This is a genomic window from Chromatiales bacterium, from assembly GCA_024234935.1.
In the GTDB taxonomy this organism is placed as follows: Bacteria; Pseudomonadota; Gammaproteobacteria; order Steroidobacterales.
The window spans coordinates 228003-284610 of sequence record JACKNI010000001.1; the positions used below are offsets into that span (position 1 = coordinate 228003).

Here is a 56608-nt window from a genome sequence, read left to right on the forward strand (position 1 = left end):
TTGGGGAATGCTGGCCGGTGATTATGACCGGGCAGAGGCAGAGCGTCGTGCGCTTGCGGCGACCCGGCAGCTGGCCAAACGGCAGCTCACCTGGCTGCGTCACGAGGTCTGTGAACTGCGCATTTCCATGGAGGCTGATCTGGTCGCTGAAGCCGCGGCCGCGCTGCGCACACACGGTGTCCGGGATGCATTATCGGCATCGAGCGGCTAGAATGCCGGCCGAGGGGGGAGTGCACATGCGGCGTGTTCCACGTCGTTCAGAAGCGCCACCGGACGCAACGAACAAGAACAAACAGGAGTCCAAGATGACCAAAGGTCAGGTGCTGCAGGATCCGTTCCTGAATGTACTCCGCAAGGAGAAGGTTCCTGTTTCGATTTATCTGGTTAACGGGATCAAGCTGCAGGGGACTGTCGAGTCTTTCGACCAGTTTGTCGTGCTGCTGAAAAACAGCGTCAGCCAGATGGTTTACAAGCATGCGATCTCTACAGTGGTGCCGTCCCGTGCAGTCAGGCTGCCGGACCAGGATGAAGAGGAAGAAGGCTGATTACGCCGGACTCGTCTATTGATCGCCACCAGCCGGGATTGCTTCGGCCGACGTGCTGCAGCAGGTGTTTCGCCATAGCTGCGCTGCAGGTGCCACATCTTGTTTGACCGGCCCAGTCATGGAGAACGCGCGGTCCTGGTGCACGCCAAGATCGGTTCGGCGCCACCTCCGGAAGAAAAGCAGGAGTTCGAGGCACTCGCTCTTGCGGCCGGCGCCGAAGTGGCGGGCGCACTCAGCGCCTCACTCCGAAAGGTCAATCCACGTTATCTGATCGGTAGCGGCAAGCTGGACGAGTTGCGCCAGTTGCTTCACGAGACCTGTGCCGAGATCGTGCTGGTCGACCATTGGCTGAGTCCCGCCCAGCAGCGCAATCTCGAGCGGGAGCTCGATCGGCGCGTCGTCGACCGGACCGGCCTGATTCTGGATATCTTTGCGCAGCGCGCGCGTACTCATGAAGGCAAGCTGCAGGTGGAACTCGCCCAGCTCGAACACCTGGCGACGCGCCTGGTGCGGGGCTGGACCCACCTTGAACGCCAGAAGGGCGGCATCGGGCTGCGTGGTCCGGGCGAAACGCAGCTCGAGTCGGACCGCCGCCTGATTTCACAGCGCATCCGGTCATTGACCGGGCGACTCGCGCGAGTGGCCCGTCAGCGCCGCACCGCGGGCCAGATGCGCCGCAAGGTCGAGATTCCGACCGTTTCGCTGGTCGGCTATACCAATGCCGGAAAGTCGACCCTGTTCAACAGGCTGACCAGCGCCGGTGTCCTCGTCGCTGACCAGCTGTTTGCCACGCTTGACCCGACGCTGCGGCGGGTCCGCTTGCCGGATGGGACGATGATCATCCTCGCCGATACCGTCGGCTTCATTCGCGATCTGCCGCATGAACTGGTTGCTGCCTTTCGCTCGACGCTGGAAGAGACCAGGGATTCGCACCTGATCCTGCACGTGATCGACAGTTCCGATCCGGCTCATCAGGAGCGTATCCAGGATGTCGTCAAGGTGCTGGAAGAGATCGGTGCTGACCAGACGCCTCGCATCCAGGTCTACAACAAGACTGATATACTCGGCGCGCAGCCCCGGGTTGATCGTGATGCGACGGGGTTGCCAGCCCGCGTCTGGCTGTCATCGCAAACGGGCGATGGGGTCAGCTCCCTGCTTGAGGTCATTGCCGAACATCTGCATGTCGCGTTCGTGCAGTGCACGGTCGAGCTGGATGCCGCGGAAGCGCGTCTGCGAGCCAGTTTCTATGCCATGGGCGCGGTGGTGAACGAACGTCTGCGTGATGCCGGTGGCTGGGAGCTGGATCTCAGGATGGGCCGTCGCGACTATGAAGATCTGAGCCGGCGCGAGCACCTGCGGGTGCTCCCCGGTCCTGCGGATTTCCGCCCCGAGGCGTTACAGTGATATTGACGCAACTGCTCTGGAACTGACAAATGGCATGGAATGAACCCGGCAACGGCAAGAATCCCTGGGACCGCGGGCAAGGCCAGGGTCCGCCGGATCTGGACAAGATCATCAAGGCCTGGCAGCAGCGGCTGCTTGCACTGCTGCGTGGCGGGCGTGGTTCCCGCGGTTCATCCGTCGGCCAGTCGGGTGGCCAGCCGGGTGGACCGGCAATTTTCGCACTGCTCGGACTGATTGTTGCAGTCTGGTTGGCGACGGGCTTTTACCGGGTCGATGATGCTGAAAGGGGGGTAGTGACCCGTTTCGGCAAGTATTCCGAGACGACCCTGCCCGGCCTGCGCTGGCACATGCCCTGGCCCGTTGAACGGGTCGAGCGCGTCAATACCAACGAGATCGTGCCCTTCAAGCAGCAGACCCGCATGCTGACAGCAGACGAGAATATCGTGGTCGTTGATCTCGTCGTGCAGTATCGCAAGGCTGATCCGGTCAAGTATCTCTTCAATGTGCGCGATCCTGAGGCGACGCTTCAGGACATCAGCGAAAGTGCAATCCGCGAGGTTATCGGCAAGAACAAGATGGATTTTGTGCTCCTCGAAGGACGTACCGAGATCGCTGTCCTTACGGAAAAGCTTGTTCAGCAGACACTCGACGAGTACCAGACAGGCATGCTGGTTACCAAGGTGAATCTGCAGGATGCCAATTTCCCGAGTCAGGTGGAGGCAGCCGTGCAGGATGCCATCAAGGCACGGGAGGACCGTGAACGTCTGTCCTTTGAAGCGCAGGCCTATGCCAACGATGTCATTCCGCGGGCGCGTGGTGAAGCGGTCCGACGGCAGCAGGACGCCGAGGGCTATCGGGCGCGGGTGGTTGCTGATGCGCAGGGTGAAGCGGCACGCTTTGAGCTGCTTCTCACCGAATACAAGAAGGCGCCGGAAGTGACACGTCGACGGCTTTATCTTGAAGCGATGGAAGAGATTTACGGTGCTTCGAACAAGATTCTTGTGGATTCCGACAGCGGCAACAACCTGCTCTATTTGCCTGTCGACAAGATCCTCGAGCAGCGGCGCAGCAACACGGTGACGCCGGCACCACGCGATTCTGCACCGGCAACGGTGCCAGCAGCCCCCGCAGCGGGCACGTCGCGTGACCGTACAGATCTCCGCACCCGGGGGACGCGCTGATGAATACACGGACGCTTTTGCCGGCGGTTATCGTGGCTCTTCTGGCCATAGCCAGCCTGTCGGTTTATACGGTCGATGAGCGTGAACTGGCGATCAAGTTCCGGCTCGGCAAGATCATCGAGACGGATATCGGTCCCGGGCTGCATTTCAAGATGCCGTTCATCAACAATGTGCTGAAGTATCCGCACCAGATCCTGACCCTGACCAATCCGCAGGAACTGTTCCTGACCCAGGAGAAGAAGAACCTGCTGGTCGATTTCTTCATCAAGTGGCGGATTGTCGACGTTGGCGAGTATTACCGCGCAACAGGTGGCGACGAATCGCTGGCGGCGCAGCGCATGCTGGAAATCGTCAAGGATGGTATCCGCGGCGAATTTGCCAAGCGTACGGTCCCGCAGGTGGTGACGGCAGAGCGTCGCGAACTGCTGGACGAGATGCTGACGAAGGCGCGCGAGAACGCCCTGCAGCTTGGTATCCAGGTCATCGATGTACGCGTCAAACGCACGGAGTTCCCGGAGCAGGTCAGTGATTCTGTTTTCGACCGGATGCGGCAGGAGCGTGCCCGCACGGCATCAGAACTGCGCGCACAGGGTGCCGAGAATGCCGAGCAGATCCGGGCAGAGGCAGATCGCCAGCGCACGGTAACGCTGGCCGAAGCCTACCGGGACGCCGAGAAAGTACGTGGTGCCGGTGATGCCGAAGCCGCGGCGATCTATGCGGATGCGTACCGCAAGGACCCGGACTTCTTTGCCTTTACGCGCAGTATCCAGGCCTATCGCCGCTCGCTGGGCAAGGAGAACGACCTGCTGTTGCTCGACAGCAAGGACGATTTCTTCCGTTATATGCAGAAGGCCGACGGCGGGCGTTAACCGGGGCAATCGCGGTGGGCAAGTGTGTCATCGTCATCGGCACCCAGTGGGGTGACGAGGGCAAGGGAAAGATTGTCGATCTGTTGACCGGGCAGGCGCAGGCCGTCGTGCGGTTTCAGGGCGGCCACAACGCCGGTCATACCCTGATCATCGGTGGCGAGAAGACCGTTCTGCATCTGATTCCGTCAGGGATACTCCGCCCCGGAGTGACCTGCGTCATCGGCAATGGAGTTGTGGTCCATCTGCCGTCATTGCTGAAAGAGATCGATGCGCTTGAAACGCGCGGTATCTCGGTCGCGGACCGCCTGAAGATCAGTCCTGCCTGCCCGCTGATACTGCCCAGCCATATTGCGCTCGACCAGGCCCGTGAGCAGGCCCGTGGGCTGCGTGCGATCGGTACTACAGGACGCGGAATCGGCCCCACCTATGAGGACAAGGCGGGGCGTCGTTCACTGCGCATGGCTGATCTGTTCGATGAGCGGCGCTTTTCCGAGCAACTCGCCGAAGTCATGGAGTTGCACAACTTCATGTTGAAGAACTACTACCACGCTGAACCGGTAAGCGTGGAGGTGACGCTGGCACAATGGCTGGCGATGGCTGAACGGGTGAAGCCGCTGGTGTTCGATACCGTCGCCTATCTTGACGAACTGCGCCGCAGTGGCGCCCGCCTCATGTTTGAAGGTGCGCAGGGCGCGCTGCTCGATATCGATCATGGCACTTATCCCTACGTAACATCCTCGAATACTGCGGCAGGTTGTGCTGCAAGTGGTTCGGGTCTGGGTCCGGCCAATTTCGACTATGTGCTCGGTGTGGTAAAGGCCTACGCTACCCGGGTAGGCGGTGGCCCGTTTCCCACGGAACTCTTCGATGAAACCGGCGAGCGGCTGGCGCGCATCGGCGTGGAATTCGGTTCGACGACCGGCAGGCCGCGGCGTTGCGGCTGGTTCGATGCGGTAACGGTCCGTCGTGCCGTGATCAACAGCAGCATCACGGGTCTGTGTGTGACCAAGCTCGATGTGCTGGATGGCTTGCCGTCCGTCAAGGTGTGTACGGGTTACCGGCTGGATGGCCAGGTGCATGCGCATCCGCCGCTGCTCGTGGACCGTTATGCTGACGTCGAGCCGGTCTATGAGGAATTTCCGGGCTGGTCCGAATCGACGCTGGGTGCACGCAGCCTTGGCCAGCTGCCTGCGGCAGCACAGAACTACCTGCGGCGCCTTGAATCCATTGTAGGTGTTCCGGTCGATATGGTTTCGACTGGCGCTGACCGTGATCACAACATCATCCTTCGCCACCCCTTTGACTGAAGAGGTCTGATACATGCCCTGGCCCCGCATCAGCCTTCCGGCGTTTCTGGTTGCGGGGCGAAGGGGTTCCTGCTGGAAGGTGCCTGCGCTTGCGCTGTTGCTTAGCCTGGTACTCACCGCTTGCGTGACGCGAGTCGCCTACGGCCAGCTCGACTGGCTGACGCGATGGTATGTCAACAGCTACTTTGACCTGAATGACAGTCAGGAGCAGCTGGTCCGCGAGATCATCGGACGCAATCTGGCCTGGCACCGGGCTGTCCAGCTGCCGCTCTACGCTGAACACATTCGCGATCTGCGCGCCGGACTTGGCGGTCCGGTGAGCGCGGAGTTCATCGCCCAACAGTACGAGATCACGCTGGTGCTCTGGGATCAGAGCCTCAGGCACATTGCACCTGATATTGCGCGCCTGCTGTTGACGCTGAGTGACGAGCAGCTCAGCGGCTTCTATGCCGAGCTTGAAGAGCGGAATGCTGAACTCAGAGAGGAATACTCGGGACAGGATCCGGAGTCCAGGCGCAAGAAACAGGATCGCAGTATCATCCGCGCCTTCCGCTGGTTCAGTGGACCTCTGAGCCGGGATCAGGAGGCCGTGGTCAGATCCCATAGCGCAGAAATGCACGACCTCACGGAGCAGTGGCTTGGTCGGCGCGTAGCCTGGCAAACTGCATTGCGCGAGCTGCTGGAAAACCGGGTTGGGAATGCCGGTTTCGAGACCCGGCTCAGGGCGCTGCTTCTCGATCCGAACCAGTTCGACAGTCCGGAGTATCGACGGCTCGTGGCGGCCAACAGGGCAATAGTCTTTGCCATGGTTGCGGATGTACTGTCGTCCGGCAGCCCGAAACAGCGCAGGCATCTGGATGATCGCCTGTCCGGCCTCGCGGCAGATTTTGATCAGCTTGCCGGTGCCCCTGCCAGGTAGCACCGATGGTGGACGATGCCGGCAGGGGGTATGGAAGCTGGTGCCCAGGAGAGGACTTGAACCTCCACTACCTTGCGATAACTAGCACCTGAAGCTAGCGCGTCTACCAATTCCGCCACCTGGGCTTCGGTGGGCAGGCTGAAAGAGTGCGGCAATTTAAAGGCAGCCTGTATGCTTGTCAAACTTACATGTAACGGACCGGCAATCTCAGGTGAAGAAAAAGCGCAATAAGGGTTCCCGGGCAGCACGGCCAGACGTGCCTGCTCGAAGTTATCGTCATCCGGTGCCGGGGCCGAATGAGCTGCTTGCGCTCCTGCGTCAGAAGGGTGTGCCGATGACGCTTGATGCGCTGGCTGCCGCGTTGGGTAAACAGGACAAACGTGAGTTGCAGGGCCTCCGACGCCGGCTCGATGAACTCAAGTCCAGCGGCCAGGTGCTCGTAAACCGTGCCGGCGAGTATTGCCTCAGTGAAAAGCTCGACCTCGTGACTGGCACAGTCAGCGCGCATCGCGATGGTTTCGGTTTTCTCATTCCGGACAACGGATCAGTGGATGTCTACCTGTCCGAGGCGGAAATGCGCTCACTGCTGGACGGTGACCGGGTCGTCGTGCGGGTAACCTCGCAAGGCCGCGGAGGTCGATGCAGCGGGACGGTTGTCGAGATACTTGCCCGCGCGCGTACCAGTGTGGTTGGCCGCTATCAGCGCGAGCACGGTATCGGCTGGGTGATCGGTTCGGGCCGTTCGGCTCATCACTTCATCGTACCTGACCGCTATCGTTCCGGCGCCCAGCCTGGCCAGATCGTCAAGCTGGAGATCATGGAATATCCGGCACCCAGTCGCGAGGCCCAGGGGAAGATCGTCCGTGTTCTCGGAGAGCCGACCGAACCGCGCGTGCTGACCGAAGCGGCAATCGAGATGTTCAATGTACCGTCGGTATGGCCGGCAGCGGTCACGAAGGCCGCTGCACAGTTCGGTGCAGAAGTGGGCCCGAACGAGAGCGCGGGCCGCACTGACCTGCGCAAGCTGCCGCTGGTGACCATCGACGGTGAGGATGCCCGCGACTTTGACGATGCTGTCTATGCTGAGCCGGCGGGAGAGGGCTGGCGGCTGATCGTGGCAATAGCGGATGTGTCGCACTACATCCGCAAGTCCGATCCCATCGATGTCGAGGCGCGCCGCCGTGGAACCTCGGTATATTTTCCCGACCGGGTCGTGCCCATGTTGCCGGAAGCGCTCTCCAACGAGCTCTGCTCGCTGAAGCCGCAGGTAGATCGCCTGTGCATGGTCTGCGAGATGCAGATCGACAGGCGTGGTGGCGTGACCGGCGCGAAGTTTTACCGGGCAGTCATGCACTCTCACGCGAGACTGACCTATAACCAGGTCGATGCGATGCATCGGGGTGCGGATCCTGCGGCGTATGCGCACATCCGGCGACTGGGTCCGGTGATCGAAAATCTGTACGGCGTCTACAAGGTTCTTGCCAGTGCACGAACCCGGCGCGGTGCGCTGGATCTGGATCTGCCCGAAGTCAGGATCGAACTGGATGAATCGGGCGCGATTTCCGGAGTGGCGTCGCGACTGCGTAACGATGCGCATCGCCTGATCGAGGAATGCATGATCGCGGCGAATGTCGAGGCCGCGCGTTACCTGGGGCGCCACCGGATTGCGACCTTGTACCGTGTACACAATGGTCCGGAAGGCGACAAGCTGGAGGAGTTGAGACTGCTGTTCCAGAGTCTGGGAGTGCCGATGCCCGATACGGCGCGGACTCGTCCGCGCGAGATCAATCGCGGTCTGCAGGCACTCCGTGACCGGCCGGATTTTCCGATGCTGGCGACCGCGGTATTGCGCAGCATGACGCAGGCGGTCTATCAGCCCGTGAACAGCGGCCATTTCGGTCTGGCGCTGACTGCGTATGCCCATTTCACTTCGCCAATCCGTCGCTACCCGGACCTGCTCGTGCATCGGGCCATCGGTCACCTGATCGATGGCGGCAAGCCGGGTGCGTTCAGCTATGACGGTCCCGCGATGGAGCAGCTGGGCAAGAACACCTCGATGCAGGAGCGGCGTGCCGATGAGGCTACGCGGTATGTCGATGCACGCTGCAAATGCCTGTTCATGCAGCATCGTGTCGGTGAGGTGCTCGATGGCGTGGTTACCGGCGTCACCCACTTCGGCCTGTTCGTGATGCTGCGCGAGCTTTTCGTCGACGGGCTGATCCACGTGTCGAATCTGCCAAATGATTATTACCATCTGGAGCCTGGCGGGCTGGGGCTGAAGGGCGAAAGAACCGGTCGCCTGTTCCTGCTTGGTGAGGACCTGCGTGTACGGGTAGCACGCGTCGATCCTGAGGAAGCGAAGATCGATCTTGCCCTGGAATCGCAACCGGCAGCCGCCGCGCAGAGTGCGCCGCGCAAGCCGCCCCGAGCAGGCAAGCAACGGCGCTGAGAACTGGCCACGGACGGGACGGATTGACGAGAAATGGCGCCGAGGATTCTTTATGGCATTCATGCAGTCCGGCAGGTATTGCTGACCCGTCCGGATTCGGTTGAATGCGTTTACCTCCAGGCTGATCTCGGCGCTGAGCGCCACGCACGGCTGGTCGAGGTTTTGCCCAGGGCAAGCCGCGTGCTGCCGGTGTCGGCCGAAGAGCTGGAGCGCCTGACGGGTACTGTCAAACATCAGGGCGTTGCGGCGCGCGCCACCGAATCCGGTCCCTTGTCGGAATCGGCAGCCCGGGAACTGCTCGCGGCGATTGAACGCCCGCTCGTGCTGGTGCTGGACGGGGTTCAGGATCCGCGGAACTTCGGTGCCTGCCTGCGGGCGGCAGACGGGGCCGGTACGGACCTTGTAGTCGTCGCGCGCAACCGGAACGTTGACCTGACCCCGGTGGTCAGCAAGGTCGCGGCAGGTGCGGCTGAAAGCCAGGCCATCGCCCAGGTTGGCAATCTGGTCCGCTTCCTCGAGAGCATCAAGGAGCAGGGAATCTGGGTCGTGGGCGCCGATGCCGCGGCGGGTGAGTCGCTCTATGACGTGGACCTGGCCACCACAGGCACCGCGCTGGTGCTGGGTGGGGAGGGGGAAGGCATGCGCCGCCTGACCCGCGAAACCTGCGATCACCTGGTCAGCCTGCCGATGCAGGGTGCGGTCAGCAGCCTGAATGTAGCGGTGGCGGCGGGCATTTGCCTCTATGAATGCGTCCGTCAGCGCGCTGCGCGGTTGCCGGGAGCCGGTCAGCTCCGGTAGGATGCGCCACCCGGACAATGGCTGCCGCACGACAGTGTCGCGTCGGCTGCGCTGACCGGTCCTTGCCACACCACATGGATGGGTGGCTGTAATCCACGAGGAGATAACATGCGTCACTACGAAATAGTCGTGCTCGTTCATCCCGACCAGAGCGAGCAGGTTCCTGCGATGCTCGAGCGCTATCGCACGATGATTGCCGCCGGTGGCGGTAACGTACACCGTGTCGAAGACTGGGGCCGGCGCCAGCTGGCACACTCGATACACAAGGTCCACAAGGCCCATTACCTGCTGATGAACATCGAGTGTGGCCAGGAGACACTGGCTGAGCTCGTCGGTGCCTTCCGTTTCAGTGACGCCGTGCTGCGACACCTGGTCATGCAACGTGATGAAGCCGTAACCGACCCCTCACCGCTGGTAAAGGCTGCCGACGAAACTGGCCGCCCGGCTGGCGATCGTGGCGATGATGCCGATACACGCGTACCCGCGGGCAATGCCGATGACGGCGATGACACGGACGGGGATCCGGCTGCGGATGCAGCCTGAGCGCCATCGGTATCTGGTTCGAATTGAGGACAGTTAAATGAGCAAGTATTTTCGGCGTCGCAAGTTCTGCAAGTTCACGGCTGAGGGCGTCAAGGAGATCGACTACAAGGATCTCGAAACCCTGCGGGCCTATGTGACCGAGACCGGGAAAATCGTCCCGAGCCGCATTACCGGTACGAAGTCACGTTATCAGCGCCAGCTGGCTACCGCTGTGAAGCGGGCCCGGTTCCTGGCCCTGCTGCCATACACAGACAAGCACTGATACCGATCCGCAGCACTGCTACCGGGCGTCAGTAGCAGTGCCGTATCCGGTGATGACTCGTCTGGCCAACTGGTTGAGCAGCAATCGGCGGTCGCGCATTTTTCTGATCGCCGGCACACTGCTGCTACCGCTGGTCAATCTGTTCAGTGGGGCGGTAGTGGCCATGACCGCCGCAACGCTCGGCTGGCGCGTAGCCCTTACCGATTGCCTGGCAGGTGTCGGCATTCTCGTCGTGCTGCTCGCGCTCAGCGGTGGGCCCTGGGACTCGGCTGTAGTCGGTGCGCTGACAATGTGGGCCGGGGCGTTGCTGGGCGGACACTTGCTCGGCCGCACCGGTTCATTTGATCTGGCGGTGCAGCTGCTGGTGGCAGTTGCCGTAATCGCCGTATTCCTCGCCTGCCTGGTTCTGCCTGATGCGCGCAGCTACTGGTTGCCGGTACTGGAGCAGCTGATCCGCTCGGCCGGATTGCCGCAGAATGAAGGCTTGCCCGCCGACTGGCTGGGGCGCCTCGCCGCCCTGATGTATGGCGTCATTGCAGCCAGCGTGCTGATGAGCGTACTGATTGCATTGCTGCTCGGTGGATCGCTGGCCGTCAGCGGGGATAGCGCGGGCTGGCGCAGGCAGGTGCTGCAATTGCGGCTGGGTCGGGCACTGACAGCCACAGTGCTGGCGGGACTCGCGGCAGTCGGCCTGGGATTGAAAGATGCGGGTACCGGCCTGTTGCTGGTATTGGCGACGGGGTTCGTGGCGCAGGGGCTGGCGGTCTTGCACTGGACGGCTGACCACTACCGCTGGCCACGGTTCTGGTCGGTGGTGCTATATGGCCCGCTGATGTTAAGTGCCTCACTGGCCGGGATGCTGCTGGTCGGGCTGATGACGGTTGGTATAGTTGACAACCTGATCAGTCTGCGCCGAAGCAGGACGAATGTGGTTTAATACGCGCCCCTCGGCGCGACATGCGTAACGGATAGAGAGCGAAGCAATGGACGTAATTCTGCTTGAGAAGGTTGAGAATCTCGGTGTGATCGGCGATCGCGTCAAGGTCCGGTCCGGGTATGGACGGAATTTCCTGCTCCCGCGCGGCAAGGCGACGCTGGCAACGCCGGCCAATATCGCGGTTTTCGAGGCGCGCCGGGCCGAGCTGGAGGCGAAGCAGCAAGATGAACTTGCCGCCGCACAGAGCCGTGCAGCGAACGTGTCCAGGCTGGAAATCCGGCTGACTGCCAAGGCCGGCACCGAGGGCAAGCTCTATGGCTCACTGGGTACCGCAGATATCGCCGAGGCCTGCACTACTGCCGGCGTACTGGTAAAGCGCAGCGAAGTCCGGCTGCCAGACGGCCCGATCCGCACGATCGGCGAGCACTCGATAGAGCTTCATTTTCATTCCGATGTAAATGCCGTGATCCGTATCAGCGTTGTGGCCGAGGAAGCCCCGGCACAAGGCTGAGTCAGTAACGGCGAAGGGGGCAGACGTGGCGACTTCTGGTCCCCGGCGCGAAGCGGGGGCGCTGGCGGAACTGCCGGTACCTCCAAGCTCCATTCAGGCTGAGCAGGCCCTGCTGGGCGGCCTGATGCTCGACAACAGCAGCTGGGACCGGATCGCCGATCTGGTCAGTTCCGCCGACTTCTTCCGTCCGGACCACCGCCTGATCTTTGCCGCCGTCCAGGAGCTTTCCGAACGCGGCCAGCCGGCAGACCCGGTAACCCTGTCAGCCCATCTGGCCTCGCGTGGTGAGCTGGCCGATGCCGGCAGCACCGTTTATCTCAGCGAACTCGTCAACGACACGCCGAGTGCGGCCAATGTCGGCAACTACGCACGGATCATTCATGAGCGTGCGCTGCTCAGGCGCCTGATCGAGGTCGGCAACGACATTGCCGGACTCGCCTACCGTCCCGAAGGCCGGCCGATTACGGAGCTGGTCGATGAAGCGGAACGTCGCGTGTTCGAGATCGCTGAACGCGGTCAACGCCGCGGTTCGGGGTTCGTGCGTCTCAGTGAGGTGTTGACCGGTACGGTTGAGCGCCTGGATCTGCTGCACCAGTCGCCGGGTGCGATTACCGGTCTGCCGACCGGCTTCAACAAGCTGGACGAATTTACCGCCGGGCTGCAGGGTGGCGACCTGATCATCATTGCCGGGCGCCCGTCGATGGGCAAGACTTCTTTTGCGCTGAACATTGCCGAGAACGCGGCTCTGGGCGCTCGCAAGTCGGCAGCTGTATTCAGCATGGAAATGTCAGTCGAGCAGCTCGCTTTTCGAATGGTTTCCTCACTGGGTCGTGTAGACCAGTCGCATCTGCGTAACGGACGGTTCAGTGACGACGACTGGCCGCGTATCAACGGTGCGATCCAGCAGATGCAGGAAGCGCCGATCTATATCGATGACACACCCGCGATGACACCCACCGAAGTCAGGGCACGCGCCCGCCGTCTGCAGCGGGAGCGTGGACTCGATCTCATCGTCGTCGATTATCTGCAGCTGATGCGCGTGGCTGGCGCTTCCGAGAACCGTGCCACCGAGATTTCGGAAATTTCCCGCGGGCTCAAGGCGCTGGCGCGTGAGCTGAATGTGCCGATCATCGCTCTTTCCCAGCTGAATCGCAGCGTTGAGTCGCGTACCGACAAGAAGCCGGTGATGTCCGACCTGCGTGAGTCCGGTGCAATCGAGCAGGATGCAGACCTGATCCTCTTCATCTATCGGGATGAGGTCTATAACTCCGACAGTCCGCGCAAGGGTATCGCGGACATTCATATCGCCAAACAGCGAAACGGGCCGATAGGCGAGTTTCCGCTGACCTTCCTCGGCCGCTTCACCAAGTTCGAAAACTATGCGCCTGAAGTCGAGGGGTTCAGGTGACCCAGGTGCCGGTCGCAGTGATTCGCCCGGCCGCACTGCGCAGTAACCTCCGGCAAGTCCGTCTGGCCGCGCCGGGTTGTCCCGTGCTGGCAGTCATCAAGGCAAATGCCTATGGGCACGGCCTGATCCAGGTCGCGCGCGTACTCGATTCTGCCGATGCTTTTGCCGTCGCCCGGCTGGAAGAAGCGGTACAGCTGCGCGAGGCAGGGATCCGCAAGCGCCTGGTGATACTGGGCGGCTGCATGACGGCGGAGGAAGTGCGTACCGCGGCGGATCTCGTCATCGATGTCGTGGTCCATGCGCCGGAGCATCTGGTATTGCTGGAGAAGTCCGGCCACACCGCGCCGGTCTGGTGCTGGCTCAAGGTCGATACCGGTATGTCGCGCCTTGGGCTGCCTGCCTCCGCAGTGCCGGATGCGATCAACCGCCTGAATCAGTGCCCGGCCGTCAGCGGCGTCACGCTGATGAGTCATCTGGCCTGTGCCGACGACCGGCAGGATGCTGCGACCGGCGAGCAACTCGAAAAATTCGGGGCACTGCTGGACAACTGGCGTGGCGATGTGAGCATTGCCAATTCAGCAGCGATCCTGCAGTGGCCGGACGCGGTGCGAAACAACGGAATACTTCCTTATACCGGGCGTAACTGGGTCAGGCCCGGCCTCATGCTATTCGGCGCATCGCCGATCCGGTCGCGATCAGCAGCGGAGCTTGGATTGCAGCCGGTGATGTCCTTTGAAACGCGGCTGATTTCAGTCAAGCCGGTTCGGAAGGGGCAACGGGTTGGCTACGGCGGACACTGGGTGGCGCCACGGGACGGCGTGCTTGGACTGGCCGCTGCAGGTTACGCGGACGGTTATCCCTGGCATGCCCGTAGCGGTACGCCGGTGGGTATCGGCGAGGCTTTCGGTACCCTGGTCGGCCGGGTGTCGATGGACATGATCGGTATCGATATCAGCGATGTACCGGGTGCGGCGATCGGTGACCGGGTGGTCCTGTGGGGTGACGGACCGACCGTGGAAGACGTTGCGGCAGCCGCCAACACCATTCCGTGGACGCTGATGACCGGAATCAACAGGCGCGTGGCCGTACGCATCGAAGCCGGCTAGGCAGCCGGCAGCCTTCAGCCGAGGAAAAATCCCATCTTGATACCGATGATCTCGACGACGTCATTGTCAGCGAGCTTGCAGGCCTGGGCGCCAAGCGGTTTGCCATTCAGCTTGGGTGGCTCACGATCCGCGGTATTTTCCACCTGGACGATGTGATACCCGTCCGCCCTGCGCGTTATTGCCACCACCTGCACGCCAGCGCGTCCGAGCGTGGTCAGCGCCTTGTTGAGCGGAATCTCGCGCCCCGCAAACGACCCATTCAGTACCTGGACCTTGCCCACCGAAACCGGTTTCGAAGCCGGTTCTGCCCCGGCCGGGCGGGCGGCTGCACCATTGGAGGCGGCCGACGCGGCACTTGCCTGGGCCGATACTGCAGCGGCCTTGGCCAGCGCTTCTGCACCACCGATCTGCCGTTCGATCACCATCGTGCGCGAAAATTCATCGGCGTCATCATCCGTGACGCCGTCGACGAAGCGCAGCTGGTGCCGGCCGACAGTGATGACGTCGCCGTTCTGCAGGGCGTGCTTCTTGATCAGGCGACCGTTGACGTAGGTGCCGTTGGTGCTGTTCAGATCCTCAAGAAAGGAATCGTTGAGGATATTGATGATCAATGAGTGATGGCCGCTGACCGTCGGGTTGTCGATGCGGATATCGTTGTCCTGCAACCGGCCAACCGTATAACGTTCCTTGCTCATGTTGAACTCGGCAAGGACCTGCGAATCCAGGCTCAGAATCAGTCGTGCCATATCAGTGCTGTCCTGTGGGTCGTGACATGAAAGCGTGAGCCACGACAAGCCTAACTGAAGATGCTGCGGATCTGCTGGAGCATACTGACCCGTGCCGGGAAGGGTTCGACCACCTGTGCCAGTATGACTGAGACATTGTCCTTCCCCCCGTGGTCGTTGCTGAGCCGGATCAGCTGTTGACCTGCCATTTCAAGATTAGCATTAAAAGTGCTGATCGTTAAGTGAATATCCTCGTCTTCCACCATGTCGGGAAGACCGTCCGAACAGAGCAGGTAAATGTCTTCGGGCTGCACTTCGGCTTCCTGAAGTTCGACCTGCACCGTCGGCTCCACACCAAGTGCCCGGGTCACGTAGTTGCGGTTCGTGGACCGTGCGGCCTCCTCCTGCGAGTAGAAACCCCGGTCGACCAGTTCCTGCAGCAGGGAGTGGTCCATGGTCAGTTGTTCAAACCGGTTCCGCCGGAAGCGATAGAGGCGTGAATCGCCGACATGCGCAATCGAAATCCGGTTGTCGTAGAAGAGGCAGGCAACGATGGTGGTGCCCATGCCCTCACATTGCGGTTGCATCTTCGCGGTCTGATGTATGACCTTGTTGGCCCGGGCGATGGCATCGCGCAGGATGATCGTTTGCCGCATCAGGCCGGTTTCGGGATCGGTGGCGTTGCGAGTCTCCCGCTCACAGGCTGCTGGTACGAGTTCCAGTACCGTGCGTACCGCGATACCGCTGGCGACTTCACCCGCGTTATATCCGCCCATGCCATCAGCCAGCACCAGCAGGGCGATATCCCTGTTGCTGCCGATGGCGTCTTCATTGTGCTCACGGACCTTGCCGGTGTCCGAAAGCTGAAGCGTATTGAATTTTGGGCGCAGGCTCATATGTGATCTGCTGCCAGACGGCTGGCGCATTCGCGCAGGGCATAGGCAAGGGCGCGACCGCTCGGAAAACGGTCCGCTGGATCCTTGGCGAGTACCTGGTCAAGAATGCTGTCCGTACAGGGTGGAACATCGTCGCGGATATCCGCGACCGGGCGATGTCGCTGCTTTACGATCTTGTCCATCAGGCGCGGGATCGAATCTGCCTGAAAGGGCGGGGCTCCGGTAAGCAGGTGGTACATGGTTACCCCGAGTGAATACAGATCCGACTGGCCGGTGACCTGACTGGCTGACAGCTGCTCCGGAGACATGTAGGACGGCGTACCGAGAATGATACCTGTCCGGGTCCGGCTCGAGTCGGTCAGTCTGGCGATACCGAAGTCGGTGATCTTCATGGTATCGGTAGCGGGATTGTAGAGAATATTCGCCGGCTTTACGTCCCGGTGCACGACGTTTTGCGTGTGGGCATAGTGCAGTGCTTCAGCTGCCCGGGCCATCAGTTCGAATACGACTTTGGGCTGGAGCAGCCGGCCGACCTGCGCGTAATGACTGAGCGAGCGCCCTTCGATGTACTCCATCGCCAGGTATGCGACCTGGTTGTCCTCGCCAGCGTCGTAGATGGAAATGATATTTGGATGGCTGAGGCGTCCGGCCGATTCGGCTTCACGCTTGAAATTCGCCCGCGCTGTAGCGAGGTCGTTTTCTTCGAACTCCTCGGCGAGCGGCAGGGTCTTGATGGCGACGCGCCGGTTGATGGTGGGATCCCGCCCAAGGTAAACAGTGGCCATTGCCCCACGGCCGATCACCCGCTCCAGCTCGTAACGGCCAAGATTGCGGGTGCCGGATGATGTAGCGGTTGGTACGGGTTCAGGCGCCGACGGCGTTACTGTCTGTGGGCCACTTTTCTTTGCGGCGGGTGCGCCACGGGCACCGGAGAGCTTCTCGAGCTTTGCGGCGACGTCACGATACCCGGGGTCACGTGCGGCGAGATGGCGGAACACGCGCTCGGCCCGCGCGTAGTCGCGCTTGCGACCGTGCTCCATGGCCAGGTCGTAGAGCTTCTCTTTGGTACGGTCTGTCGTCGGCTGCTGACGAAGGACCGAAAAAGCCAGATCCAGTTCCTCACCCGGACCAGCGCTATTCGCCGGCGCATCGTCCGATCGGCCGCCTGTGAGTCCCAGGCCGCGCCCCGGCAGCTGGGTCAGTCCCTGAAGAATGGCCATACCGGTCAGGCAAAACAGCGCAAGGCCTGCAAACTGCAACCAGGTCCCCGCGAGCAGCGTGGCGAACTCGGCAAGGAGCAACACAGCGGCGCTGGCTGTTGCCAGCATGGCGGCATGGCTGAGAGACAGGCGGCCAGTCAGGCCGGCGCAGGCACCAATCAGCAGCGCGAGAAGGGCTTCCACCCACGGGGCCCAGCCCGGACGACTGATGTGCTGGCCGTCATTGAGATTCGCAAGCTCTGTGGCCAGTATGGCTGCAGGTCCCAGTTGCGTATTGACCGATGCCGCCATGTTGCCCGTCGCTGCACCCACGACTGCGATCTGATCCTTGACTGCGGAGAGTTCGTTGCCGGCAAGCAGTTGCTCTGCCGAAATGACGCGGAAACCGGCCGCCTCTCGCCCCTTGTAATATCTGAGCAAGCGCCCGTTCTCCGGCGGAGCCCGCACTGCGGGATCGCCAGCCATGAATGCAGCGATACTGGCAGAAGGCAATATGCCGTACCGCGTTGAGAGGCTGTGGGGTGCCTGGCGAAGTACCCCATCCTGGTCCGGGGTGGTTTGCAAATGACCTAGGGCGGCAGCTGCCTCGCAAAGCGCAGGGTTGCCCGGCGCAATGACTGCCAACCGGGCTCCGGCAGCAGCTTCGCCATAGCGTGAACTGTCCGCGGCAAGACGCTCTTCACACGACCCTTCAGGCTGTTCTCGCCCAGGTACCGGGTCGGTAGCGTCAAGACCCAGAATCACATTGGCGGTCGCGGCTACTGCGGCCACGTTTTTCTGCTGCTGGGCAAGCCGCTGTTCGGCTTCCAGGAGCTGGCGCTCAAGGAGACCGGGTTGTGCTGAATTTTGCAGCGCGTCTGTGCGCTTCTCGAGTGCGATCAGCGCCCGCAGCCGGGCGATGTCCTGTGCTGCAATCATCGCCGGTGGCGGTGATGCGGGCAGGATCAGCCTGGCCCCGGAGGCCTTTGCTCGCAGCAGCAGTTCGTCGAAGCGGGGCGTGAGCCATGGATTGGTCTCGGTTTTGCCGGTATCGATGATGAGAACCGGCGCCGCCGCCGGGCTGGCCGTCAGTTGTTGGAACACATCGTAATATCCGCGTTCGATGCCAATCAGACGATCGGCTCCGGCCCAGAACAGCAGGGCCAGTGCCGTGCACAGCAATACGCCTGCCGCCCGGTGCGGAAAACTGGATTCGCGACTGTCCCTTGGATGCATTCCAAAATAGTATGCGGATCACGTTCTGCACGTTGAGACTTGGGTTGGGGTTTCGGCTGGCAGAAGCGGTTTTACATCCCGAAATCACCAGCTTCAGGAGTCCGAAGTCCCGATGGCCAAAGCGCAGAAAGCCTATGTCTGTGGCGACTGTGGTGCCAGTACCACGAAGTGGCAGGGGCAGTGCCCGGCCTGTGCCGCCTGGAATTCGCTTGAACCGCGCATCGTGGAGGCTGGTCGCACGATGGCCAGTCTGCCGGAGGTCAGTGTGCAACGGCTGGCGGATGTCGGCGGTGAGACCGTGCCGAGGGTCAATACCGGGCTTAACGAACTTGATCGTGCCCTGGGTGGAGGGCTCGTGCCGGGGTCGGCGGTCCTGATTGGCGGTGACCCCGGCATCGGCAAATCGACCCTGTTGCTGCAGGCTGCCGCGCGGCTCGAAACGGGTGGATCCACCCTTTACGCCAGCGGCGAAGAGTCCCTGCAGCAAATCAGCCTGCGTGGCCATCGTCTGGGCCTGCCACTGGAAAAGGTCATTGCCATCGCGACGACGCGCGTTGAAGACGTCCTGGCGGCGGTAGACCAGACTCGTCCGGGTTGCGTGATAGTCGATTCAATCCAGACGATGATGACCGACCTGTTGCCATCGGCGCCCGGTTCACCCAACCAGTTGCGCACCTGCGCCAGCCAGCTGGTGAGGCTGGCGAAACAGACGGGAATCACCGTGATTCTGGTTGGCCACGTAACCAAGGATGGCCAGATTGCCGGGCCGCGGCTGCTGGAGCACATGGTTGACGTGGTGCTCTATTTTGAGAGCGAGGTCGCGAGCCGGTTCCGGATTTTGCGCGCTGTAAAGAACCGCTTTGGTGCCGCAAACGAGCTCGGGATTTTCGTCATGACCGAAGGCGGGATACGCGAGGTCAAGAATCCCTCCGCGCTGTTCGTGTCACAGCGTACAGATCCGGTTCCGGGCAGCGTCGTGACCGCTGTTCACCAGGGCAGCCGGCCACTGCTCGTCGAAGTGCAGGCGCTTGCCGATCAGGGCGGCAGCGGGCCGCCACGTCGCGTTGCCATCGGGCTCGAGGCAAACCGGCTGACACTGCTGCTGGCGGTGATGCATCGGCATGCCGGTATCTCTACCCACGCCAGTGATGTGTTCGTGAATGTGGTCGGTGGCGTACGCATTGCCGAACCGGCTGCAGACCTCGCGGCATTGCTCGCGACCATTTCGAGCGTGCGTGATCGTCCCTTGCCGCGCGATCTGGTGGTGTTTGGTGAGGTCGGACTCGCTGGTGAGGTGCGTCCGGTTGCCTATGGAGAGGAGCGCTTGCGTGAAGCCGCCAAGGTCGGTTTTCATCGGGCGCTGGTGCCCAGGGCAAACCAGCCACGGCAGGCGATAGCTGGTATGGAGGTCATTGCAGTCGACTGCCTGCATGACGTCATGCGGGTGCTGCCGGCCCTGCAGGCGGCTGCCAGTTGAGGGGTGGCTCAGCTCAGGCGCCGGCAGACTCACCCTGAGGTGGTGGGCGAATCCGCACAGTACGTATGACGTTGTCGCCGGTTTCGGTAATTTCGACCGGATAGCCGTTCAGTTGCAGCGCCGTGCCGCAGGCCGGAAAGGCCTCGAGCTGCTCAAGGATGAGTCCATTCAATGTTGTGGGTCCGTCTGTAGGCAGATGCCAGTTCATCATGCGGTTCAGTGCCCGGACGTTGATGCTGGCGCTGACGAGCCAAGCGTCCGACTTTTCCTCGCGACGTACCTCCTCGGGCACCTCTTCACCACTGCTGGAGAATTCACCGAGGATTTCCTCAAGCAGGTCTTCGATGGTCACCAGTCCCTGGATATCGCCATACTCATCCACGACAAAAGCCGTGCGCTGCCTGCTGCGCCGAAACTGGGCGAGTAGGCTGTGCAAGGAAGTGCCCTCAGGGATGAAGAACGGTTCATCCATGGTCGCCTCAATGGTTGCCTTGTCGAGTGTGCCCGTGCTTGCAAGCACCAGCTTGCGGATATAGAGAATACCGACCAGGTTTTCGATGTTGCCCCGGAATACCGGCAGGCGGCTGTGGCGACTGGTGGTGATCGTGGTGGCGATTTCGTGCCACTCGCTGTCCAGATCAATGCCTACCAGCTCGTTGTCCGGAATCATGATCTCATCGACGGTCATGTCTTCCAGTTCCAGTATGGACATCAGCATGCGCTGGCGCCGGCGTGGCAGTTTTGTGCCGGCATCCGTCACCAGGGTGCGCAGCTCTTCCAGGGTCAGATGATGCTGGTTGACCTGGTCCGGGCGTACGCCGAACAGCCGCAACAAGGCATTAGAAATGGCTGTGATGAGCCAGACGACCGGCAAAGTTGCCTTGAGCAGAAAGTAATAAACAATCGCGGCCGGCAGGCCAAAAGCCTCGGAGCGAAGTGCGCCCAGCGTCTTCGGCATGACATCCGTGAAAACCATGATGACGAATGCCAGCCCGACGCTGGCGACAGCAACGCCCGCGGGCCCGCCGATCCGCAGTGCCACGAGTGTTACCAGGGCGGTGGCCAGCGTGTTGGCAATATTGCTGCCGATGAGGATCAGCGAAATCAGGCGGTCGGGACGCGCCAGCAGGCGTTCAGCGAGCCGGGCGCCCAAATGCCCCTGCCGCGCCTTGTGCCGCAGCCGGTATCGGTTGAGCGTCAGGAGTGCTGTTTCAGAGCCCGAGAAGAAGGCTGAAATCAGGAGTAACAGGACAAGAAGCGCGATGAGCGTACCGGCAGACAGGTCGTCGCCCAATGAAGTGGACCTCTAGCGGCGAAAGCGGGCATCCATGGTGACCAATGCCTTGTGAGCATGTCAAGGAACCTGTGTTGCGCACATCGACTGGCCTGAATTGCATACAATCAGGCCGTCGCGCCTCGCGCGGCGGATTTCAGCAACTTTAAGGGTCTGCAAGATGTTTGCCAGTCTCAGCGAGCGGTTACGCGGTGTTCTCGACCAGGTGCGCGGCCGCGGCCGGCTGACGGAAGAGAATATCGAAGACGCGGTGCGCGATGTGCGGCGTGCGCTTATCGAGGCAGATGTCGCGTTGCCGGTGATCCGCGACTTCGTGGCCCGCGTACGTGAACGCGCCGTCGGTGCTGAAGTGCTGCGCAGTCTCACGCCCGGACAGGCATTCATCAAGATCCTGCACGACCAGCTGACTGCAACCCTGGGTGAGGGTGTCGCCGAGCTCAATCTGCGTCATCAGCCACCTGCGGTCATACTGCTGGCAGGCCTGCAGGGCGCAGGCAAAACCACGACCGCCGCCAAGCTGGCCCTATATATTCGCGACCGGCTTGGCAAAAGGGCCGGGCTGGCCAGCACTGACACACAGCGGCCGGCAGCCATGCTGCAGCTGGAACGACTCGCCGTATCGATCGATGTTCCATACCTGAGTCCCGCACCGGCACAGAGTCCGCTTGCGATTGCTGACCAGGCCCTCAAGGCGGCCCGGCTGGCCCAGCTGGACGTGCTCATACTGGATACCGCGGGCCGCAGCCGCCTCGACAGTGAGTTGCTGGACGAAGTGCGCGAGATGAGTCAGCGCACTGATCCCATCGAAACCCTGTTCGTCATCGACAGCATGGCTGGTCAGGATGCGGTGAATGCAGCGCAGGCTTTTGCTGCCGCGCTACCGCTAACCGGCGTGATCCTGACCAAGACGGATGGCGATGCGCGGGGCGGAGCGGCGCTTTCAGTCAAGGCGGTAACCGGCGTACCGATCAAGTTTCTGGGTACCGGCGAGGCGGTTGACGAGCTGGAGCCATTTCATCCCGACCGCATGGCCTCGCGCATACTCGGTATGGGCGATGTACTGGGCCTCGTTGAAGAGGTGCAGCGGAAGGCCGATCATGCTGCGGCAGCGCAACTTGCCGAGAAGATTTCCACCGGCAAGCAGTTCGATCTCAACGATCTGCGTGCCCAGCTTGAGCAGATCAGCGGCCTTGGCGGCGTCGAGAGCATGCTGGGCAAGCTGCCGCTGCCGGCGGGCATGTCGGCGGAAAAGCTTGCCGGCCAGGTGGATCCCCGTATGCTGCGTCGCCAGATCGCGATCATCAACTCGATGACGGCCCGGGAGCGTCGCCGGCCCGGGATAATCGACGGATCGCGTCGGAAGCGTATTGCGGCGGGTTCCGGTCTGCCGGTGCAGGCGGTTAACCAGCTCATGAAGCAGCATGCCCAGATGCAGAAAATGATGAAAAAGATGGGCCAGGGTGGTCTGCGCCGCATGATGCGAGGACTCCCCGGGTTCGGGCGGTCCTAATGTCCCTTGACCGGTGCTAATCGGTGAGATTTCAAGTAACATTCCCGGTTTACACGTTCCCGGCACTCAAGATTTAACAGGAATTTGCAGAACGATGGTTACTATCCGTCTGTCCCGCGGAGGCGCCAAGGCGCGGCCCTTTTACCATATCGTCGTGTGTGACTCGCGCCGCGCCAGAGATGGCCGGTATGTCGAGCGGGTTGGCTTTTTCAGCCCCATGGCGACCGCCAACGAAGAAAAGCTCCGTATTGATCTGGCGCGCGTCGATTACTGGATCGGCGTTGGCGCACAGCTTTCCGATCGCGTTGCCTCGCTGCTGAAGGGTTTCAGGCGCCAGGCTGACGTCGCCAAGGCCGCCTGAGCGTTTCCGGCCTCCGGGCCGTGACGCGCAGCTGCAGATCTTGAGGCGCGCTTCGGTTTTCGGCAGCCCATGACTGCGGTCAACGATCGAAGGGTGGCGGTAGGCCGGATTGCGGGTTTGTTCGGGGTTCGTGGCTGGCTAAAGGTTTATTCGTATACCGATCCCCGCGATAACGTCGTCAGCTACAGTCCCTGGTATCTGGTCCGCGATGGCCAGAGTCGGCAGGTCAAGGTGCTTTCGGGACGTGCCCACGGTGACACTGTCGTTGCCTTGATTGAGGGCGTCCAGGATCGGGATGTCGCGGCTGCGCTGGTCGGCTCTGAAATAGAAGTAGACCGGGCCGTATTCGGCACGGCGGGTCGCGAGCAGTTTTTCTGGACGGACCTGCAGGGGATGAAGGTTCAGACCCTGGCAGGTGAGAGTCTTGGCGTGGTTGATCACCTGTTCGAGACCGGTGCAAATGATGTAATGGTCGTTGTCGGCGAGCGTCGGCATCTGGTGCCTTTCCTGTATGGCAGGGTAGTGACCAGGGTGGATGCGGAGCAGCGGCTGATCACGGTTGACTGGGACCCCGGCTTTTAGCCAGGACCCCGGATTGACGACGAGGATGGGCTGAGCGTGGATATCGCGGTCGTATCGCTGTTTCCGGAGATGCTCGCGCCCTTTGCTGAGTTTGGAGTTGTCGGGCGGGCGGTACAGCGCAAGCTGGTGCGGATGGAGACTGTCGATCCGCGCAGCTACGCGACCGACGCGCACGGTACGGTGGATGATCGGCCCTATGGCGGTGGTCCGGGCATGCTGCTGCGGGTGGAGCCGTATGCGACCGCAATAGCGGCCGCACGGACCAGGGTTCCGGACGGAAGTCCGGTCATCTTCCTGACACCCCAGGGGCAGGTCTTCGACCAGACGGTGGCGCGACGGCTTGCTGCACTGCCAGGGATGATCCTGGTGGCTGGCCGCTATGAGGGATTTGATGAACGACTCATCGAGATCGCCTGCGACGAGGAATTGTCGCTTGGCGACTTTGTGTTGAGTGGTGGCGAAGTTGCGGCGATGGCCGTTATCGATGCCACGCTGAGATTGCTGCCGGGCGTGCTGGGCGATGAACAGTCTGCGGTGGAGGATTCGTTCTCCACGGGCCTGCTCGATCATCCACACTACACGCGGCCGGAGGTGATACATGGCCGGGCTGTACCTGGTGTTCTGCTGGCGGGTGATCACGAAGCCATCCGTCGCTGGCGCAGAAAACAGGCGCTTGGCCGGACAAGTCTGCGCAGGCCGGAGTTGTTGCAGGGTGAGAAGCTTGGCAGCGAAGATCGCAGGCTGCTTGACGAGTTTCTCGAGGAGCGGCAGCCCGGGAATGAGGACGATAACCGCCCGCTGCACTAGGCCGGAACCCGGCCGGTGTGGAGGGGCTTGAACAGGCGTTTGAACAGAGTTGGATCACGACCATGCGAAACATCATCGAAACACTTGAATCCGAAGCCCTCAAGACCGGGATTCCTGACTTTGTGCCTGGCGACACCGTCGTAGTGCAGGTACGGGTCAAGGAAGGTACTCGCGAGCGTCTCCAGGCCTATGAGGGCGTGGTGATTGCCCGTCGAAACCGGGGCCTGAACTCGTCATTTACCGTGCGCAAGGTGTCGCATGGCGAAGGCGTGGAGCGCGTTTTCCCGCTGCACAGCCCGACGGTCGCCGAGATCACGGTCAAGCGCCGTGGTGCGGTGCGCCGGGCCAAGCTCTACTATCTGCGTGATCGCAGCGGCAAGTCCGCGCGTATTCGCGAAAAGGTCTGATCGCCCGGGTTTTGCCGGTGCCTGGTCTGCCACGGTATCGCGCTGAACCGGACCCGTACCGATGGTTCCGGTCGGGGCTGTGCCGGGCAGTTGCTGCCGCGCTATGCGCTGTGATGATGTCAGGCTGCGCCAGTATGGCGAGGTCGGCAGCAGCGGATTTCGCCAGCAATCTTTCAGCGGCAATCCTGAATCAGGATGATCCTGAACTCGTTCGCGACAGCCTGCCCGCCTATCTTCTCGTTCTCGACTCGCTGGCAGCCTCGCCGGAGGCGACAGGCGATGTGCTCGGTGCGAGCGCCAGGCTTTATGCTGCATACGCCGTGGTGTTCGTTGCCGATCCGGATCGGTCGGCAAAGCTTGCCGCCCATGCCCGTGCCTACGGCGTGCGTGCCCTGTGCGCTGATGGCAGAGGGCATGGCTGTGGTATCGACAGGCTGCCCTATCCCGAACTTCAGTTGCAGCTGGACAAGGCCGATTCCGGTGACGCTTCGGTACTTTTGAGCTATGTCGTCGGTTCACTGGCCTATATCAGAACCCATGGCGAGGACTGGCAGGCACTGGCCGAACTGCCGCGAATGGAAAGCGTCCTGAACCGGCTGCTGCTGATCAGTGCAGACAGTGATGCAGCACAAGTGAATACCTATCTCGGTGTGCTCAACACCCTGCGGCCCGCCGCGCTCGGTGGGCATCCGGAGCGAGGACGCGTATATTTTGAACGCGCACTGGAGCTGACCGGCCGGCGCGACCTTGGTGTCCTGGTTGACTATGCACGGGGCTACGCGCGTCTCGTCTATGATCGCGAGTTGCACGATCAGCTGCTCAACGAAGCGTTGCAGGCGGACCCCCGTCAGCCAGGCTATACGTTGTTCAATATACTGGCTCAGCGACAGGCTGCCGAGCTGCTGGCTTCGGCCGATGACTATTTCTAGAGGCGCTTTGTACTGATGCTTACCCAGCCGAAACGATTCATGCCGATACTGTGTTCGCTGGCGATCCTGGCCGGCATTTGCCTGCCGGGACTGCTCCATGCCGCCGACCTGAAGATTGCAACGGTGGCACCGGAGGGGTCTTCATGGATGAAAGACCTGCGTGCTGCAGGGCTGCAGATCCGGGAGCAGACATCCGGCCGCCTGAATCTGAAATTTTACGGCGGTGGCATACAGGGCAGTGACCGCAAGGTCCTGCGCAAGATTCGCATCGGCCAGCTGCAGGGTGGCGTTTTTACGTCCAACGGCCTGCAGGAGCGCTATCCGGATATCGTGATTTACGGCTCGCCGATGCTCTTTGACACGATTGACGAAGTGGATTTTGTGCGCAAGCGCCTGGACCAGCGGCTGGCTGCCGGACTTGAAAATGCCGGTTTCGTGTCCTTCGGGTTTGCAGGCGGTGGCTTTGCCTACCTCATGTCCAACAAGCCCGTAAAGGGTATTGCAGACCTGCGTGGGCAGAAGATATGGGTTCCCGAAGGTGATCCGACCAGCTATGCGGCGATGGAATCACTGGAGCTCTCGCCTGTCGCACTGCCGATTACTGATGTACTCACCGGCCTGCAGACGGGCCTGCTGAATATAGTCGCAACGCCGCCGGTGGGTGCGGTCGTCCTCCAGTGGTACACCAAGACGAAATACATCACGACGCAGCCACTCAGCTACACCATCGGTCTGCTCGCTATCGACAAGGGTGCTCTCAGGAATGTCAGTGCCGCCGATCAGGCCGTGCTGCGCGAAATAATGACGAAGCTCTATCAACACTTCGATGCGCAAAACCGCATCGACAATGCCAATGCGGAGGAGGCGCTGCGGGCCAACGGTATGCAGTTCCTGCAACTGGACCCCGCCGAAGTACCGGTATGGCGTGAATCCACGGCGCGCGCAATGGACAAGCTTGCGGCAAGAGGCGACATCTCAGCCGATCTGCTGCGTGAAGCCCGTGGCTATGTTCAGGAGTTTCGCGCAGCCCGGTCAGGCGGCAAGGCGGCTGGTTCGGGCCAGTGACCTGGTCGCAACAATCGCCGGAGCAGTCCGGCGACGCTGGCGGCATACTGCAACGCGCTGAGCGCATTGGCCGCGGGCTGGAAAACCTGCTGCTTGCCATCATCCTGTTCGCGATGATCGGTCTGGCCGCATACCAGGTCGCATTGCGCAATATCGCCGGCAGTGGCATCAGCTGGGCAGATGAGGCCCTGAGGCTGATGGTGCTGTGGGCGGCGATAGTCGGCGCCGTAGCAGCCAGCCGGGACAACGTGCATCTGCGTATCGATTTGCTGTCGCGATTCCTTTCCCGAACCGGACGCACTGCTACCGCGCTTGTGGCGGACCTGTTTACGGTTGCCGTGGCAGGAATACTTGCCTGGTACTCCTGGGAATTCGTTGCGGAGTCACGCGAGTTCGGTGACCAGATATTCGGTGATCTGCCTTTGTGGCCGTTTCAGGCCGTGTTGCCCGCCGGCTTCGCGCTGATCGCCTACCGGTATCTGATTCGTACCTTCGCCCAGTTGCGCGCACTCCTGCGCGCCGGGGGAGCACCGTCGTGATATTGACCGGACTCCTGCTGATCCTGCTGGCCCTGATGGGTGCGCCGCTGTTTGCGATCATCGGCGCCAGCGCACTGCTCGGTTTTGCGCGCAGCGACATACCACTGACGGCGGTGCCGATCGAGATCTTTGGCATTGCGGAAACGCCCATTTTGCTTGCGATTCCCCTGTTTACCTTCGCCGGGTATCTGTTGAGCGAAAGCCACGCGGCGGCCCGGCTGGTTCGACTGAGTTCTGCCTTGCTTGGCTGGTTGCCGGGGGGGCTCGCGATGGTTGCGGTAGCGACCTGCTCGCTGTTTACGGCATTTACCGGTGGTTCGGGCGTGACGATCATCGCCATCGGGGCGCTGCTGTACCCGGCCCTGGTGCAGTCCGGCTACAAGGAAGGATTTACGCTCGGGCTGGTGACCTCCTCGGGCAGCCTCGGCCTGCTGTTTGCGCCATCGCTGCCGCTCATAATCTATGGAATTATCGCCGAGGTCTCGATAGACGAGCTGTTTATCGCCGGCATTCTGCCCGGCGTGCTGATGATGCTCGCCCTCGCAGCCTATTGCCTGTGGATGAACCGGTCCAACCGTCGTCCCATTTCGGAATTCTCCTGGCGTGAGGTCGTGCAGGCGGCACGCGAATCCGTCTGGGAGTTGCCGCTGCCAGTTGTCGTGCTGGGCGGAATCTACAGCGGGCTGGTTGCGGTTTCGGAGGCCGCTGCCGTGACGGTCGTTTATGTGCTGGTCATCGAAACGCTGGTTTACCGCGAGATTCCGCTGCGCAAGCTGCCGGGCATCGTGCGTGACTCGATGGTGCTGGTTGGCGGCATTCTGCTGATACTCGGTATTTCGCTGGCATCGACCAACTACATGATCGATGCACAGGTGCCGCAGAAGCTTATCGCCCTGGTTACCAGCTATATATCCAGTCAGACGAGCTTTTTGTTCCTGCTGATCGGCTTTCTGATGGTCATCGGCTGTATCCTGCACATCTATTCGGCGCTGGTTCTGGTCGTACCGCTGATATTGCCGGTAGCGGCGAAGTACGGGATCGATCCGGTTCACCTTGGGATCATTTTTGTTGCCACGATGGAACTCGGATACCTGTTGCCGCCCATCGGGCTGAACCTGTATATCTCCAGCTACCGGTTTGAGCAGCCGGTACTGCGCGTCTGTGCGGCGACCTTTCCGTTTGTGCTGATACTGCTGGTCGCAGTATTGTTGATCACCTTTATCAGCCCGCTGTCGCTGGCCCTGGTCGGAAAGTGATACGGCAGCCCTGGCTGACAAGCTCATCTGTTGCAGAGGGTGCTTTATGAGCAATAGCTATCGGTCATTCTGTTGCGCTGTACTGGTACTGCTCCTGGCCGGTGTTGAAGCGCGCGCCGGCATCCCCGCCGAATTCCTGCGTGTACCGCCCGGGTTCAAGGCCGAGATCCTGATCGCTGATGTCCCGAAGGCCCGGTCAATGGCATTGGGCGCCGCAGGAACCCTGTTTGTGGGTACGCAGTTTGGCGACGGGACCGTATACGCGATTCGCGATGCACTGGGTGAACATCCGCAGGTCACGAAATTTGTTCAGGGCCTGAAGGTACCGAACGGGGTGGCCTTTCGTGACGGGGCACTCTACATAGCGGAGCCGCAGCGCATATTGAAATTTCCGCGGGCCGAGGAAGCGAGCGCGGGGCCGCGCGTACCCGAAGTCCTTGTCGCAGACCTGCCCTACAAGAATGCGCTGCATGCATGGAGGTATCTGGCTTTCGGACCGGACGGCAAGCTCTATGTGCCTGTCGGCGCGCCGTGCAATATCTGTGACGAGAGGAAGTTCGGCCTGATCCTGCGCATGAACGCTGATGGCAGTGGGCGCGAAGTCATTGCCCGCGGGGTGCGCAATTCGGTTGGAATGAGCTGGCATCCACAGACCGGTGAGTTGTGGTTCACAGACAATGGTCGCGACATGCTTGGCGATGAGGTGCCGGCCGATGAGCTGAACCGGATGCCGGTCGCAGGCCTGGATTTCGGTTTCCCGTATTGTCATGGTGGCGATCTGGCCGATCCCGAGTTCGGTGCGCTCGGCAGCTGTGCCGATGCACAGGCGCCGGTGCAGAAGCTCGGGCCGCATGTGGCAGCGCTGGGTGTCCGCTTTTATACCGGTGCCATGTTTCCTGCCGAATACCGCAATCAGATCTTCATTGCCGAGCATGGCTCCTGGAACCGCAGCAAGGAAGTTGCCCGGACTGGCTACCGGATCACGCTGGTGCGTCTGAAAGGGAATGCCGCCGTTTCTTACCAGCCTTTTGCGGAGGGCTGGCTGGACGGCGACAAGGTTCAGGGCAGGCCCGTGGACCTGCTCGTCGCGCCTGATGGCTCGCTGCTGGTGAGTGACGACGAGCGGGGCGCGATTTACCGTATCAGTTATCAACCGGGGGCCTGACGGGGTACGGTACCCGAAGGGACAAACGGAGAGGTTTCGATGTCGATTTCCGGATTCATGGCGAAACTGGCACGGGCGATCTGGTACGGGCTCGATACCCTGCGCAGGGTCCTGCATCTCATTCTCCTGCTCGCTCTGTTCATCGCGGTGCTGGCCGGGCTGGCCAGTGGTGTGGCGCCCGTTCCGTCGACAGCCGCCCTGGTAATCAATCCCGGTGGGGCGCTGGTCGAGCAACTCGAGGGCAGCCCGCTCGATCGTGCGATCGCCCAGTTCAACAACCAGGCTGAGCCACAGACACTGGTGCGCGATATCACCGACAGCCTGGAATATGCCGCGAGCGATGACCGGATCAAGGCGGTCGTCCTCGATCTCGACGGGCTGGAGTCAGGCGGGCTGGCCAAATTGCAGACCATTGCACTGGCTGTTGACAAGGTGCGTGCCGCGGGCAAGAAGGTCATAGCGTTTGGCAACGGCTATACGCGGGATCAGTACTATCTCGCATCGCGCGCCGATGAGGTGATCATGCATGACCTGGGCATGGTCTACCTGGATGGCTATGAGTACTACCGGATGTTCTTCAAGAGTGCGCTCGACAAACTCTTCGTTGACGTCAACGTTTTCAAGGTAGGTGAGTTCAAGTCGTTCGTTGAGCCCTTCACCCGGAATGACATGTCGGCAGCAGACCGGGAGGCAAGTCAGCGATGGATTGGCTCTCTGTGGAGCGCGTGGGAGCGGGACGTTGCCGCCGCGCGCGGCATGGAAGTGAAAGCGCTCGATGACTACAGCAATGAATTTGCCGGCCATATCGAGAATGCCGGAGGCCATGCGGCCAAGGCCGCAGTAGCCGCACATCTGGTGGACAGGCTCATGTCCCGTCCCGAGTTTGATGACTACGTCACCGGTATGGTCGGTCCGGACGATGCCGACGACGGCGGCTACAGCGGTATAGATTTCAAGGAGTATCTCGCAGCGACTGCGATCGAACGCAGGCTTGCGGAGCCGCATGAGCACAACGTTGCAATAATCGTCGCTGCCGGTGAGATCGTGGATGGTGAGGCACCGCCCGGAACCGTGGGCGGAGATACGCTTGCTTACCAGATTCGTGAGGCCAGACTGGATGACAGCATTGATGCCGTGGTGTTGCGCATCGATAGCCCGGGCGGCAGCATGTTCGCATCACAGGTCATCAGTGATGAGCTCGATGCACTCAGGGCGGTTGGCAAGCCGCTGATTGCGTCGATGAGTTCTGTCGCTGCATCGGGCGGTTACTACATCGCGATGCCGGCGGACGAGATATGGGCGAGCGATACCACGATCACCGGGTCCATCGGTGTCGGTGCGATTCTGCCCACTGTACAGCGCGGTCTGGAGCAACTCGGCGTGCATGTCGATGGCTTCGGTACCACGAAACTCGCCGGGCAGCTGCGGCTCGACCGGCCGCTGGGCGATGATGCGCGCCGCATCCTGACAGCCAGCGTAGAGGATGCCTACCGGATATTTGTTGGACACGTCGCTGCTGCCCGTGACATGACGCCCGAGCGCGCCGACAGCATCGCCCGGGGGCGTGTCTGGATAGGTGCTGATGGCAAGGAACTCGGTCTGGTCGACAGCATCGGTGGACTGGACGAGGCCGTACAGGCTGCGGCCAACCGTGCCGGACTGGACGCAGGCAAGTATGGGCGCCGCTACATCCAGCCCGAGATGTCCTTCGGCCAGCGGCTGGCCGCCGAGCTGATCACGCGGAGCGTCCGGGTGCTGAGTGTGCTGGGCTTGCGCGCACCGGAGACGATTCCGTCCGGGCTGGTGCGCCACGCGATGCGCGCCATCGATCGGGAAGTGAAGGCCCTGACAGCGCTCAACGATCCGCGCAGTCTCTACTATCACTGCTTCTGCAGTATCGACTAGGACTTTTTCGGATAATCGAAGAGGTGCAGACTGCCTGATGCAGTCGCAAGGGTTGCCCAGCTGTCCAGGTCGAGGTCGATCACTGCCATGCCGCAGGTCGGTATGTTGTCGATGCCGCTGCCCGTGAACTGATTGGCGAGATCCGTCAGGCCGGGATTGTGCCCGCAGACGATGATGTCCCTGAAGGAATCAGCCTGGCGGGCAAGCACCGCAACAATCTGTTCCGGTGTGGCGAGATACAGTTCAGGCTCGCGCTGGAGAAATTCCGGCGGGTAGCCAAGTTCGCGCGCGATGATTTGCGCCGTGTGGCGGGCCCGCACCGCGGGGCTGCAAAGGATCAGCGATGGTCTGGAGCCGCGTGCGAGCAGGCGGCGGCCCATCACCGGCGCATCCTGCTGGCCGCGCTGGTTCAGCGGCCGGTCATGGTCGCTGGTTCCGGCTTCCTGCCAGGAAGACTTCGCGTGGCGAAGCAGTGTCAGCCGGCGGAGCATGGAGTCAGTAAAGCCCTGTTTCCAGCCTTGCGGTCTCGGACATCATGTCCCGGTTCCATGGCGGGTCGAAGACCAGTTCCACATTCACTTCAGCCACGGTTGGCAGCAGGCTGATCTTCTGTCGGGCTTCTTCGAGCAGGATTTCGCCCATCCCGCAGCCTGGTGCGGTCACGGTCATCATGATGTTGACGACGCGATCTCCGGAAGGGCGTTTTTCGATCGAGCAGCCGTAGACCAGCCCGAGGTCCACGACATTGATCGGGATTTCCGGGTCGTAGATGGTCTTCAGCTGCTCCCAGGCGAGCGCTTCAAACTGCTCATCGGTGGCATTGTCCGGTAGAGTTGGCGGGACTGTTGGTTCCTTGCCCAGTGCATCAGCGTCTGCGCCGGCCACGCGAATCAGGTTGCCCTCGAAATACACGGTAAAGCTGCCGCCCATCGCCTGGGTGATGTACGCCAGTGAGTCCTTGGGCAGGGTTACCGGAATGCCGTTTGGCACCACGAGTCCCTCGACATCGCGGCGAATGACGACCGGTTCGTTATCGATTCCGTTCATTGCAGTTTCTCATTCGGTTGTTACGGTCTCCTGAACCGCATCAAGTGCTGCGCGCAGCGCCTGCCAGGGCAGCGTCGCGCAGCGGATTCTCGATGGATAGTCGCGCACGCCGCCGAGGGCAGCGAGCTCGCCTTCCAGTTTTCCGGTTTCCGGGCCGGACAAGCCGGCCATGAAATCATCGATCGACTGGCGTGTGGCCGCGACAGTCCTGCCGGTGACCGCATCGCTCATCATGGAGGCCGAGGCCAGCGAGATGGCACAGCCACTCGCCTCATACGCAACATCGGCCAGCACATCATCCTGCAGGCGCAGGTAGACATGAATCTTGTCGCCGCACAGGGCGTTGTGGCCCTCAGCCTCGTGGTCATATGCCTGGGGTCGCCGACGGTTGTGTGGATGACGGCTGTGACTGAGCACCGTCTGCCGGTAAAGATCCGTCAACGACGTATCCGCTGCGCTCACGCGAACATCCGTATCGCAAGGCGCAGCGCATCGATCATCTGATCGATTTCGGCGCGCGTGTTGTAGAACGCAAAAGAAGCACGCGCGGTTCCGGGGATTCCAAAACGCTCCATCACCGGCATCGCACAGTGGTGGCCGGCGCGTATTGCCACACCGTGCTGGTCGAGGACTGTGCCCACATCGTGCGGGTGAATCCCGTCCACGTTGAACGACACGACACCGGCTTTGTGTGCGGCCGTGCCGACCAGACGCAGACCGGGCAGGGCACTGAGTGCATTGCTTGCGTAGGTCAGCAGATCGGCTTCATGGCTGGCGATATTGCCCATGCCGACCTGGCGCAGGTAGTCGACGGCGGCGCCAAGCCCGGCAGCACCGGCGATATGCGGTGTACCGGCTTCGAGACGGTAGGGCAGTTCATTGTAGGTCGTGCCGCTGAAGCTGACGGTGAGGATCATGTCGCCACCGCCCTGATACGGGGGCAGCGTTTCCAGGAGTTCCTCGCGACCATAGAGCACACCGATGCCTGTCGGTCCACACATCTTGTGACCGGAAAATGCGTAGAAATCGCAGTCCAGCGCCTGTACATCGACGCCCTGGTGGGCGATCGCCTGTGCGCCATCGATGAGTACCGGTATACCGCGGACATGTGCGCTGGCAATGACCTGCCGGACCGGATTCACGCTGCCGAGTGCATTTGATACGTGGGTGATGGCTACGAGGCGTGTGCGCTTGCCGAGCAGTTTCTCATACTCATCGAACAGCAGTTCGCCCTCGTCGTTGATCGGCACCACACGGAGAATGGTGCCCCTGCGCTCGCAGAGCATCTGCCACGGTACGATATTGGAGTGGTGCTCCATTTCGCTGATCAGGATTTCGTCGCCAGCAGTCAGGCGCTGCCCCAGCGTCGCGGCAACAAGATTGATGGCCTCTGTGGTGCCGCGGGTAAATACGATTTCGCGCGTCGACCGGGCGTTGATGAAGCTGCGTACAGATTCCCGTGCACCTTCATAGATATCCGTGGCGCGGTGACTCAGGGTGTGCACACCCCGATGTACATTGGCGTGATCCTGCGTGTAGTAGCGGGAAATCGTATCGATTACCTGTACGGGCCGCTGCGTCGATGCCGCGCTGTCCAGGTAGGCCAGCGGGTAGCCGTTGATTTGCTGATGCAGGATCGGAAAGTCACGCCGGATGGCCTCGACATCAAGCCCGGCAGCGGGCGGAAGCCTGCCGGTTTCGGCAGTCGCCGGGCTGTTTGACTTGCTGTTCATCAGATTGCCGCTCCGTCCAGTGCTTCCAGGCGCGACTGAAGCCGGGCAGCCACGCGTACGCCGAGATCCTCCGGTTTGATGAGCGCCAGCGTCGCATGGAGAAATGCCGTGATCAGTGCCTGACGCGCTTCGTCCGGCCCCAGGCCGCGTGTGCGCAGATAGAAAAGCGCATTCGCATCAAGTTCACCGGTGGTCGCGCCGTGACTGCAGCGGACATCATCGGTAAAGATCTCGAGTTCGGGCTTGGTGTCAATTTCGGCGGTTCCGGCGAGCAGCAGATTGCGACTGTTGAGGGCCGACGCCGTGCGCACTGCACCGGGCTGCACGATGATCCGCCCATTGAATACCCCCCGGCCGTGGCCGGTCGCGAGTCCATGAAACATCTCGCGACTGCCGGTGTCCGGAGCACGATGGTCGATCGTGGTGTGATTGTCGATGTGCCGGTGACCATCGACGACAAATGCGCCATTGATGTTGGCGATCGCACCGGCGCCATTCAGCGCCACTGAAAGATCCTGGCGCACGAGCTGCCCGCCGAAATCGAGGCTGGTAGCGGACAGGATTGCGTCCCGGTCGAGTTCGATATGCGTGGTCTCGGTCAGGAAGCCATCAGCCGGGAGATCCTGTATACGCAGCAGATCAAGGTGCGAACCAGCGCCGCAGTGGACTTGCGTGACGGCATTCGCGACTGCGCCGGCTGCGCTGCGATGTTCGATGATCAGGCTCATCCGGCTGCCGGGTGCCAGTTCGATGAGCAGGCGCGGTTGCGCCATCGCTGTGCCGCTACTGGTCAGGCGCAGGTGCAGCGGAGGGGGCGGCGTGTCGGCGGTCGCCGTGCAGCGCAGGTACAAACCGTCGCTGAGCAGTGCCAGATTCAGCGCCGCCAGTGGTGGCCGGGTATCGTCCGGCGTACTGTGGCTGGCCAGGAGTCCGGTAGCGCGGGCGCGCAACTCAGGGCTGAGCTGGCGCAAACTGTGTACCTCGATGCCAGCTGACAGCACATGCGCGCCGGAGCCCGGTCCTTCCAGAAGGCCGTCCAGCAATTCCAGGTGTGGCTGGCCTACGGATTCTTCAGTGGTCGGTCCGGGTGTCGCCGTATCCGCTGCCGTGGCCTCGTTGGCGAGACAGGCAGCTCCGCGCTGCATGTAGTCAGTGAGACTGGTGTAGCGCCATTCTTCCTGCGTGATGTCAGGCAGACCATTTTCAGCCAATACGTTGATTGCCGAGTCGCGCAGCTCCGTCAACCAGGTCAGTTGCGGAATGGCGTTCCTGTTGCGCTGACAGGCGTCGCGCCAGATCGGATTGAACCCGGTGTTCATCGTGCTGCTGTCTGTGTCTGGCTTTTCGCCGCCGCGACCGTCTGGTCGTAACCCTCGGCCTCAAGTTCCAGAGCCAGTGACCTGTCGCCGGTCCGGATGATCCGCCCGCCGGCCAGCACATGCACGAAGTCGGGCCGGATGTAGTCCAGCAGACGCTGGTAGTGCGTTATGAGCACAAACGCGCGGTCCGGACCGCGCTGACTGTTCACGCCATTGGCCACCACCTTCAGGGCATCGATGTCGAGCCCCGAGTCGGTTTCATCGAGTATGCCGAGTACCGGTTCCAGCACTGCCATCTGGAATATCTCGTTGCGCTTCTTTTCGCCACCCGAGAAACCTTCGTTGACGCCGCGATTCAGGAAGCTCTCGTTCATCTGCATCAGTTTCGCTTTTTCGCGCACCAGGCGAAGAAACTGTGCCGCATCGATCTCCGCTTCGCCGCGCGCCTTGCGGCGGGCGTTCAGGGCCGCTCGCAGCAGATAGACATTGCTGACACCCGGGACTTCTACCGGGTACTGGAAGCCGAGAAAAAGGCCGGCCCGCGCCCGCTCTTCCGGCTCCATGGACAGCAGGTCCTGATCGCGGAAACTCACGGAACCCGAAGTGATCGTATAGCCTTCGCGTCCGGCCAGCACATGGGCGAGGGTGCTCTTGCCGGAGCCATTTGGTCCCATGACGGCGTGAACCTCGCCAGCGCGTACCACGAGGTTCATGCCGGTCAGGATTTCCTTGCCGGCGACGGTGACCCGCAGGTCAGTGATGGTCAACAGTGGTGCTGATTGCTGCAAGCGATACGCGCGGCCGGTCAGCCGACTGCGCCCTCCAGGCTGACGTTGAGAAGATTCTGTGCCTCTACGGCGAATTCCATCGGCAGTTCGCGAAACACCTGTTTGCAAAAGCCGTTGACGATCAGATTGACCGCGTCTTCCTGCGACAGGCCGCGCTGCCGGCAATAGAAAAGCTGGTCGTCACCGATCTTCGAGGTGGTGGCTTCGTGTTCGACAATCGCGCCGGGATTGCGTATTTCCATGTACGGATAGGTATGCGCGGCAGAGCGACTGCCCATCAGCAGTGAATCGCACTGCGTGAAGTTGCGCGCACCTTCGGCTGTCGGCAGTACCTTGACCAGGCCGCGGTAGGCGCTCTGCGAGCGTCCGGCCGCAATGCCTTTCGAAACGATGGTGCTGCGCGTATTGCGGCCGATATGGATCATCTTGGTGCCGGTGTCGGCCTGCTGCAGATTGTTGGTGACGGCAACAGAGTAAAACTCGCCGACGGAGTTGTCGCCGCGCAGAATGCAGCTCGGGTATTTCCAGGTGATGGCGGAACCGGCCTCGACCTGGGTCCATGAAATCTTCGAATTGGCGCCGCGGCAGTCACCGCGTTTGGTGACGAAATTGTAGATGCCGCCACGCCCGTCCTCGTCGCCGGGATACCAGTTCTGTACCGTGGAATACTTGATGGTCGCATCCTTGAGGGCAACCAGCTCGACGACCGCTGCATGCAGCTGGTTTTCGTCACGCTGTGGCGCTGTACAGCCCTCGAGATAGCTGACGTGACTGCCTTCCTCGGCGATGATCAGGGTGCGTTCAAACTGGCCGGTCTTGGCCTGGTTGATCCGGAAGTATGTGGACAGCTCCATCGGGCAGCGCACGCCCTTCGGAATATAGACAAAGGAGCCATCGGTAAACATTGCCGAGTTCAGTGCGGCAAAATAGTTGTCGCGGTAGGGGACAACGGTACCGAGATATTGCCGGACCAGGTCGGAGTGTTCGCGGGCCGCTTCGGAGAACGAGCAGAAGATCACGCCGGCAGCTGCGAGCCTTTCCCTGAAAGTGGTTGTGACCGAAACGCTGTCAAACACCGCATCTACCGCAACGCCGGCAAGCCGGGCGCGCTCGTGCAGCGGTACACCCAGCTTCTCGTAGGTGGCAAGAAGTTTCGGGTCTACCTCGTCAATGGATTTGAGTCCGGGTGTCTTCCGCGGCGCCGAGAAATACGAGATGTCCTGGTAGTCGATCGGCGGGTAGTGCAGCCGGGCCCAGCCCGGTTCGCGCATTGTCAGCCAGTGACGGTAAGCTTTCAGTCGCCACTCAAGCAGGAACTCCGGCTCGTCTTTCTTCCGGGAGATAAAGCGGATCACCTCCTCGCTGTGACCAGGCGGCACCGTATCTGACTGGATGTCGGTGACAAAGCCATGCTGGTAGCGGCGGTTGACCAGTTCGTTGAGACCAGGGTTCTGCAATTTACTGTCCATGCTTGTTCGGTGGCCCGTTCAGTCCGATGAGCGGCGTTCCGGCGACCTGCCGCGTCGTGCCGAAAGGTCGTGCAAAGGAAATTCATGCGGCGGATGGGCGAGATCCGCCAGCGTTACGGTGTCCAGTGCGCAACGGATGGTGCGGTTGATTTTTTGCCATGCATCGCCAACCGGGCAGCCATCCTCGAGTTCGCACTGGCTATCGGTCATGCTGCACTCGGTAATGCTGAGGGGGCCTTCCAGTACATCGACGATTTCTGCCGCACTGATGTCCTTCGGCAGGCGCGACAATGCGTAGCCGCCTTCTGCACCGCGCAACGAGTGCACCAGATCTCCACGCGCGAGGATCTTGAGCAGCTTTTGTACGGTAGGCAGCGCAATACGAGTGCCGTTCGCGACATCGTTGGCAGAGCAGACCTCGCTCCTCTGCGCTGCGAGGTAGACGAGGATCATCGTGCCGTAGTCCGTCAATTTACTGATGCGAAGCATATGGGACCATCTTAGTCCAATATGCTTTTCAGGGGAATAGGGGGAAGCCTGCCGGCCCGGCCTGTTGCCGATATCTGAACTCAGCCGCTGCGCAGAATTTGCTATCCTTGCGAACCTAAAAATAACGGGCTGCGGTCATCGGCAGCTGGATCACAAGCGGAGGTTTATGTCATGACTGCGCAGTCTCTGGCCGCAATCGCTCAGGCGATGGTGGCGCCGGGCAAGGGAATTCTGGCCGCTGACGAGAGCTCGGGCACTATCAAGAAGCGCTTTGACGCAATCAGGCTTGAGTCGACCGAAGAAAATCGTCGCGCCTATCGGGATCTGCTTTTCACCACGCCGGGTGCTGCGGAATTCATCAGCGGCGTCATCCTGTATGACGAAACCATCCGTCAGTCCACGCGTGATGGTGTGCCCTTTGCGAAATACCTTGCGCAGCAGGGCATTATCCCGGGCATCAAGGTCGATGCCGGCGCGAAGGCCCTGGCAGGTTTCCCGGGCGAGAAGGTTACCGAGGGTCTCGACGGCCTGCGCGAGCGCCTGAAGGAGTACGCGGGTCTCGGTGCGCGTTTCGCCAAGTGGCGCGCCGTCATCACGATCGGTTCCGGAATTCCATCCGCCTGGTGCCTGCAGGCCAATGCCCATGCGCTGGCTCGTTACGCAGCACTGTGTCAGGAAGCCGGTATTGTTCCGATCGTCGAGCCGGAAGTGCTGATGGATGGCGACCATACGCAGGCCCGCTGCGCGCAGGTGACCTCTGAAGCACTGGAGAGAACTTTCATTGAGTTACGCCATCATCGCGTTGATCTTGAAGGGATTGTTCTGAAGCCGAACATGATCGTATCGGGTACGGACTGCAAACAGCAGGCATCGGTTGCCGAGGTTGCCGAAGCAACGGTCCGCTGCCTCAAGTCGATGGTTCCGGCGAGCGTGCCCGGTATCGCCTTCCTGTCGGGTGGGCAGAGTTCCGAACTGGCCACCGAGCACCTCAGCGCGATCAACGTGCTGGGCGGATTGCCGTGGCAGGTAACCTTCTCTTATGGCCGGGCGTTGCAGGCACCTGTGCTCAAGGCCTGGGGAGGCAAGGCTGAAAACGTCAAGGCAGGTCAGGCCGAGTTCTACAAGCGGGCCCGCCTGAACGGGCTGGCACATGGCGGGAAGTACAAACCTGCGATGGAAGCTGCGTGAAAGCCGCTTCGGCCGCTGACAACCTGATCGAGATCAGCGGCCTGCGTTTTTCGCGAGGCAGCCGGCTGATCTTTGATGGCCTGGAACTTGCGATTCCCCGTGGCAGTATCACGGCGATCATGGGTCCCAGCGGTACCGGCAAGACGACACTGCTCCGCATGTTCACGGGGCAACTCAAGCCGGATGCGGGCAGCGTCCGGGTTGCGGGGCAGGAAGTGCCCCGCCTGTCCAGAACCGATCTCTATGCGCTCCGCCGGCGGATGGGCATGCTGTTCCAGAACAGCGCGTTGCTGACGGATTTCAGCGTTTTCGAAAATGTTGCCTTTCCGGTGCGCGAAAACACCAACCTGCCCGAACGACTGCTTCGCAACGTGGTGCTGACCAAATTGCAGTCGGTAGGCTTGCGTGGCGCGGCGAACCTCATGCCCTCCGAACTTTCCGGTGGCATGTCGCGGCGCGTGGCGATGGCCAGGGCCATGGTTCTGGATCCGGAGTTGCTGCTCTACGACGAGCCATTCTCGGGGCTCGACCCCATCTCGCTCGGTGTGGTTCTGCGCCTGATCCGGCTCAACAACGATGCACTGGGGCTTACCAGTATTGTGGTCTCGCATGATGTGGCGGAGATCTCGCATATTGCGGATCATTGTTTTGTTATCTCGGAAGGCAAGGTTATCGCCAGCGGTCGGCCCGACGAGCTTGCGGACAGTGAGTCCGAACTGGTTCGCCAGTTCATGACAGGCGCAGCCGACGGCCCGGTACCTTTCCACTATCCTGCGCCCGACTATCGGCAGCAGTTGCTGGGCGGTTCCTGATGACGCTGTTCATGCAGTTGCTGGACAGCCTGCTGGCCTCCATGCGCAAGCTGGGGGCGGTTGTACTGTTTCTGGGCGCGATTCTTGCGCAATGCCCGGCGGCATTTACCCGGCCCAGGCTGATTTCGGCTCAGGTATACAATGCCGGTGTGCTGTCGCTGGTGATCATCATGACCTCGGCGTTTTTTGTCGGCATGGTGATCGGTCTGCAGGGCTACGATTCGCTGGCTCGTCTCCGTCAGGAAGACATCCTCGGTGCGGGTGTCGCGCTGACGCTTATCAAGGAACTGGGCCCGGTAGTCACTGCACTGCTGTTTGCCGGGCGTGCCGGTACGGCCCTGGCTTCGGAAATCGGCCTTATGCGCGCCACGGACCAGCTGGCCGCCATGGAAGTAATGGCCATCGACCCGATCAGGCGCATCGTTGCACCGCGGTTTGTCGGTGGCGCCATATCGGTACCGCTGCTGACGGCCGTATTCAATGCCATCGGCATTCTTGGTGCCTGGTTCATCGGCGTGTATATCATGGGCGTGGACGGTGGCGCGTTCTGGTCGCAGATGCAGGAGTATGTCGATCCGTCTGATATTGGCGAAGGCGTGTCCAAGAGCATTGTGTTCGGCATCGCCGCGAGCCTGATCGCTGTTTACGAAGGCTACAATTGTGCGCCTACGGCCGAGGGTGTCGGCATGGCGACGACGCGTACGGTAGTTACCACCTCGATCGCCGTACTGATACTCGACTACATGATCACCGCATTTCTGATTTGAGGACGATACGGCATGGAAAGCAGCAGACCACGTGAGCTCGGTACCGGGCTGTTCGTATTTCTGGGTTTTGCGGCCCTGCTATTTCTGGCGACCCAGACGACGGACCTCGATGAATATGCCGGGGATGAAGGCTACCGGGTAACGGCGCGTTTTGAAGATGTAGCCGGCCTGAAGGTGCGTTCGCAGGTGACGATGTCGGGTGTGAACATCGGTCGGGTCGAGAGCATAAAATTCGACAATGATCGGCTCGACGCTGTCGTTACGATGCGCATTAACAGTCAGTTCAACCGCATCCCGGATGATTCTGACGCCAGCATCCTGACGGCGGGTTTGCTGGGCAGCAAGTACATCGGGATCGGGGCTGGTGGCTCCGATACCTATCTCGCTGAAGGTAGTGAGCTGCAGATCACGCAATCAGCGGTGATACTCGAACAGCTGATCGGCAAGTTTCTGTTCAGCAAGGCTGAAGAGGGCGGTACCTCGGCATCGCCTGCCGGTTCCGAATAGGAGGATGGTCGGCTCATGAAGACTTTCGCAACACTTGCCCTGGTGCTCCTGTCCCTTGTTGTACAGGCCGACAATCGCACCCCGGATCAGGTGGTGACCGAGACGGCCGAGACCCTGGCGAGGCATATCGAGGGCAAACAGGCCTGGCTGGCAGCCAACCCGGCCGAGCTCTACAAACTCGTCGATGAAGTCTTTTTGCCGGTATTTGATACCGACTATGCCGGGCGGCTGGTACTCGGCAAGAACTGGCGCACCGCAACGCCAGAGCAGCGCAAGAAGTTCATAGATACTTTCTATGACTTCCTGCTGCACAGCTATGCGCGTCATGTGTTGCGTTTTGAGCGCGACAAGGTGCGGATTCTGCCGGCAGCCAGTGCCGTACCTGACCCGAAGAATACGGTCGTGAAAAGCATCATGCAGCTGGACGACGGTACCACGCTGCCCGTGAACTACAGCCTGCATAAGACCAAAGACGGCTGGCGCGCCTTCGATGTGCGCATCGAAGGTATTTCATACGTACAGAACTACCGTAACCAGTTCAACGCTGAAATCAGTGCCAAGGGTATCGATGCCGTCATTGCCCGCCTGCAGGCCGATGCAGCCAAGATGGACACCATTGCCAGTCCCGGTCCCAAGCCTGCAGTTCCTGGTGCCGCTCCCAAATGACCACGACGCCTGAGTTGCGCTCCGTCGGAACTGGTCAGCTGCGTCTCAGTGGACCGCTGGTCTTTGCGACCGCTGGTGAACTGCTGGATGTGAGCCGCAGGACGTTTGTCGGCGACTCCGATCTTTCCATTGATCTCGGTGGCGTAACCAAAGTGGACAGCGCAGGCCTTGCCTTGCTGCTGGAATGGCTGCGCTGGGGGCAAGCCGAGCGCCGCTCGGTCAGCTTCACCCACTTGCCGGACAAACTGCTTGCTATCGCCCGGCTGAGTGGCGTCGAGGAGATGCTGGTGACGGGTAACGGCGGCTAGTCTATTTGTCGTCCATGTCGTCCATGTCGTCCATGTCGTCCAGGTAGCTGTCGTCGACCGGAACGTTCCCGTCATACATGCGATAACGCCGGTTCTGCAGGTAGGCGTCGCGTACAAAAAGATAGGGGTCGTAAGCTTCGAGAATCTGCTGGTCGACATCCAGCAGGCGTGACCGCTTGTCCACCTGATACACCGACCAGAGCGCCCAGCTGACATCGACGTTGTCGTTGGTGAGATCGATCAGCGGGGTCAACGGTGAATCGGCAACATCACCGGTCAGGCTGCGCAACGTGCGGGGGCCAAACAAGGGCAGCACGATGTACGGGCCTTCGCCGACGCCCCATTTGCCCAGCGTCTGGCCAAAGTCCTCATCATTTTCCTTGAGCCCGACCCGTGTCGCCGGATCAAAAAAACCGAAAAGGCCTACCGTGGTATTCAGGACGAAGCGACCCGTATCGTGACCACCGGTGCGAAATTTTCCCTGCAGGAAATCATTCACGATGGTGATCGGGTACTTGAGGTTGCTGAAGAAATTCTGGATCCCGCTCCGCATCTGGGGCGGGAGTCCACGCTCGTAGCCCACGGCAACCGGTCGCAACAAGTACCGGTCGCCGATGTCGTTGACCTTGTACATCGCCCGGTTGAAGGGTTCGATCGGGTCGTAGGCTTCCTGGTTCTCGACAGCTTTGGTACTGGCGCAGCCGCTGCTGATAATCAAGACCAGTGCCACCACGGCCGAGCGCGATTTATCCCAGGCATTCATTGTGCATTTCCGTTGTTTTGCCGGCGGGCTTTTTGTTCTTTATCCACCCATTCCTGGATCTGCTCAAGCCGCGCATTGAAACGTGCCTTCTGCACGCTGTTCAGCCCCGGAATGGACAGGGCCAGCCGAAGCTGGTCAGCCGCCATCGTTGCATCACCCTTGATCAGGTGCAACTCCGCCATATAGTAATGCGCCTCCGCTGTGTCACCGGCGGCGCTTGCGGCCAGTGCGATCAGGCGCACCTGCTTGGCGGTCGGTGGAACATTGTTGAGCAGATCAAGCAGAATGTGGTGGGCTTTTTTTGCGTCCCCGTTGGCGAGCAGTGCCTCGGCGTAGTGCACCGTGAGCGGTACATTGCGCGGGAACAGCGCCATTGCCTGGTCAAATATGGCAAAGGCCTGGCTCCTGTTTCCAAGGGCAAGTTCTGCATTTGCCTGCCCGGTATGGAAGGGGATTACGCCCGGATGGGCTGTGCGCAGATTTCTGAACTGGTCACGTGCGATGTCGTATTGGCCCAGTTCCATACGTGCCAGCGCGACCCCGTAATCGGTACCCAGATTGCCGATGCTCTTCGGGTTCTGCTGTTCGCCGAGGAAGAAGTCGAGCGCCTTTTCCGGCGTGGGGCTGGTCAGGACACGTATCCTCGCTTTGGTCAGGGAATAGCCGGCCGCATCCTGGACTTCCGGACGCGGCAGTGAAGCGGCACGCTCCCTCGTTTCCGCGATGCGGTTTACGGTTACCGGATGTGTGCGCAGAAACTCGGGTGCCTGACTCGCCAGCGGTCCGGTCTGTCTGGCGAGGGTCTCAAAGAAGGCCGGCATACCTTCCGGGTCGAAGCCTGCGGCGGCCAGCACGCCGACACCAACGCGGTCGGCTTCATATTCATTGGCTCGGGTGAAATTGATCTGCTGCTGGGCTGTTACGCCCTGTGCGGTGGCGATGGCGCCCGTAATCGCATCGCTGCTGCCCCCTGCGGCTCCAAGCAGGATTGCACCAAGCATAGCGGCCATGCTGAGAATGCTGTTGCGCTGGTTCGCATAGACTGCACGCGATATATGCCGCTGTGTTACATGCGAGATTTCATGGGCCATGACTCCGGCAAGTTCGCTCTCGCTGTTGGTTGCAAGGATCAGGCCGGAGTGAACACCGATATAGCCGCCCGGAAGTGCAAAAGCATTGATCGCATTGTCATTGACGACAAAGAAATTGAACTGGAAATCGCCGTCATGTGCCTGGGCGGACAGCTTCTGCCCGATGTCCTGCACATACTCCTGGATTTCCGGATCGCTCATGACGCGGTCGGTGTCGATCAGGCTGCGGTAGATGCTGCGACCTATCTGCAGTTCACGGTCGCGGGACAGTACCGAGTCGCCCGGACTGCCGATATCCGGCAAGTCGCTGCTTGTTGCCGGCAGCGGCGGGACGATCAGGCAGGTCATGACCAGGGACAAAACCAGATTCCGCAGATACAAGCGGATTATTCCGGCCCATGATCCATTCCGGGAGGCGGGGCCTGTGTTCGATAGGGTGTAGGGCATACGCCTGTCCGTGGCGGTATCAGTTTGTGCTGATCGATTCCAGGACTTCTGCGGCATGGCCCTTGACGCTGACCTTGCGCCATTCGCGTTGCAATCTGCCGTCGGTATCGATGAGAAAGGTGCTGCGCTCGATGCCCAGCACTTTCTTTCCGTACATGTTCTTTTCGCGGATCACGTCAAACAACCGGCAGAGTTTTTCATCCGCATCGGACAGCAAATCGAAAGGGAACTCGAATTTTGCCTTGAATTTCTCGTGTGATGCGAGGGAGTCACGCGATACGCCGAGGATCACCGCATTTTTTTTCCGGAATTTGTCGTGCAGGGCGCCAAAGTCACAGCTTTCGGTGGTGCAGCCCGGTGTGCTGTCCTTCGGGTAGAAATACACGACCACATTCCTGCCGCGCAGATCCTTGAGTTCTATCTGCTGGTTGCCGGTAGCCGGCAGCCTGAAATTCGGGACGACCTTGCCAACGGTAACGGTACTCATGTGATTTCCTGTCTGTCAGCCGGATTCGTTCAGCGCTGTGCCGGTTCCATCACCGCGTCGAGGTTCTGCTCGTCGCAGTATTCCATGAACTCCTCCCGCAGGGTCGCAACGTGCACCGTGCGCGGTATGTTCACGGTCATCTGTACGCTGAACATCAGCGCGCCGGTATGCGGTGCATTGTAGCGGCGGGTGTTGACCTCGGATATTTCGAGGTCGCGAGTGGCGAAAAAGTTCGACAGGCCGAAAACAATACCCTCGTGATCGAGGGTAACCACGTCGATGGAGTAGGGTGCCGCAGTCTCGGCCGGTCGCGGCTGGGTTTCGCGCACTGTAACCGTCAGCTCGGATTGCTGCTGAAGCGCCAGCAGGCTGCTCTGCAGCTTGGCCACCGTGTGCCAGTTGCCCGAGACCAGCATCATCACCGCGAACTCGGCGCCGAGAGCGATCATGCGGCTCTCGCGGATGCTGCCGCCAGCGGCATTGATGGCATGACTCAGATCGCGAACCACGCCGGCGCGATCCGGTCCTATTGCTGTGACCGCCAGAAGTTTTTCCATGGATGAACGTGCAGAAGCCCTGAAAAATGAGCGGCCAGTGTACCGGTAAATGGACCTGCATCAAGGCATTGTCGGCGGTGCCCTTGCGACCCCGCAGCAGCCTCAGTACCATCGCTGCCTCTTCCCGGTCTCCGGTCCGCTCGCAATGTTCTCAGGCAGCTTTGTTGCGCTGGTTACGCCCATGAATGACGATGGGGCGCTCGATTTCGGCTGCCTTGAGCGTCTGGTTGACTGGCATATGGAGCAGGGGACGGACGGGCTGGTAATCGCCGGCACCACCGGCGAGGCCAGTACCCTGACCAAGGCCGAGCACGTCGAAGTCATTCGCGTTGCCGCCCATCGCGCTGCCGGGCGGATCCCCGTAATCGCCGGTACCGGATCCAATTCCACAGCGCAGACCATCGACCTTTCGCGGACCGTCGGCGGGCTTCCGGTTGACGGTTACCTTGTCGTCACGCCTTACTACAACAAGCCGACCCAGGAGGGGCTATACCGGCACTTCGTCGCAATTGCCGATGCCCTGGAGTTGCCGCTGATCCTCTATAATGTACCGGGCCGGACCGGCGTCGACATGCAGACGGCCACCGTTGCCCGCCTGGCCGCACATCCCGGCATCATCGGCATCAAGGAGGCAACCGGGGATCTGGGTCGCCTGCAGCCCTTGCGCGAGGCCTGTGGCGAGGATTTCCTGCTGTTCAGCGGTGACGATGCGACTGGCTGCGAGTTCATGCTTCAGGGCGGGCAGGGGGTTATCTCGGTGACTTCCAATGTAGCCCCCGCACTGATGGCTGATATGTGCAAGGCCGCGCTGAAAGGCAATCGGACGCTGGCTACGGAACTGGACGGCCGCCTTGCGGGCCTGCATCAGGAGCTGTTTGTCGAGTCAAATCCGATTCCGGTGAAGTGGGCGGTGGAACGCCTGGGCCTGATGCCCGGCGGGCTGCGTTTGCCGCTGACGGCGCTCAGTGCGGACTGTCGACCGGCTGTCGAGGCAGCCATGCGTCGGGCCGGCGTGCTCGATCAGCGGCCCAGCCTGGCTGAAGGAGCACGCTGAGTTGTTATCCACGGTGATGTCGAAGACCGGGCTCCTTGCGCTGCTGTCAGTCGCCGTATTGACGGGCTGCTTTTCCTCATCGCCGGACAAGCGCTGTGCCAAGCCCAAGGAGTATCAGCAGAGCACCAGCCTGCCCGAGCTCAAGATCCCCGAGGGGCTGGAGGTACCAGACCGTTCCACGGCGATGGCCGTTCCGGCCCCGCCGCCCGCCGATCAGGCTGGCGTCATCAGCGACTGCCTGGATCGGCCACCCGACTACTTTCGCAAAGAGAAAGCTGCTGACTGATACGGCAGCGCATTGAAGCGCAGGCCGCAACGGGCTAACCTTTCCGCCCGTTTCCAGCCGAACAGACGATCCGGAGAGGTGGCCGAGTGGCTGAAGGCGCACGCTTGGAAAGCGTGTTTACGGTAACCCCGTAACGTGGGTTCGAATCCCACCCTCTCCGCCACTAATGTTGTTGTTATAAAACAATTACTTATGAATACAGCAGAAGGCGAAATCTAGCCTAATTTGCGACCCACTCCGGACCGCATTTGTTGCTCCAGACCGCAAGAGCGTTTTCGCGCCGCCCGCCGGTGCATTCTGCGCCCGCATTCTCTGTGCGCTCCCATTCCAGTTCGGATTGCATGAGCAGTGCATGCCCATGCGTTGGCCATTCATGTGGAAAAATTCGTGCGCAACGACGCACAGTAAGTAACTTCGAGCGTGAGTGGTGAGCGAACGGCTCAGCCGAGCAGGCGACGTTGATCCGCCCAGGCGGGCGGCAGTAACCATTGTTTGAGTAGTGGTTATTTCAGCCAACCGGCGAACATTTCGAGATGCATTCCGACAATCATCAGGCTAGTGTTTGTCGAGTAACTGATGCTGGTTTTTCAAGAAGGGAGCCGCATATGAATGCGTCCATCCGATTGGCTGTTTTTCTGGCGATGCTTGTGCCGATGGTCTGGGCGGCGCCGCCATTGCCGACGGTAACGGTATACAAGAGCCCATCTTGCATGTGTTGCGGGAAATGGATTGAGCACATGCAGGTCAACGGCTTTCCGGTCGTTGTGCATGATACGGAAGACCTCACACCGCAAAAGGTACGTCTGGGTGTGCCGCCGGCGATGGGGTCGTGCCACACCGCTGAGGTAAGCGGCTATCTGGTTGAGGGCCATGTCCCGGCTGCCGACATCAAACGCATGCTTGCCGAAAAGCCGCATGCCAAGGGCCTGGTTTCGCCCGGAATGCCACAGAGCGCACCGGGGATGGATAGCATGCTCAAGGTTCCCTATGAGGTGCTACTGGTGAGTGACGATGGCCGCACCGCTACCTACGCGCGCCATTGATCGGTCCAGACGCCATATTCACTTGACCTTCCCATAGTGGCAGGGTTGAGGATGGCGCAGCTGTCAAATCTAGCTGTCGCCAACAAGGAGGCCGTTCGTGCGCCTTTACACGTTTACGATTACCCCTAATAACCGAAAGGTCGAGGCCTTCGTCCGGCATTTTGATCTCGATATTGCTATTCACCATGTGAGCTTCAAGGACAAGGAAACCCAGAGGCCGGAATACCTCGCAATCAATCCCATGGCGAAAGTCCCTGCACTTGTGGATGGTGACTTCAAGCTGTGGGAGTCCAATGCCATCCTGACTTACCTCGCCACGAAATTCCCGGAAACCCGGGCGTTGCCCACGGATCCCCGGGGCCGCGCCGATGCCGATCGCTGGCTGCACTGGCAAAGCTGTCACCTGATGCCGGCGATGGGTGCACTGAAGACTGTGGAAGTCAAAGACCTGTCGACGCTGACCCCGCTGCTCAAGATCCTCGACCAGCAACTGGCTGGCCACGAGTTCATTCTCGGCAGTCTTTCGGTCGTTGACTTCGCCATCGTCGCCTACCTGATCACCAAGCTCGGCCGTCAACTCGACTACGCCGCGACCCCGAATGTATCGGCCTGGATTGAGCGCATGACGGCGTTGCAGGGGTTCCGGGTCACGGAGAACTGAGGTTCAGCGAGACACTGACATTCATCAGCAAGCAGACAGAGCCCGGAGATTCCCCGATGCAGAAAACCTCGACCCTGAAGCCTTTCGCGACCGGCGATATTTTCCTCGGCAATACTTACCTCAACGACCCCAACGACGATCATCGCGGCGAGGGCCGGATCATCCAGTTTGACCGGAACTGGGTGATGAAGGGCACCTGGTACACCACCGGTACGCGCTATTTCATCGTCGGCTGCAAGATTGCGCCTGATGGCACGCTCTGGGGCTTCGACTGCCACGACCACATTACCGTGCGCGCGACGCCTGACGGGAAGGAGCTGGCACCCTGGGATTCAGGACGTTCCTTCGGCAGCGTGAACTGGGATCAGGATGGCAACCACTACTTCGGCGAGTACCTCATCGGTACCGAAATCTGGAAGGGCACGAGTGCCAAGCTGCTGGCCAACGGTACGCTGGGCGACGGGCGTATCTACCAGTACAGCCCGGACCTGAAGCCGATGAAAAGTTTCCGCGTGGAAAACGCGCCGGAACCCACCCGCTTCAAGGGTGTCACCCACTCGGCGATGCACCCGTCCGGCGAGTTCATCACCTACACCACGGAAACATCGCGCCGGCTAATGCGCTATGACATTCGCAACGACCGCCAGATGCCGGACCTCGCGGCCTATCTGGATGCCGACCCCTTTGATCGCAGCGACCGTCGCTGGTTTATCGCCCCGGCCTACCTGGCCGATGGCAGACTGCTGTGTACGGATGCGACGGGCCTCGCCATCTACGATGAGGAAGGAAAGATGCTCCAGCACATCGAACTGCCTGGCTATGGCTGGGCCCAGGTGGCGCCGGATGTGGACGAGCGCTATGCGCTGGCGGCCAATGTCTGGACCGGTGTCGCCGCACGCATCGACCTGAAGGAAGAAAAGCTCCTGCAGCAGATGGACACGGGATTCACGGCTCCTTTCCGGTCTTTGGCAGGGCTGGCCGTGTTCCGGGGATGAGGCCAGCAGGATGTCATCACTCATGGCCAAAGGTCATTCGCAGGTACGCCAGCACGGTTGAAGCATCTGCTGTGCTCAAAGTGGGATCGCCGCCTTTGGGCGGCATGGCGACCGGAGACTTCGGATTTCGAATACCGTCGAGAATGCTACGTTGTAAGGCCTGATCGGGTTTGGTCAGCGGGCCACCAGCGGTGGTGAAGTCGGGCACACCGGGCAACGTGCCGCGTCCGTCCTGGCCATGGCAGGCAATACAGCTGCGTTCGAAAACAGCCTTTCCCGTCCTTGCCTTCTGGGTAGTGTCTTGCCCAGTGGCCTGCGTTTGTACGGCCGGCGTATAGGCGGGCGCTCCTGCGCCGTCCCAGTAGCCGCCGTTGCTGGCCTGAAGGAAGGCAAGAATGTCCCGCGCCTGTTGCCCATCAAGGCCGCCTCGTACCCGCATGTGCGCCATGATGACGCGCCACTGATCGTCACGAAACTCCATGGGGTCCCGCATGTTGTGGCAGCGTTGGCATTGCTGAGCCCAGGCGACAGCGCCGCGGGAAACGTCCCCTTCCGGGCCATCGGCTGCGGACACCGTGTAAAAATTCAGCAGACAGGCTGCTGCGATGACTGTGGCGGCTACCCGGTGCGATGTCTGTGGTTTTTGTATTCCGGTCATGGGAACCCCCGTTTCAGTAGCCGTAGGCAAGTTGAAGTAACCAACGGTTAGCGTCGGTTTCTGTCTGCGAGAGGCCGTCATTGAACTCATAACCCAGCTTGACCATCGCATTGGATGCAATCAGATATTCGAAGCCGATCATCCACTGATCCTGCCGCTGTTCCGGGTGCGGCGAATTGAAATCCGAATATCGGACTATGCCTTCCCATGGCCGGGACCCGAGTCGGTATGCGAGTTGCAGATACCAGGCGCGCCAGGTGCCGCCTTCTTCAGCAAGACTGCCGGGTGCGTCGTCGACCTTCTGACGTATCAGTTCACCGCGACCCTCAAGGTCTTTCCACCGGTAAACAAGATCTGCGCCGAGTGCCCCGTAGTCCCTTGCGGGCTCGTCCCCGTCCTCGATTGCGACACCATCCGCCGTTGTCAGTGTCGCCTTGCCAACGGCACCGGAGACGCCGATCTCGAGATTCGGCATTGGCAGGAAGCCCAACCGCCCACCGACGACAGGATCATCTGCATTCCGCGTAAATCCTTCACTGACGATGCCGTGGATCTCGCCCCCATCGGCCTCCAGTTGCGGTCCGTTGCCAACATAAACCGCGTAATTCAGATGCGCTGCTCGGGGGAGCGGCAGTCCACCACGGAGCTGAACGCCCACGTCGGCCGCAGGTGCTGCGCCGTCATGTCCGAACCCCGGTGGTGCGGAGGGCAGCTTGTTAATCCATGCCGGATGAAGGTTTTGCCGGAACTGGCCAAGAGGGCTCAGGAATTTGCCGGCCAGCAGGGTGACATGATCATTGATCAACCAATCGATGGTGCTGTATTCAAGTGTCACATCCGTTGCGCCATCCTGGTCAATCTCCAGTTCCAGTTCGGACTCCCAGAGAATCTGGTTGCGATACTGGAAGTGAAGGATCGGGTTGAAGGTGACACCGCCGAATTCGCCGTTCGCACCTTCCTGGTCGACGTAGGAGGCTGCACCGTATCCAGACAGGTGGAAGGCTGATGTTGCGTTCTGCCATTCAGCTGCAATGCTGGCAGCCTCTGCACGGGCCACCGTTGCGGATTCTTCGCTGATCTGGCCGCGTTCTTCCTTCATGGCAGCCGCTTTGCTCGAATTCTGTTCGGCCAGACGGCCAAGTTCGCCGCGAAGCTCGGCGATCGATGCTTCCAGTTCCTTTACCCGAGTTTCCAGCGCTTCCACCGTGGGATCTGCGGCCAGTGCCGTCGGTAACCAACCTGGCCCAAGAACTGCTGATGCGGCGCAGAGTATGGCGATATGGATGGTCTTCTTCATTGGTGTACCCCCGTCTGCATTTGATAATGCCGGGCTTTTTTTTGTGGTTCATCGCGGAAACGTCTTGGATATATCTCGGTACCGTCTCGGTGACCGAAAGTTGTGACGGCTGCGAATCAGAAGAGGCCGGGATCCGGGGCGTGTATCGGGAGCTCAAAACTGAACCGTGTACCGATGCCGGGTCTGCTGTAGACGGCAATCGTTACGCCATGAAGATCAAGGATGCTTTTTACAATTGCCAGACCCAGTCCGGCATGCGCGGAATCGCTCGAACGGCTCGGGTCACCGCGATAGAAGCGATCAAAAATGTTCGCCTGTTCATCGGGCAGGATGCCCGTCCCTGAGTCCTCGACATCCACCCGTACACGATCCGGTGATTGCGCGGTTGCGCGCAGCGTTACTTTGCCGCCCGCAGGGGTATGCCGGATGGAATTCTCCACCAGGTTGTCGATTGCGCGTTCGATCAGGCCGATATCACCGACTACCCGGGGCAAAGTGCTTGAGTATTCGGCGCGAAGAAGGATGTCCTTTGCCGAGCAGCTGAGCGACAGTTCCTGGGCGATATCCTGCAAGAGCTCGGCCAGCTGAAACGGCTCTCTTTGCAGTGCGACCTGACCGGCATCGAGTTTGGCAAGCTCGAGCAGTTGATTGACCAGGCGGGTGAGGCGGCGTGATTGATTGATCGCCGTGGCGAGATACAGGTCTCGCTCATCGGGTGACAAATCAATATCTTTCAGGGCCAAAGTGTCCAGGTGAGCTTGCAGTGTCGTCAATGGTGTGCGCAGGTCGTGGGAAATATTCGCGACCATATTGCGGCGCATGTTGTCGGTGTCGCGCAGGCTTTCCATCTGGCTCTGCACATGACTGGACAGATTTTCAAACAGGTCTGCCAGGCGTTCAATCTCGTCACCTTTCGAGTTGGTCGGCATGGTGGAGCCGGTACCATCAGGGATCGTCGCGGCGTGAAAGCGCTCCATCTCCGCCTTGAGGGTGCTGAGACGCCGGGTAATCGAGCGAACCAAAACGAGCGTGGCCAGGATGGCCAGTACGCTGCATGAGACAAGCAGGCCCAGGCTTTCGTTGATGGTGTATGTCCTGCGCAGTTTCAGGACAGTGTCGTTGATGCGATTTCGACGCAGGATCACGTAAAGATAGCGTGCCGGGCAATCCAGAATTGTCACCGGCGCAGCGGAGAATATTTCCTTGCTGTCGATGAATCGCGGGTTATCGCCAAGAATAGGCAGGGGGACCGTATTGCCGAGAAAAGCGTCAATCGGAGCGACATCAACCCGTGTGCGCACCCATTGCACCGTTGGTACCGATGAGGCAATCAGCAAGCCGTCCGCATCAACGAGGTACAGGTCGACATCCGGGTTGAGTTCCGCAAGTTTTCTGATGCCCTTGTGAAAATTATCGGCAGTCAGTGGCTCATCACTGATGAGCAGTCGTGCATTGGCATAATGCCGGGCAAGTCGCCGATTGGCGATCTGATCAGCCTCGGAATGATAGGCTTCGTGAGAAACAAAGAGCACTGTGGCGAAGACCGCAGTCATTGCTATCCCGAAGGCCAGGATGACGACCAGCAGCCGGCGATAGAGTGTTCGGAACATCGCTTAACTCTCGGGTGGAAGCGATTCGGCAAGCTTGTAGCCGACACCCCAGACGGTCAGGAGCAGCTCAGGGCGGGTCTGATCCCGCTCTATTTTTTCCCGTAACCGGTTGATGTGACAGTTGACGGCATGTTCATAACCGTCGTGACGATAGCCCCATACGGTATCGAGCAGTTGTGAGCGTGTATAGACCCGCCCGGGGTTCCGCGCGAAATGCACCATGAGGTCAAACTCCTTGGGCGTCAGGCTGACAGCCTTGCCGCGTACCATCACCTGTCGGGATGATGGATTGATGCATACCGCATCACCGATCTGAATTGAACCGGTGCCTGTTGCATGGGCTGTCTCCATGCCTTCTATTCGCCGAAGAATTGCCTTGACCCGCGCTGTCAGTTCGGCGATGCCAAAGGGCTTGGCGATGTAGTCGTCAGCGCCCATATCCAGCCCGAGCACCTTGTCGACCTCGGTCGTCCGTGCCGTCACCATCATGATCGGTGTGGCGATCTTCTGGTCGCGCAGACGCCGGCAGACTTCGATGCCGTCCATTCCTGGCAACATCAGGTCCAGCAAGATCAGGTCAAAAGCCGCAGTCTCCGCTGCCCGCAGGCCATCATCGCCCCTCGATACCGTCTGCACCTCGAAGCCACTGCCCTCCAGATGCCGCTTGATGAGCAATGCGAGGTCCTGTTCATCCTCGATGATTAATACCCGTCGTTTCATGGAACTCATTAGCCGTCGTCGCCCTATATTGCTGGTATTCAGTATAGGTTACTGACTGGTTGTCAGGACTTACCCGTACCGCAGGCGGATCGAGATTGTTTTGAGACAACTTCTCCGCTGAATATCGGTAGGTTCTTCGCTACGTGTGTGATCTACGTGCAATGTGTAGCAAACGGCAGCAATATCCTCCCGGCTTCGGACAAGTTTCGGTGCAGCGCATCTAGAGGGAAATCGATGGCAGGTGGCAGGCATAAGCGGGTTACAAGTGGGTCCTTGGGCTGTGCTTTGGCTTGGGTGGCGCTCATGCTCGCTGGCGTCAACGCGGTAGCGCAACCTTCTACTGATGAGCAGGTGGCGCCAGAGCGCATAGTGACCGTGACGGAGGCAGATCTTCTCGCACCACTTTCCCTGGAAGTACTGGTGCCGTTCGCAGTCGAGAACAACCCCAATATTGGTGCCGTACGTTCCGAGTGGGAGGCATCAAAAGAAAGAATCAGGGCCCAGAGCTGGTACGAGAACCCGACGGTGACGCTGATTCCGGATACCGGCGATATGGCCGAGACACGGGCCGGTCCCCAGGGGAACAGTGTGGAAATATCCCAGGCAATTCCGTTTCCGGGGAAGCTCGGACTTCGTAGCAAGATTGCGGAGTCACGCTCTGAGGCAAACTACCAGTTGCTCGAAGCGGCAATCCAGGAAATTACTCGCCAGGTGCGGGCGCGGTACGCCGACTACAACCTGGCCAAGCGCTCGCTCGAAATCAATAACGATACAACCGACCTGACCCGCCAGTTTGCTGAAGTAGCTCAGGCCAGGTATCGGGTCGGCAAAGCCGCGCAGCAGGACGTGATCCTTGCGCAGGAACAGCTGAGCCGCCTTGCGGCTGAGCGTGTCGTCTACCTGGGGGACGTCGAGACGGCGATCGGCGCCCTGAATGCACTGCTCGACCGCGCACCCCGGGCACCGCTGGGTCCGCCCACTGATCTGGATGCGAAGCCGCTCAAGATTTCGCTCGCCCGCCTTGTTGATATAGCCGATGCAAACCGGCCCGAGCTGCTTTCCCAGACCCACGTCGTTGATGCGAGTCATCAGTCCGAACGTCTGGCGCGGTTGGGTTATCTGCCTGATTTCAAGCTCGGCGTACAGTGGATTGATGTGCGGGGCGGTACAAATCCAGCCTTCGCGCGTGATGGCAACGATATCTGGATGGTGAAGCTGGGCTTTTCAGTCCCGCTGTGGGCGAACCGGATCGGTGCCGAGGTTCGCGATACGCAAGCCCAGGTGCGACGAGAAGAGTTCCACCAACGTGATCTCAGGAATCAGGTGTTTGACCAGGTACAGCGGCAGTACGAGCGCGTTGTGGTCGCTGCCCGGACCGAGGAGATTTACCGTGGAACCCTTATTCCCCAGACCACTGAACGTATCGCAGCAGCGCAATCCGGCTATCAGGCCGGGGTGGTGGACTTCCTGACGGTGATTGACAGCTTGCGGTCTCTTGAGCAGGTCCGCCTCCAGCGCGATCGGGCAGTGCGTGACTATCAGCAGGCGCTCGCCGACCTTGAGCGAGCCATCGGGCAACCGCTCTCAAACTCAAGGCCATAGATCCAGGTGTACGTTTTATGAATCGAGGTCTCATGCTGGTCGCGTCGGCTCTGCTGGCGGCACTGTTGTCGGCCTGTGCAAAGCCTCCGGCTGGTTCCGGCTCCGGCGCCGGAGAGCCTGCGCCCGAGGCCAGCGGGCGCAAGATTCTCTACTGGAAATCTTCCATGGACCCAACCTTTGTCGCAAAAAGCGCCGGAAAGGATGGGATGGGCATGGATCTCGTGCCCGTCTATGAAGGAGAGCTGGATGATGGCCCGCCGGGGAGCGTGCGCATTGATCCGGCGACGATTCAGAACATCGGTGTCACCACTGAAGTGGTGCAGTTGAAGCAACTGACCCGCGACATCCGTACCGTGGGGCGTGTCGGCTATGACGAGACGAAAGTGCGTCGCATCGCGCCGAAAATCGGCGGCTGGATTGAGGCCCAGTACATCAATTTTGCAGGCCAGGTCGTGCGGCGGGGCGAGCCATTGCTGGAAATCTACAGCCCCGAACTGGTGGCTACCCAGGAGGAGTACCTGGTGGCGCTCCGGTACCGGGAGCGCCTTGAGGAAAGCACATTGCCGGACGCCGTTGCAGGTGGCGTCGATCTCGTCCGTTCTGTCGAGATGCGATTGCGCTACTGGAATGTGACGGACCAGCAGATAAAGGC

Annotated in this window: 60 protein-coding genes and 2 tRNA genes (2 of these 62 only partly in view); 41 read left to right on the forward strand and 21 right to left on the reverse strand. The window is 60.7% G+C overall.

Going from position 1 to position 56608, the window contains the following annotated elements:
- The 7 genes from miaA to H6979_01070 all read left to right on the forward strand — a co-directional run.
- Window positions 1–211, forward strand: partial view of a tRNA (adenosine(37)-N6)-dimethylallyltransferase MiaA gene (gene miaA, locus H6979_01040; protein MCP5138432.1) — the 3' portion only. 746 nt of this gene lie to the left of the window's left edge; the window shows 211 of its 957 coding nt (coding positions 747–957); the start codon falls outside the window, past its left edge; the stop codon is at window positions 209–211.
- A gap of 94 nt (window positions 212–305) precedes the next feature.
- Window positions 306–545, forward strand: a complete 240-nt coding sequence (gene hfq, locus H6979_01045) for an RNA chaperone Hfq (GenBank protein MCP5138433.1) — start codon at window positions 306–308, stop codon at window positions 543–545.
- A gap of 99 nt (window positions 546–644) precedes the next feature.
- Window positions 645–1949, forward strand: a complete 1305-nt coding sequence (hflX, locus tag H6979_01050) for a GTPase HflX (GenBank protein ID MCP5138434.1) — start codon at window positions 645–647, stop codon at window positions 1947–1949.
- A gap of 29 nt (window positions 1950–1978) precedes the next feature.
- Window positions 1979–3130: an FtsH protease activity modulator HflK gene (gene hflK / locus H6979_01055; GenBank protein ID MCP5138435.1), complete on the forward strand. Its 1152-nt coding sequence runs from the start codon at window positions 1979–1981 to the stop codon at window positions 3128–3130.
- Window positions 3130–3999, forward strand: a complete 870-nt coding sequence (hflC, locus tag H6979_01060) for a protease modulator HflC (protein ID MCP5138436.1) — start codon at window positions 3130–3132, stop codon at window positions 3997–3999. The genes hflK and hflC overlap by 1 nt, the downstream gene beginning before the upstream one ends.
- Before the next feature lie 14 nt (window positions 4000–4013).
- Window positions 4014–5306 carry an adenylosuccinate synthase gene (locus H6979_01065; GenBank protein MCP5138437.1) on the forward strand — a complete coding sequence of 431 codons (1293 nt, stop codon included), beginning with the start codon at window positions 4014–4016 and terminating at the stop codon, window positions 5304–5306.
- Between the two features lie 13 nt (window positions 5307–5319).
- Window positions 5320–6225, forward strand: a complete 906-nt coding sequence (locus tag H6979_01070) for a hypothetical protein (GenBank protein MCP5138438.1) — start codon at window positions 5320–5322, stop codon at window positions 6223–6225.
- A gap of 38 nt (window positions 6226–6263) precedes the next feature.
- On the opposite strand, the gene H6979_01075 is transcribed toward H6979_01070, so the two are convergent.
- A tRNA-Leu gene (locus tag H6979_01075) sits at window positions 6264–6350 on the reverse strand.
- Between the two features lie 131 nt (window positions 6351–6481).
- Between H6979_01075 and rnr the strand changes: the two genes are divergently transcribed.
- From rnr to alr, 8 genes are all read left to right on the forward strand, one after another.
- Complete coding sequence (gene rnr, locus H6979_01080; protein ID MCP5138439.1) at window positions 6482–8674, forward strand: ribonuclease R; 2193 nt, start codon at window positions 6482–6484, stop codon at window positions 8672–8674.
- 33 nt (window positions 8675–8707) lie between these two features.
- Entirely contained in the window at window positions 8708–9472 is a 765-nt protein-coding gene (rlmB, locus tag H6979_01085) for a 23S rRNA (guanosine(2251)-2'-O)-methyltransferase RlmB (GenBank protein MCP5138440.1), read from the forward strand.
- A 108-nt stretch (window positions 9473–9580) separates the two neighbouring features.
- Window positions 9581–10015 carry a 30S ribosomal protein S6 gene (gene rpsF, locus H6979_01090; protein ID MCP5138441.1) on the forward strand — a complete coding sequence of 145 codons (435 nt, stop codon included), beginning with the start codon at window positions 9581–9583 and terminating at the stop codon, window positions 10013–10015.
- A gap of 37 nt (window positions 10016–10052) precedes the next feature.
- Window positions 10053–10277: a 30S ribosomal protein S18 gene (rpsR, locus tag H6979_01095; GenBank protein ID MCP5138442.1), complete on the forward strand. Its 225-nt coding sequence runs from the start codon at window positions 10053–10055 to the stop codon at window positions 10275–10277.
- A gap of 52 nt (window positions 10278–10329) precedes the next feature.
- Window positions 10330–11214 (forward strand): hypothetical protein, encoded by an 885-nt coding sequence (locus tag H6979_01100; GenBank protein ID MCP5138443.1) that lies wholly within the window; start codon window positions 10330–10332, stop codon window positions 11212–11214.
- 46 nt (window positions 11215–11260) lie between these two features.
- Complete coding sequence (rplI, locus tag H6979_01105) at window positions 11261–11725, forward strand: 50S ribosomal protein L9 (protein MCP5138444.1); 465 nt, start codon at window positions 11261–11263, stop codon at window positions 11723–11725.
- A gap of 25 nt (window positions 11726–11750) precedes the next feature.
- Window positions 11751–13133, forward strand: coding sequence for a replicative DNA helicase (dnaB, locus tag H6979_01110; protein ID MCP5138445.1), 1383 nt, complete (start codon window positions 11751–11753; stop codon window positions 13131–13133).
- A gap of 5 nt (window positions 13134–13138) precedes the next feature.
- Window positions 13139–14239 (forward strand): alanine racemase, encoded by a 1101-nt coding sequence (gene alr / locus H6979_01115; GenBank protein ID MCP5138446.1) that lies wholly within the window; start codon window positions 13139–13141, stop codon window positions 14237–14239.
- Between the two features lie 14 nt (window positions 14240–14253).
- Here alr and H6979_01120 read toward each other — a convergent pair whose 3' ends face one another.
- Genes H6979_01120 through H6979_01130 form a run of 3 tightly spaced genes read right to left on the reverse strand, consistent with a single transcriptional unit; the run spans window position 14254 to window position 18295 of the window.
- A complete protein-coding gene (locus H6979_01120) occupies window positions 14254–14985 on the reverse strand; it encodes an FHA domain-containing protein (protein MCP5138447.1) in 732 nt (243 codons plus the stop codon).
- A gap of 50 nt (window positions 14986–15035) precedes the next feature.
- A complete protein-coding gene (locus H6979_01125) occupies window positions 15036–15860 on the reverse strand; it encodes a Stp1/IreP family PP2C-type Ser/Thr phosphatase (GenBank protein MCP5138448.1) in 825 nt (274 codons plus the stop codon).
- Window positions 15857–18295 carry a protein kinase gene (locus H6979_01130; GenBank protein ID MCP5138449.1) on the reverse strand — a complete coding sequence of 813 codons (2439 nt, stop codon included), beginning with the start codon at window positions 18293–18295 and terminating at the stop codon, window positions 15857–15859. Before H6979_01130 ends, H6979_01125 begins: the two co-directional genes overlap by 4 nt.
- 112 nt (window positions 18296–18407) lie before the next feature.
- Here H6979_01130 and radA point away from each other — a divergent pair, with 112 nt between their 5' ends.
- A complete protein-coding gene (radA, locus tag H6979_01135; protein MCP5138450.1) occupies window positions 18408–19772 on the forward strand; it encodes a DNA repair protein RadA in 1365 nt (454 codons plus the stop codon).
- A 13-nt stretch (window positions 19773–19785) separates the two neighbouring features.
- Here radA and H6979_01140 read toward each other — a convergent pair whose 3' ends face one another.
- On the reverse strand, window positions 19786–21054 hold the full coding sequence (locus H6979_01140) for an HlyC/CorC family transporter (GenBank protein MCP5138451.1): 1269 nt from the start codon (window positions 21052–21054) through the stop codon (window positions 19786–19788).
- Window positions 21055–21226: 172 nt separating this feature from the next.
- On the opposite strand from H6979_01140, the gene ffh reads away from it, so the two are divergent.
- The 11 genes from ffh (at window position 21227) to sppA (ending at window position 31592) form a co-directional block, all read left to right on the forward strand.
- Complete coding sequence (ffh, locus tag H6979_01145) at window positions 21227–22576, forward strand: signal recognition particle protein (GenBank protein ID MCP5138452.1); 1350 nt, start codon at window positions 21227–21229, stop codon at window positions 22574–22576.
- A gap of 94 nt (window positions 22577–22670) precedes the next feature.
- Window positions 22671–22937 (forward strand): 30S ribosomal protein S16, encoded by a 267-nt coding sequence (rpsP, locus tag H6979_01150; GenBank protein ID MCP5138453.1) that lies wholly within the window; start codon window positions 22671–22673, stop codon window positions 22935–22937.
- 69 nt (window positions 22938–23006) lie between these two features.
- Complete coding sequence (gene rimM / locus H6979_01155; protein ID MCP5138454.1) at window positions 23007–23519, forward strand: ribosome maturation factor RimM; 513 nt, start codon at window positions 23007–23009, stop codon at window positions 23517–23519.
- A gap of 36 nt (window positions 23520–23555) precedes the next feature.
- Complete coding sequence (trmD, locus tag H6979_01160) at window positions 23556–24326, forward strand: tRNA (guanosine(37)-N1)-methyltransferase TrmD (GenBank protein ID MCP5138455.1); 771 nt, start codon at window positions 23556–23558, stop codon at window positions 24324–24326.
- A gap of 62 nt (window positions 24327–24388) precedes the next feature.
- Window positions 24389–24733, forward strand: a complete 345-nt coding sequence (gene rplS / locus H6979_01165; protein ID MCP5138456.1) for a 50S ribosomal protein L19 — start codon at window positions 24389–24391, stop codon at window positions 24731–24733.
- 134 nt (window positions 24734–24867) lie between these two features.
- Entirely contained in the window at window positions 24868–25662 is a 795-nt protein-coding gene (locus H6979_01170) for a hypothetical protein (protein ID MCP5138457.1), read from the forward strand.
- A 39-nt stretch (window positions 25663–25701) separates the two neighbouring features.
- Window positions 25702–26727, forward strand: a complete 1026-nt coding sequence (gene dctP, locus H6979_01175; GenBank protein ID MCP5138458.1) for a TRAP transporter substrate-binding protein DctP — start codon at window positions 25702–25704, stop codon at window positions 26725–26727.
- Window positions 26724–27266 carry a TRAP transporter small permease gene (locus H6979_01180; GenBank protein MCP5138459.1) on the forward strand — a complete coding sequence of 181 codons (543 nt, stop codon included), beginning with the start codon at window positions 26724–26726 and terminating at the stop codon, window positions 27264–27266. Before dctP ends, H6979_01180 begins: the two co-directional genes overlap by 4 nt.
- The gene (locus tag H6979_01185; GenBank protein ID MCP5138460.1) at window positions 27266–28522 is read left to right on the forward strand and encodes a TRAP transporter large permease subunit; all 1257 of its coding nucleotides are present in this window, start codon (window positions 27266–27268) and stop codon (window positions 28520–28522) included. Before H6979_01180 ends, H6979_01185 begins: the two co-directional genes overlap by 1 nt.
- A gap of 46 nt (window positions 28523–28568) precedes the next feature.
- Window positions 28569–29687, forward strand: coding sequence for a sorbosone dehydrogenase family protein (locus H6979_01190; GenBank protein MCP5138461.1), 1119 nt, complete (start codon window positions 28569–28571; stop codon window positions 29685–29687).
- 39 nt (window positions 29688–29726) lie between these two features.
- Window positions 29727–31592 (forward strand): signal peptide peptidase SppA, encoded by a 1866-nt coding sequence (sppA, locus tag H6979_01195; protein ID MCP5138462.1) that lies wholly within the window; start codon window positions 29727–29729, stop codon window positions 31590–31592.
- On the opposite strand, the gene H6979_01200 is transcribed toward sppA, so the two are convergent.
- Genes H6979_01200 through H6979_01235 form a run of 8 tightly spaced genes read right to left on the reverse strand, consistent with a single transcriptional unit; the run spans window position 31589 to window position 38437 of the window.
- On the reverse strand, window positions 31589–32083 hold the full coding sequence (locus H6979_01200; protein ID MCP5138463.1) for a histidine phosphatase family protein: 495 nt from the start codon (window positions 32081–32083) through the stop codon (window positions 31589–31591). The two genes, sppA and H6979_01200, sit on opposite strands and share 4 nt — an antisense overlap.
- Before the next feature lie 4 nt (window positions 32084–32087).
- Window positions 32088–32639 (reverse strand): putative Fe-S cluster assembly protein SufT, encoded by a 552-nt coding sequence (sufT, locus tag H6979_01205; protein ID MCP5138464.1) that lies wholly within the window; start codon window positions 32637–32639, stop codon window positions 32088–32090.
- Between the two features lie 9 nt (window positions 32640–32648).
- The gene (locus tag H6979_01210) at window positions 32649–33101 is read right to left on the reverse strand and encodes an SUF system NifU family Fe-S cluster assembly protein (protein ID MCP5138465.1); all 453 of its coding nucleotides are present in this window, start codon (window positions 33099–33101) and stop codon (window positions 32649–32651) included.
- On the reverse strand, window positions 33098–34372 hold the full coding sequence (locus H6979_01215; protein ID MCP5138466.1) for a cysteine desulfurase: 1275 nt from the start codon (window positions 34370–34372) through the stop codon (window positions 33098–33100). The genes H6979_01210 and H6979_01215 overlap by 4 nt, the downstream gene beginning before the upstream one ends.
- Window positions 34372–35691, reverse strand: a complete 1320-nt coding sequence (gene sufD / locus H6979_01220) for a Fe-S cluster assembly protein SufD (GenBank protein MCP5138467.1) — start codon at window positions 35689–35691, stop codon at window positions 34372–34374. Before sufD ends, H6979_01215 begins: the two co-directional genes overlap by 1 nt.
- A complete protein-coding gene (gene sufC, locus H6979_01225) occupies window positions 35688–36461 on the reverse strand; it encodes a Fe-S cluster assembly ATPase SufC (GenBank protein MCP5138468.1) in 774 nt (257 codons plus the stop codon). The genes sufD and sufC overlap by 4 nt, the downstream gene beginning before the upstream one ends.
- A gap of 35 nt (window positions 36462–36496) precedes the next feature.
- Window positions 36497–37948: a Fe-S cluster assembly protein SufB gene (sufB, locus tag H6979_01230; protein MCP5138469.1), complete on the reverse strand. Its 1452-nt coding sequence runs from the start codon at window positions 37946–37948 to the stop codon at window positions 36497–36499.
- A gap of 18 nt (window positions 37949–37966) precedes the next feature.
- The gene (locus H6979_01235) at window positions 37967–38437 is read right to left on the reverse strand and encodes an SUF system Fe-S cluster assembly regulator (protein ID MCP5138470.1); all 471 of its coding nucleotides are present in this window, start codon (window positions 38435–38437) and stop codon (window positions 37967–37969) included.
- 171 nt (window positions 38438–38608) lie between these two features.
- Between H6979_01235 and H6979_01240 the strand changes: the two genes are divergently transcribed.
- From H6979_01240 to H6979_01265, 6 genes are read left to right on the forward strand one after another with little or no spacing between them, the layout of a single operon-like run.
- Window positions 38609–39625 carry a fructose-bisphosphate aldolase class I gene (locus H6979_01240; protein MCP5138471.1) on the forward strand — a complete coding sequence of 339 codons (1017 nt, stop codon included), beginning with the start codon at window positions 38609–38611 and terminating at the stop codon, window positions 39623–39625.
- Window positions 39622–40437, forward strand: coding sequence for an ATP-binding cassette domain-containing protein (locus H6979_01245; GenBank protein MCP5138472.1), 816 nt, complete (start codon window positions 39622–39624; stop codon window positions 40435–40437). Before H6979_01240 ends, H6979_01245 begins: the two co-directional genes overlap by 4 nt.
- Window positions 40437–41204, forward strand: a complete 768-nt coding sequence (gene mlaE / locus H6979_01250; GenBank protein MCP5138473.1) for a lipid asymmetry maintenance ABC transporter permease subunit MlaE — start codon at window positions 40437–40439, stop codon at window positions 41202–41204. The genes H6979_01245 and mlaE overlap by 1 nt, the downstream gene beginning before the upstream one ends.
- Window positions 41205–41216: 12 nt before the next feature.
- Window positions 41217–41711 carry an outer membrane lipid asymmetry maintenance protein MlaD gene (gene mlaD, locus H6979_01255; protein MCP5138474.1) on the forward strand — a complete coding sequence of 165 codons (495 nt, stop codon included), beginning with the start codon at window positions 41217–41219 and terminating at the stop codon, window positions 41709–41711.
- 15 nt (window positions 41712–41726) lie between these two features.
- Complete coding sequence (locus tag H6979_01260; protein MCP5138475.1) at window positions 41727–42377, forward strand: ABC transporter substrate-binding protein; 651 nt, start codon at window positions 41727–41729, stop codon at window positions 42375–42377.
- Complete coding sequence (locus tag H6979_01265; protein ID MCP5138476.1) at window positions 42374–42685, forward strand: STAS domain-containing protein; 312 nt, start codon at window positions 42374–42376, stop codon at window positions 42683–42685. The genes H6979_01260 and H6979_01265 overlap by 4 nt, the downstream gene beginning before the upstream one ends.
- A gap of 1 nt (window position 42686) precedes the next feature.
- Here the strand turns inward: H6979_01265 and H6979_01270 are convergent, their stop codons facing one another.
- The 4 genes from H6979_01270 to H6979_01285 all read right to left on the reverse strand — a co-directional run bounded on the left by H6979_01270 (window position 42687) and on the right by H6979_01285 (window position 46030).
- Entirely contained in the window at window positions 42687–43448 is a 762-nt protein-coding gene (locus H6979_01270) for a VacJ family lipoprotein (GenBank protein MCP5138477.1), read from the reverse strand.
- Window positions 43445–44920 carry a M48 family metallopeptidase gene (locus H6979_01275; GenBank protein MCP5138478.1) on the reverse strand — a complete coding sequence of 492 codons (1476 nt, stop codon included), beginning with the start codon at window positions 44918–44920 and terminating at the stop codon, window positions 43445–43447. Before H6979_01275 ends, H6979_01270 begins: the two co-directional genes overlap by 4 nt.
- 85 nt (window positions 44921–45005) lie before the next feature.
- On the reverse strand, window positions 45006–45473 hold the full coding sequence (locus H6979_01280) for a peroxiredoxin (GenBank protein ID MCP5138479.1): 468 nt from the start codon (window positions 45471–45473) through the stop codon (window positions 45006–45008).
- A 29-nt stretch (window positions 45474–45502) separates the two neighbouring features.
- Window positions 45503–46030, reverse strand: a complete 528-nt coding sequence (locus H6979_01285; protein MCP5138480.1) for a glycine cleavage system protein R — start codon at window positions 46028–46030, stop codon at window positions 45503–45505.
- Window positions 46031–46175: 145 nt separating this feature from the next.
- On the opposite strand from H6979_01285, the gene H6979_01290 reads away from it, so the two are divergent.
- The 6 genes from H6979_01290 to H6979_01315 all read left to right on the forward strand — a co-directional run bounded on the left by H6979_01290 (window position 46176) and on the right by H6979_01315 (window position 50069).
- A complete protein-coding gene (locus tag H6979_01290; GenBank protein ID MCP5138481.1) occupies window positions 46176–47084 on the forward strand; it encodes a 4-hydroxy-tetrahydrodipicolinate synthase in 909 nt (302 codons plus the stop codon).
- A gap of 1 nt (window position 47085) precedes the next feature.
- Complete coding sequence (locus tag H6979_01295) at window positions 47086–47370, forward strand: hypothetical protein (protein MCP5138482.1); 285 nt, start codon at window positions 47086–47088, stop codon at window positions 47368–47370.
- Window positions 47371–47442: 72 nt separating this feature from the next.
- Window positions 47443–47533 (forward strand) — tRNA-Ser (locus tag H6979_01300).
- A gap of 442 nt (window positions 47534–47975) precedes the next feature.
- Entirely contained in the window at window positions 47976–48413 is a 438-nt protein-coding gene (locus tag H6979_01305) for a DUF411 domain-containing protein (protein MCP5138483.1), read from the forward strand.
- 97 nt (window positions 48414–48510) lie between these two features.
- Window positions 48511–49074: a glutathione S-transferase family protein gene (locus H6979_01310; GenBank protein MCP5138484.1), complete on the forward strand. Its 564-nt coding sequence runs from the start codon at window positions 48511–48513 to the stop codon at window positions 49072–49074.
- Window positions 49075–49130: 56 nt separating this feature from the next.
- Window positions 49131–50069 (forward strand): hypothetical protein, encoded by a 939-nt coding sequence (locus tag H6979_01315; protein MCP5138485.1) that lies wholly within the window; start codon window positions 49131–49133, stop codon window positions 50067–50069.
- Window positions 50070–50085: 16 nt separating this feature from the next.
- On the opposite strand, the gene H6979_01320 is transcribed toward H6979_01315, so the two are convergent.
- The 4 genes from H6979_01320 to H6979_01335 form a co-directional block, all read right to left on the reverse strand.
- A complete protein-coding gene (locus tag H6979_01320; GenBank protein MCP5138486.1) occupies window positions 50086–50727 on the reverse strand; it encodes a cytochrome c in 642 nt (213 codons plus the stop codon).
- 13 nt (window positions 50728–50740) lie between these two features.
- The gene (locus tag H6979_01325) at window positions 50741–52012 is read right to left on the reverse strand and encodes a hypothetical protein (GenBank protein ID MCP5138487.1); all 1272 of its coding nucleotides are present in this window, start codon (window positions 52010–52012) and stop codon (window positions 50741–50743) included.
- A 128-nt stretch (window positions 52013–52140) separates the two neighbouring features.
- Complete coding sequence (locus H6979_01330; protein ID MCP5138488.1) at window positions 52141–53634, reverse strand: HAMP domain-containing histidine kinase; 1494 nt, start codon at window positions 53632–53634, stop codon at window positions 52141–52143.
- A 3-nt stretch (window positions 53635–53637) separates the two neighbouring features.
- The gene (locus tag H6979_01335) at window positions 53638–54363 is read right to left on the reverse strand and encodes a response regulator transcription factor (protein ID MCP5138489.1); all 726 of its coding nucleotides are present in this window, start codon (window positions 54361–54363) and stop codon (window positions 53638–53640) included.
- Between the two features lie 360 nt (window positions 54364–54723).
- Between H6979_01335 and H6979_01340 the strand changes: the two genes are divergently transcribed.
- Entirely contained in the window at window positions 54724–55956 is a 1233-nt protein-coding gene (locus H6979_01340; GenBank protein MCP5138490.1) for a TolC family protein, read from the forward strand.
- Window positions 55957–55973: 17 nt separating this feature from the next.
- Window positions 55974–56608, forward strand: the 5' portion of a protein-coding gene (locus tag H6979_01345; protein MCP5138491.1) for an efflux RND transporter periplasmic adaptor subunit. It continues 733 nt past the right edge of the window; 635 of the gene's 1368 nt are visible here — the first part of the coding sequence; it begins with the start codon at window positions 55974–55976; the stop codon falls past the right edge of the window.

What these genes read in the sequence shown, in the direction of transcription:
- H6979_01070 (MCP5138438.1), top strand. Translation starts at nt 5,320, where the DNA reads ATGCCCTGGCCCCGCATCAGCCTTCCGGCGTTTCTGGTTGCGGGGCGA.
- H6979_01100 (MCP5138443.1), top strand. Translation starts at nt 10,330, where the DNA reads ATGACTCGTCTGGCCAACTGGTTGAGCAGCAATCGGCGGTCGCGCATT.
- H6979_01260 (MCP5138475.1), top strand. Translation starts at nt 41,727, where the DNA reads ATGAAGACTTTCGCAACACTTGCCCTGGTGCTCCTGTCCCTTGTTGTA.
- H6979_01335 (MCP5138489.1), bottom strand. Translation starts at nt 54,363, where the DNA reads ATGAGTTCCATGAAACGACGGGTATTAATCATCGAGGATGAACAGGAC.
- H6979_01290 (MCP5138481.1), top strand. Translation starts at nt 46,176, where the DNA reads ATGTTCTCAGGCAGCTTTGTTGCGCTGGTTACGCCCATGAATGACGAT.
- H6979_01305 (MCP5138483.1), top strand. Translation starts at nt 47,976, where the DNA reads ATGAATGCGTCCATCCGATTGGCTGTTTTTCTGGCGATGCTTGTGCCG.
- H6979_01200 (MCP5138463.1), bottom strand. Translation starts at nt 32,083, where the DNA reads ATGCTCCGCCGGCTGACACTGCTTCGCCACGCGAAGTCTTCCTGGCAG.
- rpsP (MCP5138453.1), top strand. Translation starts at nt 22,671, where the DNA reads ATGGTTACTATCCGTCTGTCCCGCGGAGGCGCCAAGGCGCGGCCCTTT.
- H6979_01270 (MCP5138477.1), bottom strand. Translation starts at nt 43,448, where the DNA reads ATGAATGCCTGGGATAAATCGCGCTCGGCCGTGGTGGCACTGGTCTTG.
- rlmB (MCP5138440.1), top strand. Translation starts at nt 8,708, where the DNA reads ATGGCGCCGAGGATTCTTTATGGCATTCATGCAGTCCGGCAGGTATTG.
- H6979_01215 (MCP5138466.1), bottom strand. Translation starts at nt 34,372, where the DNA reads ATGAACAGCAAGTCAAACAGCCCGGCGACTGCCGAAACCGGCAGGCTT.
- mlaE (MCP5138473.1), top strand. Translation starts at nt 40,437, where the DNA reads ATGACGCTGTTCATGCAGTTGCTGGACAGCCTGCTGGCCTCCATGCGC.
- H6979_01240 (MCP5138471.1), top strand. Translation starts at nt 38,609, where the DNA reads ATGACTGCGCAGTCTCTGGCCGCAATCGCTCAGGCGATGGTGGCGCCG.
- rpsR (MCP5138442.1), top strand. Translation starts at nt 10,053, where the DNA reads ATGAGCAAGTATTTTCGGCGTCGCAAGTTCTGCAAGTTCACGGCTGAG.
- rpsF (MCP5138441.1), top strand. Translation starts at nt 9,581, where the DNA reads ATGCGTCACTACGAAATAGTCGTGCTCGTTCATCCCGACCAGAGCGAG.
- H6979_01190 (MCP5138461.1), top strand. Translation starts at nt 28,569, where the DNA reads ATGAGCAATAGCTATCGGTCATTCTGTTGCGCTGTACTGGTACTGCTC.
- H6979_01235 (MCP5138470.1), bottom strand. Translation starts at nt 38,437, where the DNA reads ATGCTTCGCATCAGTAAATTGACGGACTACGGCACGATGATCCTCGTC.
- H6979_01125 (MCP5138448.1), bottom strand. Translation starts at nt 15,860, where the DNA reads ATGAGCCTGCGCCCAAAATTCAATACGCTTCAGCTTTCGGACACCGGC.
- rplS (MCP5138456.1), top strand. Translation starts at nt 24,389, where the DNA reads ATGCGAAACATCATCGAAACACTTGAATCCGAAGCCCTCAAGACCGGG.
- H6979_01280 (MCP5138479.1), bottom strand. Translation starts at nt 45,473, where the DNA reads ATGAGTACCGTTACCGTTGGCAAGGTCGTCCCGAATTTCAGGCTGCCG.
- hflC (MCP5138436.1), top strand. Translation starts at nt 3,130, where the DNA reads ATGAATACACGGACGCTTTTGCCGGCGGTTATCGTGGCTCTTCTGGCC.
- rplI (MCP5138444.1), top strand. Translation starts at nt 11,261, where the DNA reads ATGGACGTAATTCTGCTTGAGAAGGTTGAGAATCTCGGTGTGATCGGC.
- H6979_01330 (MCP5138488.1), bottom strand. Translation starts at nt 53,634, where the DNA reads ATGTTCCGAACACTCTATCGCCGGCTGCTGGTCGTCATCCTGGCCTTC.
- radA (MCP5138450.1), top strand. Translation starts at nt 18,408, where the DNA reads ATGGCCAAAGCGCAGAAAGCCTATGTCTGTGGCGACTGTGGTGCCAGT.
- ffh (MCP5138452.1), top strand. Translation starts at nt 21,227, where the DNA reads ATGTTTGCCAGTCTCAGCGAGCGGTTACGCGGTGTTCTCGACCAGGTG.
- hflK (MCP5138435.1), top strand. Translation starts at nt 1,979, where the DNA reads ATGGCATGGAATGAACCCGGCAACGGCAAGAATCCCTGGGACCGCGGG.
- hfq (MCP5138433.1), top strand. Translation starts at nt 306, where the DNA reads ATGACCAAAGGTCAGGTGCTGCAGGATCCGTTCCTGAATGTACTCCGC.
- H6979_01170 (MCP5138457.1), top strand. Translation starts at nt 24,868, where the DNA reads ATGGCGAGGTCGGCAGCAGCGGATTTCGCCAGCAATCTTTCAGCGGCA.
- H6979_01130 (MCP5138449.1), bottom strand. Translation starts at nt 18,295, where the DNA reads ATGCATCCAAGGGACAGTCGCGAATCCAGTTTTCCGCACCGGGCGGCA.
- sufD (MCP5138467.1), bottom strand. Translation starts at nt 35,691, where the DNA reads ATGAACACCGGGTTCAATCCGATCTGGCGCGACGCCTGTCAGCGCAAC.
- H6979_01120 (MCP5138447.1), bottom strand. Translation starts at nt 14,985, where the DNA reads ATGGCACGACTGATTCTGAGCCTGGATTCGCAGGTCCTTGCCGAGTTC.
- H6979_01320 (MCP5138486.1), bottom strand. Translation starts at nt 50,727, where the DNA reads ATGACCGGAATACAAAAACCACAGACATCGCACCGGGTAGCCGCCACA.
- sufT (MCP5138464.1), bottom strand. Translation starts at nt 32,639, where the DNA reads ATGAACGGAATCGATAACGAACCGGTCGTCATTCGCCGCGATGTCGAG.
- sufB (MCP5138469.1), bottom strand. Translation starts at nt 37,948, where the DNA reads ATGGACAGTAAATTGCAGAACCCTGGTCTCAACGAACTGGTCAACCGC.
- mlaD (MCP5138474.1), top strand. Translation starts at nt 41,217, where the DNA reads ATGGAAAGCAGCAGACCACGTGAGCTCGGTACCGGGCTGTTCGTATTT.
- sppA (MCP5138462.1), top strand. Translation starts at nt 29,727, where the DNA reads ATGTCGATTTCCGGATTCATGGCGAAACTGGCACGGGCGATCTGGTAC.
- H6979_01285 (MCP5138480.1), bottom strand. Translation starts at nt 46,030, where the DNA reads ATGGAAAAACTTCTGGCGGTCACAGCAATAGGACCGGATCGCGCCGGC.
- H6979_01265 (MCP5138476.1), top strand. Translation starts at nt 42,374, where the DNA reads ATGACCACGACGCCTGAGTTGCGCTCCGTCGGAACTGGTCAGCTGCGT.
- dctP (MCP5138458.1), top strand. Translation starts at nt 25,702, where the DNA reads ATGCCGATACTGTGTTCGCTGGCGATCCTGGCCGGCATTTGCCTGCCG.
- H6979_01315 (MCP5138485.1), top strand. Translation starts at nt 49,131, where the DNA reads ATGCAGAAAACCTCGACCCTGAAGCCTTTCGCGACCGGCGATATTTTC.
- rimM (MCP5138454.1), top strand. Translation starts at nt 23,007, where the DNA reads ATGACTGCGGTCAACGATCGAAGGGTGGCGGTAGGCCGGATTGCGGGT.